The sequence below is a fragment of the Mesorhizobium sp. M1143 genome (assembly GCF_040318435.1).
Taxonomy (GTDB): domain Bacteria; phylum Pseudomonadota; class Alphaproteobacteria; order Rhizobiales; family Rhizobiaceae; genus Mesorhizobium.
Genome location: NZ_JAMYMJ010000001.1, coordinates 279,007 through 333,833, shown reverse-complemented (window position 1 = coordinate 333,833; position 54,827 = coordinate 279,007). Strand labels below are relative to the sequence as shown.

The 54,827-nt window shown below is 63.2% G+C and carries 58 protein-coding genes (2 of these 58 only partly in view); 32 read left to right on the top strand and 26 right to left on the bottom strand.

Features of this window, described 5'->3' with window-relative positions; translation table 11 throughout:
• Both NKH35_RS01695 and NKH35_RS01690 read right to left on the bottom strand, forming a co-directional pair.
• Positions 1 to 320: the 5' portion of a GNAT family N-acetyltransferase gene (locus NKH35_RS01695; RefSeq protein ID WP_023724918.1), read on the bottom strand. It extends 169 nt beyond the left edge of the window; 320 of the gene's 489 nt are visible here — the first part of the coding sequence; it begins with the start codon at positions 318 to 320; its stop codon lies off the left edge, out of view.
• 5 nt (positions 321 to 325) lie between these two features.
• On the bottom strand, positions 326 to 1,255 hold the full coding sequence (locus NKH35_RS01690) for a transglycosylase SLT domain-containing protein (RefSeq protein ID WP_352543284.1): 930 nt from the start codon (positions 1,253 to 1,255) through the stop codon (positions 326 to 328).
• Positions 1,256 to 1,432: 177 nt separating this feature from the next.
• On the opposite strand from NKH35_RS01690, the gene NKH35_RS01685 reads away from it, so the two are divergent.
• A complete protein-coding gene (locus tag NKH35_RS01685) occupies positions 1,433 to 2,014 on the top strand; it encodes a methylated-DNA--[protein]-cysteine S-methyltransferase (RefSeq protein WP_023671959.1) in 582 nt (193 codons plus the stop codon).
• A gap of 148 nt (positions 2,015 to 2,162) precedes the next feature.
• Here NKH35_RS01685 and NKH35_RS01680 read toward each other — a convergent pair whose 3' ends face one another.
• A complete protein-coding gene (locus NKH35_RS01680; RefSeq protein ID WP_023689728.1) occupies positions 2,163 to 2,489 on the bottom strand; it encodes a hypothetical protein in 327 nt (108 codons plus the stop codon).
• A gap of 298 nt (positions 2,490 to 2,787) precedes the next feature.
• Between NKH35_RS01680 and NKH35_RS01675 the strand changes: the two genes are divergently transcribed.
• Together NKH35_RS01675 and NKH35_RS01670 are read left to right on the top strand one after the other, a co-directional pair.
• A complete protein-coding gene (locus NKH35_RS01675; protein ID WP_015316174.1) occupies positions 2,788 to 3,000 on the top strand; it encodes a cold-shock protein in 213 nt (70 codons plus the stop codon).
• 230 nt (positions 3,001 to 3,230) lie between these two features.
• Positions 3,231 to 3,431 (top strand): hypothetical protein, encoded by a 201-nt coding sequence (locus NKH35_RS01670; RefSeq protein ID WP_023713920.1) that lies wholly within the window; start codon positions 3,231 to 3,233, stop codon positions 3,429 to 3,431.
• Positions 3,432 to 3,531: 100 nt separating this feature from the next.
• Here the strand turns inward: NKH35_RS01670 and NKH35_RS01665 are convergent, their stop codons facing one another.
• Together NKH35_RS01665 and NKH35_RS01660 are read right to left on the bottom strand one after the other, a co-directional pair.
• Positions 3,532 to 4,392: an EAL domain-containing protein gene (locus NKH35_RS01665; protein WP_023713921.1), complete on the bottom strand. Its 861-nt coding sequence runs from the start codon at positions 4,390 to 4,392 to the stop codon at positions 3,532 to 3,534.
• Positions 4,389 to 5,288: an EAL domain-containing protein gene (locus NKH35_RS01660; RefSeq protein WP_023683766.1), complete on the bottom strand. Its 900-nt coding sequence runs from the start codon at positions 5,286 to 5,288 to the stop codon at positions 4,389 to 4,391. Before NKH35_RS01660 ends, NKH35_RS01665 begins: the two co-directional genes overlap by 4 nt.
• Positions 5,289 to 5,563: 275 nt before the next feature.
• Between NKH35_RS01660 and NKH35_RS01655 the strand changes: the two genes are divergently transcribed.
• Entirely contained in the window at positions 5,564 to 6,766 is a 1,203-nt protein-coding gene (locus tag NKH35_RS01655) for a pyridoxal phosphate-dependent aminotransferase (protein ID WP_023683765.1), read from the top strand.
• 59 nt (positions 6,767 to 6,825) lie between these two features.
• Here the strand turns inward: NKH35_RS01655 and NKH35_RS01650 are convergent, their stop codons facing one another.
• Both NKH35_RS01650 and NKH35_RS01645 read right to left on the bottom strand, forming a co-directional pair.
• Positions 6,826 to 7,221, bottom strand: coding sequence for a (R)-mandelonitrile lyase (locus NKH35_RS01650; RefSeq protein WP_023683764.1), 396 nt, complete (start codon positions 7,219 to 7,221; stop codon positions 6,826 to 6,828).
• 48 nt (positions 7,222 to 7,269) lie between these two features.
• The gene (locus tag NKH35_RS01645) at positions 7,270 to 7,821 is read right to left on the bottom strand and encodes a methyltransferase family protein (RefSeq protein WP_023683763.1); all 552 of its coding nucleotides are present in this window, start codon (positions 7,819 to 7,821) and stop codon (positions 7,270 to 7,272) included.
• 147 nt (positions 7,822 to 7,968) lie between these two features.
• On the opposite strand from NKH35_RS01645, the gene NKH35_RS01640 reads away from it, so the two are divergent.
• The 3 genes from NKH35_RS01640 (at position 7,969) to NKH35_RS01630 (ending at position 12,351) form a co-directional block, all read left to right on the top strand.
• Complete coding sequence (locus NKH35_RS01640) at positions 7,969 to 8,829, top strand: alpha/beta fold hydrolase (protein ID WP_023671967.1); 861 nt, start codon at positions 7,969 to 7,971, stop codon at positions 8,827 to 8,829.
• Positions 8,830 to 9,076: 247 nt separating this feature from the next.
• The gene (locus tag NKH35_RS01635) at positions 9,077 to 11,128 is read left to right on the top strand and encodes an elongation factor G (RefSeq protein WP_023683761.1); all 2,052 of its coding nucleotides are present in this window, start codon (positions 9,077 to 9,079) and stop codon (positions 11,126 to 11,128) included.
• A gap of 725 nt (positions 11,129 to 11,853) precedes the next feature.
• Entirely contained in the window at positions 11,854 to 12,351 is a 498-nt protein-coding gene (locus NKH35_RS01630) for a methyltransferase family protein (RefSeq protein ID WP_023733317.1), read from the top strand.
• A 22-nt stretch (positions 12,352 to 12,373) separates the two neighbouring features.
• On the opposite strand, the gene NKH35_RS01625 is transcribed toward NKH35_RS01630, so the two are convergent.
• Both NKH35_RS01625 and trxB read right to left on the bottom strand, forming a co-directional pair.
• A complete protein-coding gene (locus NKH35_RS01625) occupies positions 12,374 to 13,270 on the bottom strand; it encodes a LysR family transcriptional regulator (RefSeq protein WP_023671970.1) in 897 nt (298 codons plus the stop codon).
• Between the two features lie 80 nt (positions 13,271 to 13,350).
• Positions 13,351 to 14,325, bottom strand: a complete 975-nt coding sequence (gene trxB / locus NKH35_RS01620; protein WP_023733318.1) for a thioredoxin-disulfide reductase — start codon at positions 14,323 to 14,325, stop codon at positions 13,351 to 13,353.
• Positions 14,326 to 14,583: 258 nt separating this feature from the next.
• On the opposite strand from trxB, the gene NKH35_RS01615 reads away from it, so the two are divergent.
• Positions 14,584 to 15,063: an Lrp/AsnC family transcriptional regulator gene (locus tag NKH35_RS01615; protein ID WP_023733319.1), complete on the top strand. Its 480-nt coding sequence runs from the start codon at positions 14,584 to 14,586 to the stop codon at positions 15,061 to 15,063.
• 5 nt (positions 15,064 to 15,068) lie between these two features.
• On the opposite strand, the gene NKH35_RS01610 is transcribed toward NKH35_RS01615, so the two are convergent.
• The 4 genes from NKH35_RS01610 to NKH35_RS01595 form a co-directional block, all read right to left on the bottom strand.
• The gene (locus tag NKH35_RS01610) at positions 15,069 to 15,716 is read right to left on the bottom strand and encodes a D-glycero-alpha-D-manno-heptose-1,7-bisphosphate 7-phosphatase (RefSeq protein WP_352913169.1); all 648 of its coding nucleotides are present in this window, start codon (positions 15,714 to 15,716) and stop codon (positions 15,069 to 15,071) included.
• Positions 15,709 to 16,281 carry a D-sedoheptulose-7-phosphate isomerase gene (locus tag NKH35_RS01605; protein ID WP_023671975.1) on the bottom strand — a complete coding sequence of 191 codons (573 nt, stop codon included), beginning with the start codon at positions 16,279 to 16,281 and terminating at the stop codon, positions 15,709 to 15,711. The genes NKH35_RS01610 and NKH35_RS01605 overlap by 8 nt, the downstream gene beginning before the upstream one ends.
• An 8-nt stretch (positions 16,282 to 16,289) precedes the next feature.
• Entirely contained in the window at positions 16,290 to 17,783 is a 1,494-nt protein-coding gene (gene rfaE1, locus NKH35_RS01600) for a D-glycero-beta-D-manno-heptose-7-phosphate kinase (RefSeq protein WP_023671976.1), read from the bottom strand.
• A 124-nt stretch (positions 17,784 to 17,907) separates the two neighbouring features.
• Positions 17,908 to 18,540, bottom strand: coding sequence for a LysE family translocator (locus NKH35_RS01595; RefSeq protein ID WP_023671977.1), 633 nt, complete (start codon positions 18,538 to 18,540; stop codon positions 17,908 to 17,910).
• Between the two features lie 134 nt (positions 18,541 to 18,674).
• Here NKH35_RS01595 and rfaD point away from each other — a divergent pair, with 134 nt between their 5' ends.
• From rfaD to waaC, 3 genes are read left to right on the top strand one after another with little or no spacing between them, the layout of a single operon-like run.
• Positions 18,675 to 19,625: an ADP-glyceromanno-heptose 6-epimerase gene (rfaD, locus tag NKH35_RS01590; protein ID WP_023748181.1), complete on the top strand. Its 951-nt coding sequence runs from the start codon at positions 18,675 to 18,677 to the stop codon at positions 19,623 to 19,625.
• Complete coding sequence (waaF, locus tag NKH35_RS01585) at positions 19,598 to 20,605, top strand: lipopolysaccharide heptosyltransferase II (protein ID WP_023695762.1); 1,008 nt, start codon at positions 19,598 to 19,600, stop codon at positions 20,603 to 20,605. Before rfaD ends, waaF begins: the two co-directional genes overlap by 28 nt.
• Positions 20,602 to 21,576 (top strand): lipopolysaccharide heptosyltransferase I, encoded by a 975-nt coding sequence (waaC, locus tag NKH35_RS01580; RefSeq protein WP_023683754.1) that lies wholly within the window; start codon positions 20,602 to 20,604, stop codon positions 21,574 to 21,576. The genes waaF and waaC overlap by 4 nt, the downstream gene beginning before the upstream one ends.
• Positions 21,577 to 21,599: 23 nt before the next feature.
• Here waaC and greA read toward each other — a convergent pair whose 3' ends face one another.
• Together greA and NKH35_RS01570 are read right to left on the bottom strand one after the other, a co-directional pair.
• The gene (gene greA, locus NKH35_RS01575) at positions 21,600 to 22,073 is read right to left on the bottom strand and encodes a transcription elongation factor GreA (RefSeq protein WP_023683753.1); all 474 of its coding nucleotides are present in this window, start codon (positions 22,071 to 22,073) and stop codon (positions 21,600 to 21,602) included.
• A gap of 288 nt (positions 22,074 to 22,361) precedes the next feature.
• The gene (locus NKH35_RS01570; protein WP_023705872.1) at positions 22,362 to 22,898 is read right to left on the bottom strand and encodes a tetratricopeptide repeat protein; all 537 of its coding nucleotides are present in this window, start codon (positions 22,896 to 22,898) and stop codon (positions 22,362 to 22,364) included.
• A gap of 229 nt (positions 22,899 to 23,127) precedes the next feature.
• On the opposite strand from NKH35_RS01570, the gene NKH35_RS01565 reads away from it, so the two are divergent.
• From NKH35_RS01565 to NKH35_RS01555, 3 genes are all read left to right on the top strand, one after another.
• Entirely contained in the window at positions 23,128 to 23,553 is a 426-nt protein-coding gene (locus tag NKH35_RS01565; RefSeq protein WP_023683751.1) for a DUF3775 domain-containing protein, read from the top strand.
• A gap of 198 nt (positions 23,554 to 23,751) precedes the next feature.
• The gene (locus NKH35_RS01560) at positions 23,752 to 24,828 is read left to right on the top strand and encodes an extensin-like domain-containing protein (protein WP_023705873.1); all 1,077 of its coding nucleotides are present in this window, start codon (positions 23,752 to 23,754) and stop codon (positions 24,826 to 24,828) included.
• A 132-nt stretch (positions 24,829 to 24,960) separates the two neighbouring features.
• Positions 24,961 to 25,752 carry an extensin-like domain-containing protein gene (locus tag NKH35_RS01555; RefSeq protein ID WP_023695766.1) on the top strand — a complete coding sequence of 264 codons (792 nt, stop codon included), beginning with the start codon at positions 24,961 to 24,963 and terminating at the stop codon, positions 25,750 to 25,752.
• Between the two features lie 20 nt (positions 25,753 to 25,772).
• Here NKH35_RS01555 and NKH35_RS01550 read toward each other — a convergent pair whose 3' ends face one another.
• Positions 25,773 to 26,492: a gamma-glutamylcyclotransferase gene (locus NKH35_RS01550; RefSeq protein ID WP_023705875.1), complete on the bottom strand. Its 720-nt coding sequence runs from the start codon at positions 26,490 to 26,492 to the stop codon at positions 25,773 to 25,775.
• A 112-nt stretch (positions 26,493 to 26,604) separates the two neighbouring features.
• On the opposite strand from NKH35_RS01550, the gene NKH35_RS01545 reads away from it, so the two are divergent.
• Positions 26,605 to 27,312: an LssY C-terminal domain-containing protein gene (locus NKH35_RS01545; RefSeq protein ID WP_023709077.1), complete on the top strand. Its 708-nt coding sequence runs from the start codon at positions 26,605 to 26,607 to the stop codon at positions 27,310 to 27,312.
• Between the two features lie 70 nt (positions 27,313 to 27,382).
• Complete coding sequence (locus NKH35_RS01540) at positions 27,383 to 28,693, top strand: hemolysin family protein (protein ID WP_023689708.1); 1,311 nt, start codon at positions 27,383 to 27,385, stop codon at positions 28,691 to 28,693.
• A gap of 28 nt (positions 28,694 to 28,721) precedes the next feature.
• Here NKH35_RS01540 and NKH35_RS01535 read toward each other — a convergent pair whose 3' ends face one another.
• Positions 28,722 to 29,600, bottom strand: a complete 879-nt coding sequence (locus NKH35_RS01535) for a DMT family transporter (protein ID WP_023701605.1) — start codon at positions 29,598 to 29,600, stop codon at positions 28,722 to 28,724.
• Positions 29,601 to 29,858: 258 nt separating this feature from the next.
• Here NKH35_RS01535 and NKH35_RS01530 point away from each other — a divergent pair, with 258 nt between their 5' ends.
• Complete coding sequence (locus NKH35_RS01530; RefSeq protein ID WP_023728215.1) at positions 29,859 to 31,154, top strand: glucoamylase family protein; 1,296 nt, start codon at positions 29,859 to 29,861, stop codon at positions 31,152 to 31,154.
• A gap of 165 nt (positions 31,155 to 31,319) precedes the next feature.
• On the opposite strand, the gene NKH35_RS01525 is transcribed toward NKH35_RS01530, so the two are convergent.
• On the bottom strand, positions 31,320 to 31,925 hold the full coding sequence (locus tag NKH35_RS01525) for an NADPH-dependent FMN reductase (protein WP_023671992.1): 606 nt from the start codon (positions 31,923 to 31,925) through the stop codon (positions 31,320 to 31,322).
• An 89-nt stretch (positions 31,926 to 32,014) separates the two neighbouring features.
• Between NKH35_RS01525 and NKH35_RS01520 the strand changes: the two genes are divergently transcribed.
• Complete coding sequence (locus tag NKH35_RS01520) at positions 32,015 to 32,383, top strand: winged helix-turn-helix transcriptional regulator (protein WP_023683744.1); 369 nt, start codon at positions 32,015 to 32,017, stop codon at positions 32,381 to 32,383.
• Positions 32,384 to 32,880: 497 nt separating this feature from the next.
• Here the strand turns inward: NKH35_RS01520 and NKH35_RS01515 are convergent, their stop codons facing one another.
• Positions 32,881 to 33,276, bottom strand: a complete 396-nt coding sequence (locus tag NKH35_RS01515; protein ID WP_023671995.1) for an acyl-CoA thioesterase — start codon at positions 33,274 to 33,276, stop codon at positions 32,881 to 32,883.
• A gap of 223 nt (positions 33,277 to 33,499) precedes the next feature.
• On the opposite strand from NKH35_RS01515, the gene NKH35_RS01510 reads away from it, so the two are divergent.
• The 3 genes from NKH35_RS01510 to NKH35_RS01500 are packed head-to-tail and all read left to right on the top strand — an operon-like array spanning position 33,500 to position 37,241.
• Complete coding sequence (locus NKH35_RS01510; protein ID WP_023823427.1) at positions 33,500 to 35,116, top strand: GMC family oxidoreductase; 1,617 nt, start codon at positions 33,500 to 33,502, stop codon at positions 35,114 to 35,116.
• Positions 35,113 to 36,327: a mandelate racemase/muconate lactonizing enzyme family protein gene (locus tag NKH35_RS01505; RefSeq protein ID WP_023711165.1), complete on the top strand. Its 1,215-nt coding sequence runs from the start codon at positions 35,113 to 35,115 to the stop codon at positions 36,325 to 36,327. The genes NKH35_RS01510 and NKH35_RS01505 overlap by 4 nt, the downstream gene beginning before the upstream one ends.
• Complete coding sequence (locus NKH35_RS01500; protein ID WP_023728216.1) at positions 36,324 to 37,241, top strand: NAD(P)-dependent oxidoreductase; 918 nt, start codon at positions 36,324 to 36,326, stop codon at positions 37,239 to 37,241. The genes NKH35_RS01505 and NKH35_RS01500 overlap by 4 nt, the downstream gene beginning before the upstream one ends.
• Positions 37,242 to 37,333: 92 nt before the next feature.
• Here the strand turns inward: NKH35_RS01500 and NKH35_RS01495 are convergent, their stop codons facing one another.
• A complete protein-coding gene (locus tag NKH35_RS01495) occupies positions 37,334 to 38,272 on the bottom strand; it encodes a diacylglycerol/lipid kinase family protein (RefSeq protein WP_023733332.1) in 939 nt (312 codons plus the stop codon).
• 658 nt (positions 38,273 to 38,930) lie between these two features.
• On the opposite strand from NKH35_RS01495, the gene NKH35_RS01490 reads away from it, so the two are divergent.
• A complete protein-coding gene (locus tag NKH35_RS01490; RefSeq protein ID WP_023733333.1) occupies positions 38,931 to 39,167 on the top strand; it encodes a hypothetical protein in 237 nt (78 codons plus the stop codon).
• Between the two features lie 118 nt (positions 39,168 to 39,285).
• Here NKH35_RS01490 and NKH35_RS01485 read toward each other — a convergent pair whose 3' ends face one another.
• Positions 39,286 to 39,918 carry a hypothetical protein gene (locus NKH35_RS01485; protein WP_023733334.1) on the bottom strand — a complete coding sequence of 211 codons (633 nt, stop codon included), beginning with the start codon at positions 39,916 to 39,918 and terminating at the stop codon, positions 39,286 to 39,288.
• A gap of 284 nt (positions 39,919 to 40,202) precedes the next feature.
• Here NKH35_RS01485 and NKH35_RS01480 point away from each other — a divergent pair, with 284 nt between their 5' ends.
• Both NKH35_RS01480 and NKH35_RS01475 read left to right on the top strand, forming a co-directional pair.
• Entirely contained in the window at positions 40,203 to 40,718 is a 516-nt protein-coding gene (locus NKH35_RS01480) for a hypothetical protein (RefSeq protein ID WP_352913165.1), read from the top strand.
• Positions 40,719 to 40,818: 100 nt separating this feature from the next.
• Positions 40,819 to 41,313, top strand: a complete 495-nt coding sequence (locus NKH35_RS01475) for a YegJ family protein (protein WP_352913163.1) — start codon at positions 40,819 to 40,821, stop codon at positions 41,311 to 41,313.
• A 116-nt stretch (positions 41,314 to 41,429) separates the two neighbouring features.
• Here the strand turns inward: NKH35_RS01475 and NKH35_RS01470 are convergent, their stop codons facing one another.
• Together NKH35_RS01470 and NKH35_RS01465 are read right to left on the bottom strand one after the other, a co-directional pair.
• Entirely contained in the window at positions 41,430 to 42,398 is a 969-nt protein-coding gene (locus NKH35_RS01470; protein ID WP_352913162.1) for a hypothetical protein, read from the bottom strand.
• Positions 42,399 to 42,444: 46 nt separating this feature from the next.
• Positions 42,445 to 43,491 (bottom strand): CapA family protein, encoded by a 1,047-nt coding sequence (locus NKH35_RS01465; protein WP_352913160.1) that lies wholly within the window; start codon positions 43,489 to 43,491, stop codon positions 42,445 to 42,447.
• 146 nt (positions 43,492 to 43,637) lie between these two features.
• Between NKH35_RS01465 and NKH35_RS01460 the strand changes: the two genes are divergently transcribed.
• The 4 genes from NKH35_RS01460 to NKH35_RS01445 all read left to right on the top strand — a co-directional run bounded on the left by NKH35_RS01460 (position 43,638) and on the right by NKH35_RS01445 (position 50,386).
• On the top strand, positions 43,638 to 44,903 hold the full coding sequence (locus NKH35_RS01460) for a hypothetical protein (protein ID WP_352913158.1): 1,266 nt from the start codon (positions 43,638 to 43,640) through the stop codon (positions 44,901 to 44,903).
• Between the two features lie 122 nt (positions 44,904 to 45,025).
• Positions 45,026 to 48,196, top strand: coding sequence for an excinuclease ABC subunit UvrB (uvrB, locus tag NKH35_RS01455; protein ID WP_352913156.1), 3,171 nt, complete (start codon positions 45,026 to 45,028; stop codon positions 48,194 to 48,196).
• A 341-nt stretch (positions 48,197 to 48,537) separates the two neighbouring features.
• Positions 48,538 to 50,064, top strand: a complete 1,527-nt coding sequence (locus tag NKH35_RS01450) for an ABC-F family ATP-binding cassette domain-containing protein (RefSeq protein ID WP_352913154.1) — start codon at positions 48,538 to 48,540, stop codon at positions 50,062 to 50,064.
• A 148-nt stretch (positions 50,065 to 50,212) separates the two neighbouring features.
• Positions 50,213 to 50,386 carry a hypothetical protein gene (locus NKH35_RS01445; protein WP_023672009.1) on the top strand — a complete coding sequence of 58 codons (174 nt, stop codon included), beginning with the start codon at positions 50,213 to 50,215 and terminating at the stop codon, positions 50,384 to 50,386.
• A 49-nt stretch (positions 50,387 to 50,435) separates the two neighbouring features.
• Here NKH35_RS01445 and NKH35_RS01440 read toward each other — a convergent pair whose 3' ends face one another.
• Positions 50,436 to 51,050: a glutathione S-transferase family protein gene (locus NKH35_RS01440; protein WP_352629404.1), complete on the bottom strand. Its 615-nt coding sequence runs from the start codon at positions 51,048 to 51,050 to the stop codon at positions 50,436 to 50,438.
• A 200-nt stretch (positions 51,051 to 51,250) separates the two neighbouring features.
• Between NKH35_RS01440 and NKH35_RS01435 the strand changes: the two genes are divergently transcribed.
• Both NKH35_RS01435 and NKH35_RS01430 read left to right on the top strand, forming a co-directional pair.
• Entirely contained in the window at positions 51,251 to 51,679 is a 429-nt protein-coding gene (locus tag NKH35_RS01435) for a VOC family protein (RefSeq protein ID WP_023691563.1), read from the top strand.
• 71 nt (positions 51,680 to 51,750) lie between these two features.
• Entirely contained in the window at positions 51,751 to 52,104 is a 354-nt protein-coding gene (locus NKH35_RS01430) for a DUF1428 domain-containing protein (protein WP_023683729.1), read from the top strand.
• Positions 52,105 to 52,111: 7 nt separating this feature from the next.
• Here NKH35_RS01430 and NKH35_RS01425 read toward each other — a convergent pair whose 3' ends face one another.
• Together NKH35_RS01425 and NKH35_RS01420 are read right to left on the bottom strand one after the other, a co-directional pair.
• A complete protein-coding gene (locus tag NKH35_RS01425) occupies positions 52,112 to 53,746 on the bottom strand; it encodes a tetratricopeptide repeat-containing sulfotransferase family protein (protein ID WP_352913152.1) in 1,635 nt (544 codons plus the stop codon).
• 203 nt (positions 53,747 to 53,949) lie between these two features.
• Positions 53,950 to 54,132: a hypothetical protein gene (locus tag NKH35_RS01420; RefSeq protein ID WP_023728228.1), complete on the bottom strand. Its 183-nt coding sequence runs from the start codon at positions 54,130 to 54,132 to the stop codon at positions 53,950 to 53,952.
• A gap of 323 nt (positions 54,133 to 54,455) precedes the next feature.
• Here NKH35_RS01420 and NKH35_RS01415 point away from each other — a divergent pair, with 323 nt between their 5' ends.
• Positions 54,456 to 54,725, top strand: coding sequence for a hypothetical protein (locus NKH35_RS01415; protein WP_023672014.1), 270 nt, complete (start codon positions 54,456 to 54,458; stop codon positions 54,723 to 54,725).
• A protein-coding gene (locus tag NKH35_RS01410; RefSeq protein ID WP_023695785.1) for a hypothetical protein crosses the window boundary here: on the top strand, positions 54,722 to 54,827 show its 5' end (the start). Its footprint extends 161 nt past the window's final position; the window shows 106 of its 267 coding nt (coding positions 1-106); the start codon lies at positions 54,722 to 54,724; its stop codon lies beyond the right edge, outside the window. Before NKH35_RS01415 ends, NKH35_RS01410 begins: the two co-directional genes overlap by 4 nt.

Below are 54,827 nucleotides of genomic sequence, written 5' to 3'. Positions count from 1 at the left end.
GGATGGACCGCGAGGTCCTTGACGAAGGCCCTGGTCCAGCACAGCGCTGCCGCCGCCAGCCGTCCCTTGGCGTCGATGACCAGGAAACACAGCGCCGGGTCGAATTCGGCATCGCTGGATATGCGCGGCCACCATTCGTCGAACGGGCCGTCGGTGCCGTCGTCGAACACCTCGGTCAAAAGCGCATGCAAGGGCTGCGCGTCACCATGTTCGAAGCAGCGCATGGTAAAGCCGGCCGGCCAGTGCGGTGCAACGAGCGTCTCGTCGAGGATTTTGCGCAGCCGGATGTCGTTTGGAGCCGGCGGGCGCGGTTCAGGCATCGCGCTCAGGCGTCGGGCTGCAGCCGGCGGCGCTTGCGGTCGACACCGAGGCCGGTGGCCTCGAGCAGGCCTTTGCGCTTGGCGTCGAAATAATAGCCGGTCTGGTAGAGCCAATCGGCCTTCTTGGCGTTGCCACCCGCCACCAGCCAGGCGCCACGCAGATATTTGACCGCGTATTTCAGATTGGTTTCGGCGTCGAACAAGCCCTTGGCCGGCCCGTCATAGCCCATGCCGCGCGCCGTCGCGTGCTTGATCTGCATCAGCCCCCAATGGCCGTTATTGTAAGCCTTGGGATTGTAGGTGCTTTCGCGGTTGACGACGTGGCGCACCAGATCGACCGGCACCTCGTAGAGAGCAGCGTATTTCTGGATCAGCCGGTCGACGTCGCCGCGCATGCCGGTCGCATGCTCTTCTTCCGGGAGACCGAGGGGCGCGGCGGGGAACTGGCCCAGGGAAGCCGGGTTCTGCGGCACGACATAGGCTACCTGCTGCACGCCGGGCATGGCGTTCTGGCCGCCCTTGGCGGTCGCCGGCATGACAAGGCTGGCGGTCGTATATTGCGCCGCGACCGGCTGTCCGGCGTTGGCGGGCGCAGGCGCCTGCCAGGCATTGGCGGCCATCACCGCAGGCACGGCCGGGGCCGTGGGCGTCGCGCCGGCAAAGGCCGCCGTCGCGGCAACCGGCTGCGCAGCGGCATCGAGCGCTGGCGTGGCCGGCGTCGCTTCGGCCGCCTGGACGGGTGTTATGCCCGAGGATTGCGGCAGCACCGAAACCGTATCGGGCAGCGGCAAGGTGAAGCCGGCATCGCTGCCGGCGGCGGTCGCGGTTTCGGTCAGCGCAGGCGTAGCCTTCATCTGCGAGGTCGATTGGCAGCCGCTGAGGGCAGCTGCGCCGACGATCACAGAGATCGCGAAAAGGTTGAATTTTGCTGGCAAGCCGCGCGGGTCCGATTTGTCGGTTGTTAAGAAGTCCTTACACCAGCGATTCCTGGTGGGCAATCGGGACCATCTGGTGGTTTTCGGGTGGCGAGAGCCGGGCTCAGATGCCATATTGTTCTGCATATGTACCGGTCGGCATCCCGGTTTTCGCCACTTTGCGGAAAGGAGCGCATCATGGAAACGGCATCTTCGATCACAGCCGGCCACGCAGTGTTAGAAACAGTGATCGGCTTCATGGGCATCGCCTGGAGCGAAAAGGGCCTGATCCGGCTCTGCCTGCCCGAAAGGAGCCGCGAAGCGGTGGAACGCCGGCTGATGCGGCATGCCGGTGTTGCCGCCAATACGACTGCGAACATTGGGCAGCCGCAATGGGTGGTCGAGCTGATCGCCTCGATCAAGGCGTATGCGTCAGGCGAGGACGTCGATTTCTCCGGTGTGCCGGTCGATCTCGACGGCGTCGACGACTTCCGTCTCGCCATCTACGACGCGGCGCGGAAACTGCATTACGGCGAAACCACCACCTATGGCGAACTGGCCAAGCGCGCCGGCCAAGCCGGCCTGCCGCGCGAAACCGGGGCAGCGCTGGGCGCCAACCCGGTGCCGCTGGTCATCCCCTGCCATCGGATACTAGCCGCGGGCGGCAAGATCGGCGGCTTCTCGGCGCCCGGCGGCTCGGCCACCAAGGAAAAGATGCTGGCCATGGAAGGCGTGCGCGTCGGCCCGCCGCCGGCGGCGCAGGTCTCGTTCGGGTTCTAAGAGCTTGAATGGTATGCCGGCTGGGTATGTTGAGATTCAGGTCAGGCCGCACCGAGAACTATGGTCTTCGAGAACCGGAGCGGAGCGTACTTAATGTACGTGGGCGCCGGAAGCGCAGAAGACCGGCCTCACTTGAATATCAATATGCCTAATGACGGCGCAGGAAGCGGCGGTGAAAATGGTCGTTCTCGATCCGCTTGCAGAGATAGACCGGGCAGGATTCGGTATCGGCGCTCGGCACATAGGCGCGCTTTCTGACCTCGCCGACATTGCAGAATTGCTGGCTCTGCACATAGCGGTCGAAGAGCGGCAGCCCCGGCACGCGCCTGGACTGATAGCGCAGGATGACCGCGCCCTGGCGGGCGATCGTGCCTTGCACCCTGTCGCAGCTCATACGAGTGGGGTCGTAGCGCGAGATCGCCTGCGCCTCGGCGGCCGCCAGCGTCAGGCAGGCGGCAAGCAGAATGGTTTTCACAACCGTTTTCATGACAGTCTCCCAAAACCGGACTAACGCCGTCGGGCGTCCCGATCTTCCCGATTGCTCGACGCTTTCATGCGATTGGGGCGGCCTTTGGGCGGCGCCACCGCAACGCCATTTTTCGAGCCATCTTGTTTTTGGTGCGAAACCCGCCTATATCAGCTCCATTGATATTTCGGCCGATCGATCCGGGCCTCGCGATCTTCGCGTTTGCTGACGTCTATCTCCAAAATCTCGATACAAACCGGCTGAACCTCGGTTCGGTCAAACCAAAGCAAATGCGAGGACTATTCATATGGCAACTGGTACGGTCAAGTGGTTCAATGCCACCAAGGGCTTCGGCTTCATTCAGCCTGATTCGGGCGGTGCGGACGTTTTCGTTCACATCTCCGCTGTCGAGCGCGCTGGACTGTCGACCCTGGTCGAAGGCCAGAAAATCAACTTCGAGATCGAGCAGGACCGCCGCACAGGCAAGTCGTCCGCTGGTTCTCTGAGCAAGGCAGCCTGATTTTGCGATAGCGCGCGCCGGACGAGAGTTCGGGGCGCGCGGCAAGTCACGGATGTACTGACGGTCGCGCGAGAAGCGCGCTGGAGCAGAAAGACCCGACAAGCTGGATCAGCAGATAGCTGTCGGCCCGGACTTAAAGCTCCGATCAGGCTACCGAAAATGGGAAGGCGGGATTTATCCCGCCTTTTTGTTTGTCTGGAATTGGACGATGGCCATGCTAGTTTCGCCCCATGACCAAGCTCGAACAGATTGAAAGATCCATCGCAGCCCTGAAGACCAAAGAACTAAAGGCCTTTACCAAATGGTTCGCAGCGTATCAGGCAGAGGTGTGGGATATGCAGATCGAGGCGGACGCCAAGGCTGGCCGGCTGGATAAGTTTGCCGAGCAGGCTTTGGCTGAACTTCACGCGGGCCGAGTTCGCCCTCTTTGAATGCGCGCTACGGCCGAAGGCCGCAAGCCCAACCGGGCATCGCGCCCGTTGGCGTCCGGTCCGGAACGAGCCGCGAAGCGGCGGCAAGCGCGAGCACAAATCAGCGCCGCAGATGCAGCGGCACCACCTTGTTGTCGGCGCCAAGCAGCGCCTCGATCGACAGCGGCTCCCGGTTGAAGATCGTGCCGGCCAGCGCCGGGCGGCCGAGATGGAACCCCTGTAGCAGGTCGACGCCGCCATCCAGCGCGACGCGCAGATGCACGGATTGCTCGATGCCTTCGACCAGCACCTTGGCGCCGCGATCGTGTAGCGACGAGACGAGCGGCCGGAAGAAGCGCTCGGCGGCAGCGTGGCGGCAGAATTCGGCGAACCAGCCGCCGTCGATCTTCACGATATCCGGCTGGAGCAGGTTCATCCGCTCCGCGGTCGAGTGGCCGGTGCCGAAATCGTCGATGGCGATGCGGATGCCGTGGCGCCGCATCTCGCGCGCCAGCGGGGCCAGCACATTATCGTCGGCCGCCTGTTCGGTGATCTCGCAGACCAGCATGGCGGCATGCAGGTCGAGATCGCCGAGATGCCGCGTCATCAGCCGGATCTCGGCCAGCGCCCGCCCGAGATGATCGTTGATCATCGGATTGTAATTGAAGAACAGGTCGAGCCCGTCGACGCCGATGTTGCGGAAGTTTTTCAGATGCAGCATCCGGCACATCGTCTCGACAAACAGGCGGTCGCCCGGCGCGACGCTGTCGAAGAACATGGCCGGTGCAACCGGCATGGAAGCGCGCTGCGGTTCGATCAGCGCCTCGACGGCAACCGCGGCCAACGCGCCACCGCGTGGCGCAAAGATCGGCTGGTAGGCGCTCTTCAGCCGGAACGCGCCATAGACGCCATATTCGATGCCGACCTCGTCGGCAAAGATCGCTTCGCCGATATCGCGACGCCTCTCGCGCTGCCCGGTCATGGCCCGGTCCTGCGCCCGAACACCCTGCCCGGCCGCGCCGGAGGCGCTGCAGTCGGGCCGGCAGGCGTCTTGCCAGGCTCGGCCGCCGCGACAGACGGCTGCGTATCCTTGCCGAAAGCGCGAAAGCTGGTCGGCGCCAGTTCCGGCTTTGCCAGCACAAAGCCCTGCACCATCGATGCGCCGGATTTCTCGGCTAGTTCAAGCTGCCAGCCTTCCTCGATGCCTTCGAACACCGTGCGGATGCCCTGTAGTTCGAAGTTCGTCACCATGGCAGTCAGCAGGGCAAAGCCGGCGCCGGATTCCATGAGCTGCGTGATCCAGTGCGCATCGAATTTGACGATGTCGGGCTTGAGCTCCTTGATGCGGTTGATGTCGGATTCATCGGCGCCGTAATCGTCGACGGCAATGCGAAAGCCATTGGCCCGCAGCGCCTCGACAAAGCTGTAGAGCGTTTCCTGCGACGCCGACTTCTGCTCGGTCACCTCGCACACGATGCGGCGCGGATCGATCCCGGCTTCGTGCAGCACCAGCCGCATGTCGCGCAACGCGTTGTCGGCGATGGAGCGCTCGGTAAACACCGACGGATCGAAATTGACGAAGATCGAAGCCTCTTGCGGCAGGCAGGCGCCGGCATTGAGCAAATGCAGCGTGCGCGTCAGCGCCTCGATATGCAGGCGGTCGCCGGCCGGACAGGTGCGGAAGAAGTTCATCGGCGATTGCGGCTCGCCGTCACGAAACGGCCGGATCAGCCCCTCGAACGCTGCGATCGAGAGCTTGCCGTCCTTGAAGGCGAAGATCGGCTGAAAGGCGCTCTGCAGCGTGTAGGGACCCCAGACACCTGAAGCGGTGCCGTCATCGTGACGGATGATGTGGGCAAGCCCGGTGCTGCGCGACAAGGGTCCCTCGCTCCGCGAGACAGGCGAAATGGCTGGCGATCCTGCCGTCAAAGGTTTTAGCGGCCGTTGATGAATTTAGTCTTGCCGGGGATAGGCGTCGATTGCAGAGCCCGCAACGCAGAGTGAAACCGTCATGCACGCGCTCCAAAAAGCCGATCTCCACGGGTCCTTGACCCCTGGCTCATCCGACAATGCTTGCACTTGCCGGGTCGATGCGACATGAGAAGCGCCGCAGCTGTTTGCGGTTGCGCCGACCCCTCTGGAGATATCTGGTCATGGCCTTTCTTGCCGACGCCCTTGCCCGCGTAAAGCCTTCCGCCACCATCGCGGTGACGCAGAAAGCCCGCGAGCTGAAAAATGCCGGCCGCGACATTATCGGCCTCGGCGCCGGCGAACCGGATTTCGACACGCCCGACAACATCAAGAATGCGGCGATCGAGGCGATCCGCCGCGGCGAGACCAAATACCCGCCGGTTTCGGGCATCGCGCCGCTGCGCGAGGCGATCGCAAAAAAATTCAAGCGCGAGAACAATCTCGACTACAAGCCCGAGCAGACCATTGTCGGCACCGGCGGCAAGCAGATCCTGTTCAACGCCTTCATGGCGACGCTGAACCCAGGCGACGAGGTCATCATCCCCCGCCCCTATTGGGTCAGCTATCCCGAAATGGTGGCGATCTGCGGCGGCACCTCGGTGTTCGCCGACACCTCGATCGACAATGGTTTCAAGCTCACTCCCGCCGTGCTGGAAAAGGCGATCACGCCGAAGACCAAATGGCTGTTGATGAACTCGCCATCGAACCCGTCCGGCGCCGCATACACGGAAGCCGAGCTGCGCGCGCTGGCCGACGTGCTCTTGAAGCATCCGCATGTCTGGACACTGACCGACGACATGTACGAACACCTGACCTATGGCGACTTCGTCTTCAGGACGATCGCCGAGGTCGAGCCGAAACTCTACGAGCGCACGCTGACCATGAACGGCGTCTCGAAAGCCTACGCCATGACCGGCTGGCGCATCGGCTATGCCGCGGGTCCCGTCCAGCTGATCAAGGCGATGGACATGATCCAGGGCCAGCAGACCTCGGGCGCCTGCACCATCGCGCAATGGGCCTCGGTCGAGGCGCTCAACGGCCCGCAGGATTTCGTCGCCAGGAACAAGGCGATCTTTCAGGGCCGTCGCGACCTCGTCGTGTCGATGCTCAACCAGGCGCGCGGCATAACCTGCCCGTCGCCGGAAGGCGCCTTCTATGTCTACCCGTCCTGCGCCCAGCTGATTGGCAAGAAGACCAAGGCCGGCAAGATAATCGACACTGACGAGACTTTCTGCTCCGAATTGCTCGAAGGCGAGGGTGTCGCGGTGGTGTTCGGCTCGGCCTTCGGCCTCGGCCCCAACTTCCGCATCTCCTACGCCACGTCGGAGACGCTGCTGGAGGAAGCCTGCACGCGCATCCAGCGGTTCACGGCATCGCTGACCTGAACTGGCGGCACCGAGACATGAAACCCGGCTTCGAGCCGGGTTTTTGTCAGGAGCAGACCTCAGCCGCCATACTGCTCGCTGGTGACCGCTTCCATCCAATCTGCGTGGACGCCGTCCAGCGCTTCCTGCATGGCGACGTGGGTCATTGTCGTCTTTGGACCCGCGCCGTGCCAGTGCTTCTCGCCCGGCTCGAACGAGATCACGTCGCCCGCCTTGATCTCCTGGATCGGCCCGCCCCATGTCTGCGCAAGGCCGGCGCCCGACGTGACATAGAGCGTTTGGCCGAGCGGATGCGTGTGCCAGTGGGTACGCGCGCCAGGCTCGAAGCTGACCAGCGTGGCCCGCAGCCGCGCCGGCGCTTCCTTCTCGATGATGGGCGTCTGCAGCACGCGGCCGGTGAAATACTTCTCCGGTGCGATGATGGTCGGCACGCTGCCGCAGGCAATGATCTTCATCTCTGGTGACCCCTGAGTTCAGTAGAACCTACCCTGCCCCGGTGCTCGCTACCACCCCAGCCGAGGCCAGAACAGGCCGGCACGTACGCGATAGTCCGCGTAGGCTCCGGCCAGCGGCGTGCGCGAAAATTTCTTCTCTTCGTCCAGCGCCGCAAACACATAGAGGATAGCGATCCCGGCGACCGGCACCAACGCCCAGACCGACCAGGTCGCGATCCCCCAGCCGATCCAGAAGACGATGTAGGACGTATAGAAGGGGTGGCGGACATGGCCGTAGGGGCCGTGGGTCAGCAGGCTGTGCGGATCGTCGGGTGCGAAGACGAAGCGCAGCCGCACCTTGCGCGACGTGACGATCGCCCACCAGAACAGGGCAGAGCTCGCCAGTTCGACGGCAAGTCCGGTGAGCTTTGCCGAACCCGGCTGCGATTGGATCCAAAGGGTGGCGAGAAAGAACAGCGCCGTGGCGATGACCGCCGCCGAAATCACCATGGCGCCTGGAGACATCGCCTGCGATTGGAAATGCGCCCGCATCGACCAGACATATTGGCCAAGCATCGCGATGCTGCAGATCGAGACAAGAAGATCGAGGACTGGTTCCATTGTCGGGATTCCGCGCGTGATTGCCATGGAGCCAGCGATCGTGCCGGCTATCTCTTTAGAAATCCTTTCTTAACCACATGTTTAAAGAACATATAGAGCCAGCGATGCGATGTTGGCGGTCAGGCAAATCTCAAGGTCTAATCCAGCATGAGCATCACTCACCGCACCATCCGCACGCCGCAGGCCGACTTGCGCCTCAGCCAGTCGTCTGGGTCCGGCATGCCCATCGTCATGATCCATGGGTCGGGCAGTTCGCGCGCCGTGTTTGCCCGTCAGTTCGATAGCCCGCTTGCCGACGGCCATCGGCTGATCGCCTTCGACCTTCCCGGCCACGGCGAGTCCTCCGATGCCCGCGACCCGGCGACCGCCTATACGATTACCGGCCTTGCCCAGACCACAGCCCGGCTTCTCGACGCTTTGGGCATCGGCCACGCCATCATCTTCGGCTGGTCGCTCGGCGGCCATGTGGCGGTCGAACTGGCCAGCTTTCACCATGCGGTCAGCGGCCTGGTGCTGACCGGAGCGCCGCCGGTGTCGCGGGGGCCGCTTGGCATGCTGCGCGGCTTTCACGCCAACTGGGACATGCTGCTGGCCTCCAAGAAGGTCTACTCCGAACGCGACATCGAGCGCTTCGAGGCGCTTTGCTTCGGCGATACCGCCAGTCCGTCTTTCCGCGAAGCCATCAGGCGCACCGACGGCAGGCTTCGCGCCGGCGTGGCGCGCAGCATGTTTGCCGGCAAGGGCGCCGACCAGAAACAGGTGGTCGAGCACGCCCCGTTCCCGGTTGCGGTGATCAATGGAGAGCATGATCCGCTGGTGCGGCTGAGTTACTTCGAGACGGTGGCCTATGGCTTGCTGTGGGAACAATGCCATGTCATATCAGGCGCCGGCCATGCACCGTTCTGGGAACGCCCAGACCTGTTCAACCCGTTGCTGTCGCGCTACGCCGAGATGGTGGTGAAGCAGAGTGCAGCCGCCACGCCCACGCGCCGCACCCAGGCAAGCTGAAATCGCCGGACGGTTCTGATCCCGGGGTCTTGCCTCGGCCGCCTGACGGCGCACCGGATTCCTATTTTCCTTGCCCTGCCGGCTAACCCGTGGGACGATGGGCTTGGGCAGGTGGCTAAGAGAAACAACCCCGCCCCGCGACGGTCGAACAGGCCGGCCGCCGCTCACGACAGGGTGCGATCGGCGCAAAACCGTTTCCACTTTTGCTGATCGCACTCCAAGGGCCAAGCCTGAGTGGAGGTCAGCCATGGGTACTCGCGCCGGAGGACGACGCACGGGACCGAAATGCATTGCCATAGTCGGTCCCTTTGCAAGCGGTAAGACGACACTTCTCGAAGCCATCCTCGCCCGTACGGGCGCCATCCCCCGCCAAAATCCCGTTTCATCGGGAAGCACCGTTTCCGATCATTCGCCCGAGGCGCGGGCGCACGCCATGAGCGTCGAGGCGACCTTTGCCACCACCGAATTCATGGGCGAGCAGATCACCTTCGTCGACTGTCCCGGATCGATCGAATTCTCCTTCGAGGCCGAGCCGGTGCTGGCAGCCTGCGATCTCGCGGTGGTCGTCGCCGAGGCCGACGAGAAGAAGATCCCAGCCTTGCAGCTCATCATGCGCAAGCTCGACGATCTCGGCGTGCCGCGCATCCTGTTCCTCAACAAGGTCGACAAGGCAATCGCCGGCGTACGCGATACGCTGAAGATGCTGCAGCCGACGAGCGCGGCGCCGCTGTTGCTGCGCCAGATTCCGCTGCGCAAGGACAATGTGGTGATCGGTTCCATCGACCTGGCGCTAGAGCGCGCCTACATCTACCGCGAATATGCCGAAAGCCAGGTTGCCGAAATTCCAACTGACGACAAGGCGCGCGAACTGGAGGCTCGCTTCTCCATGCTGGAGACGCTTGCCGACCATGACGACCAGTTGATGGAGCAGTTGCTGGAGGAGATCGAGCCGCCGAAAGACGCGGTCTTCGACGATCTGTCCGCCGACCTGCGCGCCGGCGCCATAACGCCGGTGCTTATCGGCACCGCCGAAAAAGGCAACGGCGTGCTGCGCCTTTTGAAGGCGATCCGCCATGACGCACCGGATGTCGAGGCGACGCGCAAACGGCTCGGCGTCCCCGACGGCAATCACACCGTGGTCCAGGTGATGAAGACCATCCACACCGCGCATGGCGGCAAGCTGTCCGTGTCGCGCGTACTCTCCGGCCAGATCGCCGATGCAGCCGAACTCTATTTGTCGAATGGCGAGACGGCGAAGGTCTCCGGCATCTACAAGATGCTCGGCAAGGACCAGTCCAAGCTCACCGCTGCCAAGGCCGGCGACACGGTGGCGTTGGGCAAGCTGGACGAGGTCAAGACCGGCCAGACGTTGAGCTCCACGAAGGGCGGTATCAAGCCGCTGGTCACGCTGACGCCGCCGCAGCCGGTCTTTGCCTTTGCCCTGCGGCCGAAGGAGCGCAAGGACGAGGTCAAAATGTCGGCGGCCATCCAGCGCCTGGCCGAGGAAGATCCCTCGCTCACCTTGCGCCACAACCAGGACTCGGCCGAGACCGTGCTGTCCGGCCATGGCGAGATGCATCTGCGGGTCGTGCGCGAGCGGCTGGAAGGCAAGAATCAGATTCCGGTCGAAGGCCATGCGCCTGCCGTCCCCTATCGCGAGACGATCCGAAAGACGGTGCAGCAGCGCGGCCGCCACAAGAAGCAGTCCGGCGGCCATGGCCAGTTCGGCGATGTGGTGATCGAGATCAAGCCGCTGCCGCGCGGCTCCGGCTTTCAGTTCTCGGACACCATCACCGGCGGCGTCGTGCCCAAGACCTACATCCAGTCGGTCGAAACCGGCGTGCGCGATTATCTGAAATCCGGCCCGCTCGGCTTCCCTGTCGTCGATGTCGCCGTCAACCTCTCCGACGGCTCCTACCACGCCGTCGATTCCTCCGACATGGCTTTCCAGATGGCGGCCAAGCTGGCCATGAAGGAAGGCATGGCGGCCTGCTCGCCGGTGCTACTCGAGCCGGTCATGAAGGTCGAGATCGTCACGCCGTCCGAAGCCACTTCGAAGATCATCGCGCTGATCCCGCAACGGCGCGGGCAGATCCTTGGCTACGACGCGCGGCCTGACTGGCCGGGATGGGATGTCGTGGAGGCGACCATGCCGCAGGCCGAGATCGGCGACCTGATCATCGAACTGCGCTCGGCGACCTCCGGCGTCGCCAGCTATCGTTGCGCCTTCGATCACATGGCCGAGCTGACCGGACGGTTGGCCGACGAGGCGATGAACGCCAACGGCAAGGCTGCCTGACAGGCCGAAGGATGATCCGCACAAAAAACGGCGCCCGGGTGACCCGGACGCCGCTCTTATTGCGGACCGTCTTCTTGGGAGGAAAACGGCAGGTCCGCCGCACGTATCCGCCGCGCCATACGGCACTGACAGACGAATAGGTTCGGACGCGGTAGCTGCCTGAGCCCGGATCTTCCGAGTGATGCCCCCATCTCCCGGTCGAACCACACCGCGTCCTATGATCTGCTTAAACGATGAATCGCGCCTGCGGCATGTTACCTGAGGTTACATGTCACTGTTACGCGGCGATTTTGCTCGATTTTTCGCTGGCTACGGCAGGCCCGGAAACAAAAAAGCCGGATCAATGAAGATCCGGCTGAGTTTGATTGGAAGTGCCTGTTAAGGCTAACCTCCAGAGGGGAACACTCGAGGGCGCTAATGGGAGGAGAACGCGCCCAGGAGATGATCTATATATGTGCTGTTCATGCCCAAGAAACAAGCATCTATTTTGCAACACACGCATGCAAAAAGGTACAGGCTGTGGACTAACCCATGTCTAGGGGCCATAAGACCACGAAAAGTTGCCAAATGAATGGCGCGACCGTGCTGTTGCCTTCGCAGAACCGCAAGTCGGGCTGATTCTCGCGCTCGCGGGCAAAAAGCCGAATGACGTTGAATCGGGCAACAGGCGTTTATTTTTGCGGCAGCGGGATGGGAAGGGTCGGCCGGAAGAAGGGAGACCTGACATGCGGACACCCCAGGCGATCGCCGGCAGCGCGGTCTTCTTCATCGCCGCACCTTGTGTCGTCGCCGGGCTGGTGCCCTGGCTGCTCACGGACCGCTACCGTCTGCCGCTGTCGACGGTGCCCGGCTTCGTGCCGGCCGGCTCCATCCTGATTGTCGCGGCCATCGCCCTGCTCGTCCATTCCTTTGCCCGCTTCGCGCTCGAAGGCCTGGGCACGCCGGCGCCTGTAGCACCCACCGAGAGACTGGTGATCGGCGGCGTCTACCGCCATGTCCGCAACCCGATGTACGTCGCCGTGCTGTCGATCATCCTCGGCCAGGCGTCGCTGTTTTCAAGCTGGAGCGTCGCTGCCTATGCCGCCATCGGCGCGATCGTCATGGGCTCTTTCGTCAGGTTCTATGAGGAGCCGACTCTCGCCCGCCGCTACGGTGGCGAATACGAGACCTACCGCCGCAATGTTCCCGGCTGGCTGCCACGGCTGACGCCTTGGCGGGGGTGACCAGCACCTCCCAAGGGCATGTTTAAAATGACCAGCTGCGCGCTTTGGCGATGATGAAGTCGCGGAAGACGTGCAGCTTGGCCTGGTTCTTCATTGCATCGGGATAGGCGAAATAGGTGTCGAAGGACGGCACCTCGGTCTCCGGCAAAAGCTGCACCAGATCCGATTCCTTGGAGATCACGTAGTCGGGCAGCATGGCGATGCCGGCGCCGCCCTGCACGGCGCGCTTGATCGACAAGATGTCGTTGATCTGCAGCGTCGGCACCCTTTGCCCACCGTCGAAATCGCCGATCGTTTCCAGCCAGTTCAGCTCCGACAGATGCGACGGCACCGGCACACCGAAAGTGACGATGCGATGGTTCTTCAGATCGGCGACCGAGGTCGGCTTGCCGTGCTTGCCGACATAGGACGGCGAGGCATAGAGGTGGAAATGCACGGTGAACAGGCGGCGCTGGATAAGGTCGGGCTGCTGCGGCTGGCGCAGCCGTATCGCGCAGTCGGCCTGGCGCATGGTGAGGTCGAGTTCCTCATTGGCCAGGATCAGCTGCAGGCTGATTTCCGGATAGAGCTCGATGAATTCCTGCACCCGCTCGGTCAGCCAGCCGGCGCCGAGCCCGACCGTGGTCGTTACCCTCAGCACGCCTGAGGGACGGTCCTTGGCCTCGGTCAGCTTCGACTTGATGGTCTCCAGCTTCATCAGCACGTCATGCGCCGTGCGGAACAGCATTTCGCCCTGCTCGGTCAGCACCAGGCCGCGGGCATGGCGATTGAACAGCGGCACCCCGACATCATGTTCAAGCGCGCTGACCTGGCGTGAAATCGCCGATTGCGACAGGTGCAAAGTCTCGGCGGCATGGGTAAACGACCCAGCCTCCGCCGCTGCGTGAAACACGCGAAGCTTGTCCCAGTCCAACGCCATTGAGTTCCCCTCGTTCTGTTTTTGGCGTCTGAATGAAAAATCAGGCTTTTGAACGGCTTGCGACGCCGTCTTGATAGATTTTATTCCGCCGCTTCGCGGTGCACCTCGATGCCGGCCAGGTATTTTTCCGCCTCGAGCGCGGCCATGCAGCCGAGCCCGGCGGCGGTCACCGCCTGACGGTAGATATCGTCGGTCACGTCACCGGCGGCGAACACGCCGGGAACGTCCGTGCGGGTCGAATTCGGCGCCGTCCACAGATAGCCGTTCGGCTTCTGCTTCAGCTTGCCGACAAACAATTCCACCGCCGGCGCATGGCCGATCGCCACGAACACGCCGTCCACCTGGAGATGGCTGACCTCGCCGGTCACCGCATTTCTGAGCTTCAGCCCTTCGACCGAAGGCGGCAGCGGCGTCTTGCCGGGCCGGCCGGTGATCTCGTCGACGATCGTGTCCCAGATGACTCGGACATTGTCCTTTTTCAACAGCCGCTCACGCAGGATGCGCTCGGCGCGGAAATCGTTGCGCCGGTGGATGACGGTCACGCTCTTCGCCAGATTGGAGAGATAGAGCGCCTCCTCCACCGCCGAATTGCCGCCGCCGATGACAGCGACATCCTTGCCGCGATAGAAAAAACCATCGCAGGTGGCGCAGGCCGACACGCCGAAGCCCATGAAGGTCTGTTCGGTGGGGATGCCCAGCCATTTCGCCTGCGCGCCGGTGGCAATGATCAGCGCGTCGGCCGTGTAGGTGGTGCCGGAATCGCCCGTGGCGCGGAACGGCCGCACATTGAGGTCAACCTCGGTGATGATGTCGTTGATGATATCGGTGCCGACATGCTCGGCCTGCTTCAGCATCTGCTCCATCAGCCACGGGCCCTGGATCGGATCGGCGAAGCCCGGATAGTTTTCGACATCGGTGGTGATCATCAGCTGCCCGCCCTGCTGCAAGCCTGCTACGAGCATCGGCTTGAGCATGGCGCGCGCGGCGTAGACTGCGGCGGTATAGCCGGCCGGGCCGGAACCGATGATAAGGACAGACGCGTGCTTGGTGGTCATCTAAAGCCTCTGCGGGGCAGACAATCGAGTGTGCCTTGGAAAACGACGTGAAATGTTGCTGGCAATGTAAGGGTTGCCAACCACACCAGCAAGACGATCAGGCCGTCGTCCCCGGAAAGCTTCGGGGCCTACAGGCTTATTCGCGCAATGGCCGCTTTCGTTACGGTTGCGAAATCGCCCGACCAAAGGGCTGGCATCGACACAAAAGTCGTTTAAGGACGAGAGCGCGAAAGATTCTTGCGCTAAGCCGAGACCGCCATGCCCCTGAAAGCCGACCTCGACGCCATCGACTGGAAGATTCTGCGCGAGCTTCAGGCCGACGGGCGCATGACCAATGTCGAACTGTCGAGCCGTGTCGGCATTTCCGCCCCGCCCTGCCTGCGCCGTGTCCGGCGGCTGGAGGAAACCGGCGTCATCAGAGGCTATCGCGCCTTGCTCAACGCGCCGGCGCTCGGCATGGATGTCGTCGCCTTCTGCCTGATCGGCCTGCATCACCAAGCCGACGCGGAGCTCAAAGCTTTCGCCGAGCGCACTCGCGGCTGGCCGATCGTGCGCGACGCCTGGATGGTCTCGGGCGAATCCGACTTCCTGCTGCATTGCGTGGCGAGCGATCTCGGCACGTTCCAGACCTTCGTCATTGAAGAACTGGCCTCGGCCCCCAATGTCGACACGGTGCGCACCGCGCTGACCATCCGCCGCGTCAAGGATGAGGGGCTGGTTGCGTTCAACGCCCCATGATCGTCCTAGATTCGGGCGAGCGACTCGATAGCCCCCAAAAGCCCTACCAGATCATCGGGGTTGCGCAGCGGCAGAACCTCGAAGCCCGGCTCATTACTTCCCTCGCCATCCACCAGCCAGCCGCGCGGCAGGCCGGCACGTTGTCCGGCCTGCATATCCGCGGCCTTGTCGCCGACTATCAGCGAGCGCTTGAGATCGAGGCCGAGACGCTGCCGGGCCTGTAGCAGCATGCCCGGATTGGGCTTGCGCATTGGATGGTCGGCGACCGCCAGTGGCCCGCTGCCCGCCTCGTGGTAGGCGCAGGCCAGAACCATGTCGACGAAGGCATCGCCGGCGGCAAGCAGCTTGAGAACCCGGCCGTTGACCGCGGCAAATTCCTTCCAGCCGAAATAGCCGCGCGCGATGCCGGACTGGTTGGTGACGATGACCACCGGGATGTTGCCCCGGTTGGCCGCCGCGATGACCGGCACGATGCCGTCGCGCAGCGCCATTTTGGCTGGATCGTCGGGATAGCCCGTATCGACATTGATGGTGCCGTCGCGGTCGAGGAACAGCGCCGGCGCGTTGGCTGGAAACACCCGCGAACCCACCCGCTCAACCCACAGGCCGGGCTCAGCCAGCGGGTATGGACCGTAGGCCCCGGTGTCAGCCATTCGACAGACGGTCTTCCACCACCTCGCAGAGATAGTGGTAGAGGCAGAGATGTCCCTGCTGGATGATCGGCGTCGAGGTCGAGGGCACGTTGAGCAGTATGTCGGTGAGCGGCTTGAGTTTGCCACCGCTGTCGCCGGTGAGGCTGACCACCGTCATGCCCATCATCCGAGCCTGTTCGGCGGCAGCCAGAATGCTCGGCGAATTGCCGCTGGTCGAGATGGCAAGCAGCACGCCGCCGGGCGCGCCATGCGCCTCGACCTGGCGCGAAAACACGGTGTCGAAGCCATAGTCATTGCCCCAGGCGGTCAGCATGCCCGCGTTGGCCGGCAGCGCAATCACATTGTAGGCCTTGCGCTCCTTAAGGAAGCGGCCGACCAGTTCGGTGGCAATGTGGATGGCGTCGCTGGCCGAGCCGCCATTGCCGCAGACCAGCAGCGCCTTGCCCGAGGAAAGCGCGGCGACGACCGCACTCACAGCACGTTCCATCTCGGCGGTCAGGTCACGCTCGACTGTCGCGGTGATCGCGGCCGCCGAGCGGACCAGATAGTCATTCAGTCCGGACATGAAAACCCTCAGTTAGTACCGCCGCCGGCGCGCAATTTGCCGATCGTGCCGGTGGTGCTCTTGCCGGCGACAAGGTCGACCAGGACGACGCGCCCGCCCGCCTTCTGCACCACATCGGCGCCGACAACGGTTTCGACCGTGTAGTCGGCGCCCTTGACCAGAATGTCGGGCAGAAGCGCCTCGATCAGCGCCAGCGGCGTATCCTCTTCGAACACCACGACCGCATCGACCGAGGCCAGGGCGGCGAGCACGCAGGCACGATCATGCTGATCGTTGACCGGGCGCCCTGCGCCTTTCAGCCGACGCACCGAGGCATCGCTGTTGAGGCCGAGCACCAGCCGGTCGCACTGGCTGCGCGCCGCGTGGAGAAGACTGACATGGCCGGCATGCAATATATCGAAGCAGCCATTGGTGAAGCCGACGCTCAGGCCCTCGTCCTTCCACGCCGCCACCATGCGCGCGGCCGATGCGGCATCGAGGATGGCGTCCTTATGGGCGGTGGGGCCGTGCGAGCGGAACAGCGCGCCGGTGAGTTCCTCCACGGTCAGCCGCGCGGTGCCGCGTTTGCCCACCACCACACCGCCGGCGGCATTGGCGATGGAGGCGGCCATGACGCGATCGGCGCCCGCGGCCAGAGCCAGCGCGAAGCTCGCGATTACCGTATCGCCGGCGCCCGAAACGTCGAACACTTCGCGCGCCTGGGTGGCGATGTGGCGCGCCTCATCCGCGCCGACGACGCTCATGCCCTTTTCGCTGCGGGTGGCGACGACGAAGTCGAAGCCATGTGCCGAAATCAGCTGGCGTGCCGCCGCGACGATCTCGTCGTCGGCGAAAACCGGGCGACCGACAGCTTCGCCAAGCTCCTTGCGGTTGGGCGTGATGGCGGTCGCGCCGGCATAGCGCGCATAGTCGCGGCCCTTGGGATCGACCAGCACCGGTTTTCCCGCCTCGCGGCAGATGGCGATCAGGTCGGCGGCGACGCCGTCGAGCAAGATGCCCTTGCCATAGTCGGACAGAATGACGATGTCGGCGCGCGTGAGTGCGGCGCGAAAATGCCGGACCAGGTCCGCCCGTTCCTTGTCGTCGAGCGGCTTGATCTCTTCCTCATCGAAGCGCAGCACCTGCTGATTGAGCGCGCTGAAGCGGCTCTTCGACGACGTCATGCGACCGCGCTCCTGCGCCATATCAGCCGTATCGGCGCCGAGTTCGCGCAGCATGCGCACCAGATTGTCGCCGGCCACATCGGTGCCGATCACCGATATGGGAATAGCGCTGGCACCCAGCGAGACGATGTTGGCGACAACGTTGCCTGCGCCGCCCATCGTCGAGGTCTCGCCGCGCCCGTGCAGCACCGGGATCGGCGCTTCCGGCGAGATGCGCTCGATGACGCCGTTGACGAAACGGTCGAGGATGAAGTCGCCGACCACCAGCACGGCAACGTCGCCAAAGCGGGCAATGGCGCGGTGCAAAGGTTCGGGCGAAGGCGGATTGTGCTTGATCATGTCACTGGCAATGCGAGGGAAAGGCCGACCTCAATCACGCTGAAAATTGTCAATTTACGGGCCGGATCGTTCATGGCGAAGCCGATATACCGCAAATCCGCGCAGCGCAACGTCAGGGCGGCCGTCAGCTCTTCTGCAACGCGACGTGGACGCCCAGTCCGACCAGCACCGCCCCGCCCGCCCTCTGCATGATGCGCTGCGCACGGCTGGAGCGCTTCAGCCGGGCGATCACCATGCCTGCCAGCAACACGCAGACAATATCTGCCGAAGAGAACATTAAATTGACGATGGTGCCCAGCACGACGAATTGCAGCCACACCGGGAAACCCGCCGAGGCATCGATGAACTGTGGCAGGAACGCCATGAAGAAGATCGCCGTCTTCGGATTGAGCACTTCGACGGTGATGCTCTCGAAAAATGCCCGGCGCGCCGATTTGCGCTCGATCGCCGGCAGCGCCGTGTCACCGTCCCCGCGCTTGCGGAACAAGGACACGCCAAGCCAGATCAGATAGAGCGCGCCGATGAGCTTGACCGCCATGTAGAGCGGCGGCACCGCATGGAAGAGCACCGACAGCCCGGCGGCAGCCGCAAAGACATGGAAATAACCGCCAAGATGGATGCCAAGTGCCGCCGTCAGCCCCGACCAGCGCCCGCGCGCCATGGTCTGCGCGGCGGCATAGAGCATCGCCGGTCCTGGAATATAGGCAAAGATCGCCGTGGTGGCGAAAAACGCAATGAGCAGTTCGGTCGACGGCATTTTTTGTCCCCTAGCTTGCGGGCCTCGAATAAAGCGGGCCGCTTCGCGGTCTCACTGTGGCGTCGTGGTGCTTCATCGACAGTACGCTTGGCCTCCCTTATAAGGACCGGAATCGCAAGCAACCAGAGGCCTTCATGATCATCGTCACGGGCGGGGCCGGCATGATCGGCTCCAACATCGTCGCCGCACTCAATGCCGAAGGCCATGATGACATCCTCGTCGTCGACGACCTCACCGACGGCCACAAGATCGCCAACCTGGCCGATTTGCAGATAGCCGACTATCGCGACAAGGACGAATTCTTGGCCACCTTGGAAGCCGGCGACCTAGGCCGCGTCGAGGCCGTCTTCCACCAGGGCGCCTGCTCGACCACCACGGAATGGAACGGCAAGTTCATGATGGACGTGAACTACGCCTTCTCAAAGCGCTTGCTGCATGGCTGTCTTTCGCTGCGCATACCGTTCCTCTATGCCTCCTCGGCTTCCGTCTACGGCGGCGGTTCGGAGTTTCGCGAGGATCCCGCACTTGAGCGGCCGCTCAACGTCTACGCCTATTCGAAGAAACTATTCGACGACTATGTCAGGCGCACCGTGTTCGACACCGATCATTCGCAGGTCGCGGGCCTGCGCTACTTCAACGTCTATGGCCCGCGCGAGGCGCACAAGGGCGCCATGGCCTCGGTCGCCTTCCATCTGTTCAATCAGGTCGGGCGCGGCGAAAACCCAAAGCTGTTCGGCGCCCATGACGGCTTCGGCCCCGGCGAACAAAGCCGCGACTTCATTCACGTCGGCGATGTCGCCGACGTCAATCTGTGGCTGTGGAAGCGCGGCTCGAGCGGCATCTTCAACTGCGGCACCGGCCGCGCCCAGCCGTTCCGCGCCATTGCCGAGACCGTGATCGATACGCTGGGCCAGGGCGAGATCGAGTTCATCGAATTCCCCGATCACCTCAAGGGCAGCTACCAGAGTTTTACCCAGGCTGATATGTCCCGCTTGCGCGCAGCCGGCTATAATGGGCAATTCCGCAGCGTGGAAACCGGCGTCAGAGACTATGTCGAATGGCTGAAAGCCCAACGATCCTCGTGATCGGCCCACGCTGGGTGGGCGATATGGTCATGGCGCAGTGCCTGTTTTCAGCGCTGAAGGACGTCCATCCCAACGCCGCCATCGACGTGCTGGCCCCGGCCTGGGCGGCCCCGCTGGTCAAGCGCATGCCCGAGATTCGCCAGCAGATCGATTTCCCGCTGCAACCGGGCGCGCTCGAATTCACCATTCGCCGCCGCTTCGGCCGCCTGCTGCGCGGCCGCTACGACATGGCCTACGTCCTGCCGGGCAGCTGGAAATCGGCGCTGATCCCGTTCTTTGCCCGCATCCCCCGCCGCTTCGGCAATCTCCGGGAAATGCGCTACGGCCTGCTGACCGACATCGTGCCGCTGCCCGATGCCGTCAAACGGCGCACCGCGCAGGCCTATTTTGGCCTCGCCCAAGGCGGACATTTCCGGCCGCCGCGGCTCACCGTCGACGCCGGCAATCAGAAAGATCTGCTCGCTCGCTTCGCAGTGCAGCCGGGAAAATTCGTCGCCATGATGCCCGGCGCCGAATTCGGTCCGGCCAAACGCTGGCCTAGCGAAAGCTATGCCGGCCTCGCCGGAGAGATGATGGCGAAAGGATTCAAGGTCGCGTTGTTCGGCTCGAAGAACGATCGCGACGTCACCGCCGAGATCGCAGCACTCGCGCCCGGTGTCGTCGATCTGGCAGGAAAGACACGGCTGGAGGACGCCATCGACCTGATCGCCGCGGCCAGGCTGGCGGTGTCCAACGACAGCGGGCTGATGCATGTCGCGGCCGCCGTCGGCACGCCGGTCGTTGCCGTCTACGGTTCGACCTCGCCGGAAAACACGCCGCCGTTGGCTGAACAGCGCGAACTGATCTGGTTGCATCTGTCCTGTTCGCCCTGCCACCGGAAGGTCTGTCCGCTCGGCCACCTCAACTGCCTGAAGACGCTGGACGTTGCCCGAGTGGCAGCGGCGGCGGACAGGTTGCTGGAACTCCCGGCCGCCGCATGAAGGTGTTGATCGTCAAGACCTCCTCGATGGGCGACGTCATCCACACCTTCCCCGCCGTCGAAGATGCACGCCGCAAGCGCCCCGATATCGCCTTCGACTGGTGCGTCGAAGAGGCCTTTGCCGGCATCGTCGCGCTGCATCCGGCGATAGCAAAGATCCATACCGTCGCCATCCGGCGCTGGCGCAAGCATCTGTTCAACGCCGGCACATGGCGGGAGGCGACAAGCTTGCGCCGCGCTCTGCAAGCAGGCGAGTACGACCTCGTCATCGATGCGCAGGGGCTGCTGAAATCGGCCCTGGTTGCGAAACAGGCAGCGGCACCAATCGCAGGTTTCGACCGCGCAAGCGCGCGGGAGCCCTCGGCAACGTTGTTTTACCAGCGCAAATACGCCGTGCCGCGCAACCTGCACGCCATCGAACGCACGCGCCGGCTGTTCGGGCTGGCGCTCGGCTACGAGCCCGATCTTTCGGCGCTCGCATCCGGGATTGTGCCGCCTCCCGGCGGCCTGGCCGGCATTGACGGCAAGACGGCCTTCCTGCTGCACGGCACCAGCCGCGAGGACAAGAAATGGCCCGCCGAAGACTGGATCGAAACGGCTCGCCTGCTGGTTGGTAGCGGAATGACGCCGGTCACCACCTGGTCGAACGAGCGTGAGAAGGCGGTGGCCAAGGCGATCTCGAAAGCCGTGCCGTCAACGATCGTGGTGCCGAGATCGCCGCTGGCAGACATTGCCGCGATCCTTGGCCGCTCGACGCTGGTTATCGGCGCCGACACCGGTCTGACCCACCTCGCCAGCGCCTTCGGCCTGCCGACGGTCGCGGTGTTCCTGGCGACCGAGCCGGGTTTGACCGGCCCGCGCGGGCAATATGCCTCAACGTTGCTGGCCGCAGCGGGGGAGCGCCTCATGCCGGCACAGGTGGTGCCGGAAGCAGAAAAGCTATTAGCCCTTAAGCTCCAAGCTTCGGCATAGGACCTTCCAGCAATTCTGAGGTGCTAGATAAATTGCACCTGGACGATCTCATAACCCCTGGCGCCGCCGGGGGCGTTGACCTCGATGGCGTCGCCGACTTCCTTGCCGATCAGCGCGCGCGCGATCGGCGAGGAGATCGAAATACGGCCCGATTTCACATCCGCTTCCTGGTCGCCGACAATCTGGTAGGTCTTCTTTTCCTCGGTGTCCTCGTCGACCAGCACCACCGTGGCGCCGAACTTGACCTTGTCGCCGCTAAGCTTGGTGACGTCGATCACCTCGGCCCGAGCAATATAGTCTTCCAGTTCGTTGACACGGCCCTCATTGAGGCTCTGCGCCTCTTTGGCGGCATGATATTCGGCATTTTCGGACAGGTCGCCATGCGAGCGCGCTTCGGAGATCGCCTCGATGATACGCGGCCGCTCTTGCTGCTGGCGCCAGCGCAGTTCTTCCTTCAATGACGCGAACCCCTCGCCTGTCATCGGGACCTTGTTCATGATGCCTGACCTTTCCTGCCGCCACCCCCGCATTTCGGGGAAAGCCTTGTCGATGGGTATAAAAAGAAAACGGGTCCGGCAGCCTCGGGCTAACGGAACCGTTTCACCGCAATTTTCCCCAATATAGCGATCCTCGCGCGTTTTTCACGCTGAAAAAGCAGGCTTTTTGAAAAATCATGAGCCGACTTGCGCAATTGCCGTCACGGCATGTGCAGCGTGTTGCAGTTGCGACAACAAAAACCGGCTGCAATTGCTCGCAGCCGGCCCAGAGAAGCCGTTGGGGTGGGGTCAGCTTCTCATGAAATGGTAGATCTGTTCGGCCAGCATGCCGTATTCGCGCGAATCTTTGCCCGTCCGCTTCTCGATCTCGGCCAGCTGCGCCTGGGCGCCGACCAGATCGCCGATCTGCAGATGGGCCTCGCCGAGATATTCGCGCACCAGCGTGTAATCCGGGTTGATGCGGAGCGCTTCCTCGTAATAGCCGAGGCCGACGGTGACACGGCCGGAATGGCGATGCGAATAGCCGAGATAGTTGAGGATGCGTGGATCCTGCTTGTTGGCGGCAAGGCTGAGCACGGCGATCGCCTCGTCATAACGCCCGGCCATGGCCAGGTCGTGACCAGCATCATAGATGTTATCGTCGTCCAGCATGCCGTACTTCGGCGCGACGCATTTCTGCTTTTTCTTGTCCCAGACCTGCCCCTTCTTGCACTGGGTGGTGGTCTCGGTACCACCGCCACCGCCGCCGGCCGCAAACACCGGAACCGCAAAGAACTGCAGCGCCACAAGCGCCGCAGCCGCCTGGATCAACACTCTTTTATGCATCGAAGCCTCCTTGAGGGATAATGACGATCTTGAGGGAAAATGACGATAATGAAAAGCTAACGCCGGGATGCAGACTTTTCATCCCGGAAACCCGCAGCCGCCGAAACTATTTGTGCGGCCGTGCCTAACCTGAATTCGGTCAAAGGCGGGAGCCAGGGATCAGAACATGACGTGACGCGCGCTGCAAATCCGCTATCATTCGGGAAATGATCAGCGGGGGTGCCCGAGAGTGCAACAGCGCCGTGAGCGGGAATGGGAGCTATCGATCGGCCCGGACACCGTGCGCCTGTTCATTCTCAAGGCAAAGGGACTGAGTGCTGCCGTCAACGAAGACTATGCCGACGGTGCCGAGCATGAGGTCGAGCTCGATGGTGAATCACATGCCAATCACCACCATGACGGTCTGGCGGAGGAAAGCGCGGAAGACCTCACCGAGGAAGAGCTGCGCGAGCTGATCAACGACCTCAACGTCGACGAAGCGGCCGAGTTGATCGCGCTGGCCTGGGTCGGCCGCGGCGACTATGACGCAGCGGAATGGTCCGATGCGGTTGCCGCCGCGCGCGACCGCGCCAACAAGCGCACGGCGAAATACCTGCTCGGCATGCCGCTTTTGGCCGACTGGCTGGAAGAAGGGCTGGAAGCGATTGGCGCGTAACGACGTCGTTACCGTTCGTGATGGGCCGCAGGCAACCTCCGGGCGTTCGCGCCGTTGAGGACGATGGGGTCGCTTGTACTTTCCCGAACATCCAGGGTTGCACTGGTCATGGTCGTCACGGCTCTGCTGCTGACGCCCCTGCTGACGCAAGCCGACGCCAAACAGCGCAAAAAGCATTACACGCCGCTGTCACAGCGGTTGGAGCAGCTGTTTTCACCGCAGGTCGACTCGCATCCTAAGCCGCGCAGCAAGCACCGCCAGAAGCCCAGTCCAAAGCGGCACATCACGCCAAAGCAGGTGGAACAAAAGACCCCGGATAAAAAGCCCTCGCCCGCCGATGTTCCGGTGCAGCCCTCGCGCGTTGTCCCGCTGCCCGAGGCGCGTCCTTCAGAGGCGCCGAAGACCGGCGCGGCACCGATCGAAAAGCAAAAGGCCGAAGGTCCGAACCCCCTTGGCGCGCCCAACCGGTCCAATGACGATCGATTCAACGAAGAAAAATCCGGTTTTAAAAAGCAGGCGCGGCCCGGACCGTCAGCCCCGAAGCCATCGACCGATAGGCAAAGCGAGCCCGAGCCGCCGGCCGCGGCGCCGATTCCGACACAAAAGCCAGACACTTCGGAACCTGAAGCTCAGCCGCCGGCCGTTGCTCCGCAACCACCTGAAAAACCCGATGCCGGCGACAAGAAGATGCTGCCCGATGCGCGCTCGGCCGATTTGCCCGATGCAAAAATGCCGGCGGCGGAAGTCGCCTGTCGCGAGCGGCTGACGGCCCTTGGTGTCGAATTCGAGGAGCATAAGGCGGAAAGCAATCCCGACATCGGCTGCTCGATCCCCTATCCCCTGGTGCTGAAGTCGCTCGGAAAATCCATCGCCATCGGCCCCGCGACCGAACTCAACTGCCCAATGGCCGAGGCTGCAGCCCGCTTTGCCGCCGAAATCATACAGCCGGCGGCGAAAGCCGAGTTCGGAGCCGACCTGAAATCGATCAACCAGGCATCGGCCTTTGTCTGCCGGCCGCGCAACGGCACGCGCCATCTGTCGGAACATGCCTTCGGCAACGCGCTCGATATTGCCAGCTTCACGTTGTCAGATGGCAGAAAGGTCGAAGTCGGTCCAACGCCGCCCGAGAAGGACGGCAAATTCCTCAATGCGGTGCGCAAGGCCGCCTGCGGACCGTTCAAGACCGTGCTTGGACCGGGCGCGGACCCGGACCATTCCCTGCATTTCCATCTCGATCTCGAACCGCGCCGGAATGGTGGCACTTTCTGCCAGTGATGGCCCTTCAGTGATCGTCATGCCGGTGATGGTCTGGCTGCCGCATTTCGGCCGCAGGCATGAACGGGAACGCTGAGTTTTCCTTTACCCTTGATCGTTAAAATCCCACCGATCAAGGACAGGATTCCGCCCATGGCCGCAATATTTCGCGCCGCGAAGGCAAAAAGCGCAGCGATACTGGCCGCCGGTCTTGCGCTGGCCGCCGTTTCGGCTTGCAACACTGGCAGCGTGCTGTCGCTGCAGCCGGCCGTCGATGTCGGCTCGCAGACCGCGGCCGTGCCGCAATATGAAGGCATGCAGAAGCTCGTCCCGTCCAATCCCTATATGACTGCCGCCTATCCGCACATGGACGAGCCGATGTCGGAGTCGGAGCCGCAGCAGATGCCGGCCAGCGAAACCGATTGCCGTGGCGAGCTGAAGCGGCTTCGCGTCGTCTACACCGATGTCCAGCCGATCCACGAGGGACAGTGCGGCATAGACTGGCCGGTCAAGGTCTCCGCCATCGGCGGCATCCAGATGAAGCCCGCCGCAACATTGACCTGCGACATGGCCGCAAGTTTCGCCGCCTGGACCAGCAACGAACTGGTTCCCTCCGCCCGCTGGCGCTATTTCTCGGGCGTCAAGACCATCCACCAGGGCTCAAGCTATTCCTGCCGCAACATCGCCGGCGAAGGTGTCCTGTCCGAGCACGGCAAGGGCAACGCCCTCGACGTCATGAGCATCGAGCTCAACAACGGCGACGACATCGACGTGCGCAAGCCCGGCCTGTTTGCCTTCCGCACCCGCGGCTTCCTCAACAATGTGCGTGCCGACGGCTGCCAGTATTTCACCACCGTGCTCGGTCCCGGCTACAATTACGATCACCGCAACCATTTCCATTTCGACATCAAGAACCGCAAAAGCGGCTACCGCGCCTGCCGCTAAGGCGTTTCACCGTTCAGAAATCAGTCGGGATTGGCGTTCCTGGTGGAAGCGATGATTTGCTGGGCCACCAGATCCTGGATGCGCCAAAGGTTCCTGTCGCGGATACCGCTCTCTTCCAACTTGCTGACGGTTCGGAACAGGTATTGAGCCGACGAGCCCCAATGCCCGGCAGCCCGCGCCAGCGTGTCGGCAACCTGCTCCAATGGCAGCCGGCCCGCATAGGCCCTGCCGTCTGGCGCGGCGACGAAAGCCAAGGCCCGCAACGGCCCATCCTTGGTCTTGACCTTGATCCAGCATGGCACGTTAGTCGGCGGATTGGCATCGATCTCGCGGCGCATCAACTGGCCAAGTTGCCCGACATGGTCTTCCGCGGGCAGCCGATAGACGATGCCGTTGCAGCTGCCGCCTCGATCGAGCGCCAGCATCAGCGCCGGCAAATCACGGGTTCCGCGCCAACGGGTCAGCGTCAGGCAGAACGAGCGGTGCCATCCTGGCGCCGTGGCCGGGCGCTGCTCGACATGGGCAAATTCGGGGTTCCAGATCAGCGACCCGTAGGCAAAGACCCATAGCGCTTCAGGCCGATGCTCCGACAGAAGTTGCTCGACAAGACTATCGAACTCCGCGTCTGTATGCTCGGTTGTTCCGGGCTCGGGACCCGGATCCGGTTCGACACGCTCGACCCTTGCGACAAGGTCCGCGGTCAATGCCATCGAGCTGCGACCCACCGGCTTCTTATCCATTCCTGCTCACCCCCCGCAAAAACGATGGCCGACGATAGAACGGCTGCTCGCCGCTGGCCATTGATTTCCAGGGTCCGTCAGGCACAGATACCGCACGGATCGAGCCGCTTTCATGAGCCGACGAAGCCTGCAACGACGCGCATTGACCTGGCTCGCCGCTCTTCTGGCGGTCTGGCTGGCCCTCGCCTATGTCGCTGCGCCGGAATTCTGGACGGTTCGCGACCGCGGCTTTCGCACGCAGACTTTCGAGATGGTGACACACACGCCGCAAGGCATTCCCGGCGACCCGATCAATATCGGCCTTGTCGGTACCGAAAAAGAGATGGTCCATGCCTTCGCCATGACCGGATGGGATACGGCCGATGGCGTGACGCTAAAGACCGCGATCGAAATCGGTGAGAGCGTGCTGTTCGACCATCCCTATCCTGACGCCCCGGTCAGCCGGCTGCTGTTCGAAGGCCGCGCCCAGGATCTCGCCTTCGAAAAGCCGGTCGGCGGGAGCGCCGACCGGCGCCATCATGTCCGCTTCTGGCGCAGCGATGCGACCGGCGACGACGGCCGAACGCTCTGGATGGGCTCGGCCAGCTTCGACCGCGGCGTTGGTCTCAGCCACGATACCGGCGCCATCACCCACCATATCGCCCCTGACATCGACGCCGAGCGCGATCTCGTGATCCACGACCTGTCGGCGGCCGGCATGGTGACCTCGGCGAGCGACATCCCGGGCATCGGCGCCACCAGGACCGGACGCAACGGCGGCGGCGATCCCTATTTCACCGACGGCAAGGCTGTTGTCGGGGTGCTCAGGCAATTCCCCTGAACCACCGTCATTTCCCAAAAATCATCGCGGACTATTTTCCTGCGGCCCGCCGCAATGCTATTGAGCCCTGATGCTATACGTCGAAATCGCCACCGTGGTCGTCCTCATCTGTGTGAACGGCCTTCTGTCGATGTCCGAGCTCGCCATCGTGTCGTCGCGCCCGGCGCGGCTCAAGGCGATGATCGACCGCGGCGTCAATGGCGCCGGGCGTGCGCTGACGCTCGGCTCCAATCCCGGCAAATTCCTGTCGTCGGTGCAGATCGGCATCACTCTGGTCGGCGTGCTGTCGGGCGCCTTCTCCGGCGCCACGCTGGGCGACAGGCTTTCGGTGTACCTGGCCACGACCGGCATGCGCGAAAACATCGCCGACCCGCTCGGCGTCGGCATTGTCGTTGCGATCATTACCTATTTCTCGCTGATCGTCGGCGAGCTGGTGCCCAAGCAGATCGCGCTGCGCGATCCCGAGCGTGTTGCGGCCCGCGCGGCGCCTGCGATGACCATCCTAGCCACCGTCTCGGCGCCGCTGGTGTTCCTGCTCGACATTTCCGGCCGCGCCATATTGTGGCTGCTTGGCCAGCGCGGCGAGAGCGAGGAGAAAGTCACCGACGAAGAGATCAAGATGCTGGTCGCCGAGGCCGAGCACCACGGCACCATCGAATCCGACGAGCGGCGCATGATCGCCGGCGTCATGCGGCTCGGCGATCGCGCCGTGCGCGCCGTGATGACGCCGCGCACCGAGGTCGACTGGATCAATTTGCAGTCCGATGAGGGTGCCATCCGCAAGCTCTTGATGGAGACCCAGCATTCGCGCCTGCCGGCCGGCGATGGCGGCGTCGACGTCATGGTTGGCGTTGTTCAGACGCGCGACGTGCTGGCCGCCCTGCTCGCCGGCCGCGCACTCGATCCGCGCAAGCATGTGCGCGCCGCCCCCATCGTCTACGATCAGGCCGACGCGCTGGATGTGCTGCAGAAGCTGAAGGAATCCGACGTGCCGATGGCGCTGGTGCATGACGAATACGGCCATTTCGAAGGGATCGTCACACCTGCCGACATTCTCGAGGCCATCACCGGCGTCTTCCGCGCCGACCTTGATGCCGGCGACGAGGAAAACGCCGTCAAGCGCGAGGACGGCTCATGGCTGCTCGCGGGATACATGCAAGCCGACGAGATGGCTGACGTTCTCGGTATCGACCTGCCGGAAAATCGCGATTACGAGACCGTCGCCGGTTATGTGCTGTCGCACATGCACCATCTGCCGGCGACCGGCGAATGCGTCGACGCGCAAGGCTGGCGTTTCGAGGTCGTCGACCTCGACGGCCGCCGCATCGACAAGCTGATCGCCACCCGGCTGCCCAGCGGCCATCGCGAAGTGGTGCGTTGACGCTCTGCCGTCAAAGCGAATAGCGCGCTCAGACCGCGGCTTCGATCGGTTCGGCAAGCTTCGGATTGGAGCGCGAGGCGATCAGGCAACTGGCCACGATCAGGGCCGCTCCAGCCAGCGTGGTCCAGGTCGCCGCCTCGTCGAAGAACAGCCAGCCAAACACGATCGCCCAGATGAAGGCAGAATACTCCGTCGGGATCAGATATTGCGCTTCGGCCCGCGCGTAGGACCAGCTCATCAGGAACTGGCCGGAGAGCGACAGCGCCGTCACCCCGGCCAGCGGAAGCCAGAGATTGCCCGGCAGGGCAACCGCGAGCCAGGGAGCGGCGGGGAGAAGGACGGCGGCAACGCACAGGTTCTGGAACAGCATGATCTCGACTGGCTTGGCCACCAGCGCCTGCCGCCGCGAGAGGATCAGATTGTAGGCGTAGAACACCGTCGATGCGAGCACCGCCACCGTGCCAAGCAGGGCATCCCCGGTATAATTCCCTTGCCCGAACTGTCCGGCCATGATGATGACGACGCCGGCGATGCCCGCCAGCGACGCCCAGATCGCCTGGCGCTGTATGCGTTCGCCCAAAAGCAGCGCCGCCAGCAGGAGAGCGAACAGCGGCGCGACGAAACTAAGCCCGATCCCATCCGCTAGCGGCAATCTGGCAAGGCCCCAGAAGAACGACAGCAGAACGATGCCCACGATCACGGCACGCAGCGCGTGTAGCCGCAGCACGGAAGGCGTGGGAAGGGAACGCGGCCCCGCCGCCCAGGCCGTGCCCGCGACCACGCTCGCAAGCATGCTTCGCCACAGCACCGTGTTGTAGACACCGACGGCGATGACCAGGATTTTCATCGCCGCATCCATGGCGGACAGAAGGAAGATCGCAAGTGCACAGACCAGCACCGGGGTCATGGGGGAAACGACGCCTGACAGGCTGGGTGACTTCACGGGGCATGCTCATGTGATGGATCGCAGCCGGATATATCAGGGGAGGACGGCCAGGCCAGATGGCAGGGCCGTGCATATGGCGGTCCAACCGATCTTCGCAGCCCCTCGATTTGAATTCGGTGCGTCGGCAGCGCCTTTCGCTATCGGCCCCAGCCTGCCCTCACCCATGATTGATCCGCTGGAAGAATGGCAAAAGCAGCCAAAGCCTCTATATCGATTGTCATGGATGCATCGAACGAACACGCGCTAAACGACGAGCTTCTCCAAGATATCCAGCGCCTGTCCTTCGAGTATTTTCTCAACGAGGCCAACCCTGCCAACGGCCTGGTCGCCGACCGCAACACGCAGGCGTCGCCTGCCAGCATAGCCGCCGTCGGGCTCGCTTTGTCGTCCTATCCCGTCGGTGTCGAGCGCGGTTTCATGACGCGCGATGCCGCAATCGAGCGGACGCTCGCCACGCTTCGCTTCTTCTGGAACGCCCCGCACGGGCCGGAGCCCGATGCCACCGGCTACAGGGGTTTCTACTATCATTTCCTCGACATGAAGACCGGCCGCCGCGTCTGGAATTGCGAACTGTCCACGATCGATACCGCCCTTTTGCTTGCCGGTGTTCTGGCCGCCGGCGCTTATTTCGACGAGGACGATGAGCTCGAACTGGAAATCCGCCAGCTTGCCGATGCGCTCTACCGCCGTGCCGACTGGCGCTGGGCGCAGAACGGCGGCGCCACCGTCACCCATGGCTGGCGGCCTGGAAAAGGCTTTCTCCGCTACCGCTGGGAAGGATTTGACGAGGCGCTGATCCTGTACGTCCTGGGTCTCGGTTCGCCGACCCACTCGCTAACTCCCGAGAGCTACGCGGCCTGGCTGTCCACTTACAAATGGAAGACCATCTACGGCCGCGAGATGGTCTATGCCGGCCCGCTTTTCATCCACCAGTTCTCGCATATCTGGATCGATTTTCGCGACATCCGCGATGCCTTCATGCGCGATCACGACCTGGACTATTTCGAAAACAGCCGCCAGGCGACGTATCTGCAGCGCGATTACGCAATCCGCAATCCGAGGGGGTTCGCGGGCTATGGCGAGAATTGCTGGGGCGTCACCGCCAGCGACGGCCCAGGTCCGATCGCGCGGCGAGCCGATGGACGCCGCTTCTTCGGTTATCTCGCCCGCGGCGCACCGTTTGGCCCCGATGACGGCACGCTGTCGCCATGGGCGGCAATCGCCTCCTTGCCTTTTGCGCCGGAAATCGTGCTGCCGGCGCTGCGCCATTTCCACGAGATGGACCTGCGCGACGGCAACTCTTACGGCTTCACCGCGAGCTTCAACCCGACGATCGCTGCCGACGACGGCCGCGCCTGCGGTTGGGTATCGCCGGACCATGTCGGCATCAACCAGGGGCCGATCGCCCTGATGATCGAGAACTACCGGTCCGACTTCCTGTGGCGATTGATGCGCCGCGTGCCGGCCATCACCACAGGACTGCGCCGGGCCGGGTTTTCCGGCGGTTGGCTGTGACAGGCGGCGATCCTTCGCGCGGGATCGTCAAGGCATCAGCGCGACCTTGCCGGTCCGACTCCACCATCCGGCCAAGGGAGCCGAGAGCGCCTCTTCACGTGAATGAAAAAGGGCGGCGCAAACGCCGCCCTTTGGAAAAATCATCGATCCTTGGGAGGATAAGGCTCAGGCCGCCTGGGCTTCGCCGGCAATCGCGTCGGCCTGACGCGCTGCCTTGAGCACGCGGGCCCACCAGGCAACATCGTTGACCAGCGCCGTGGCAGCCTGGTTCAGATGCTCGATCTCCTCGAGCTTCTTCTCGCCCTGGCGCACCGCCAGGAAATCGCTCCAGGCAATGTGAACGGCGGATTTGACCGGCGCCATCTGCAATTCGACCGCGGCAAGACGCAAATGTTCGACAGCGCGCGAGCCGCCGACGCTGCCATAGCCGACGAAACCGGCCGGCTTCTTGTTCCATTCATTGGCGGCGTAATCGATGGCGTTCTTCAGCACGGCCGTCGGGCCATGATTGTATTCGGCGGCGGTGAAGATGAAGCCGTCGAATTCGGCGACCTTCTTTTGCCAGCGCTGGGCAACTTCGTTCTGCGACGGCGCCCAGGCGGACGAGGCGACCTCGTCGAAAAAGGGCAGCGGCCAGTCGCGCAGGTCGACGGTCTCGACGTCGATGTCGGCATGAGATTTCGCGATCTTGGCGATCCACTGGGCGGGCACATCGGCGAAACGCGCGGCGCGTGTCGAACCGACGACGATGGCGATTTTGGGCTTGGACATGGGGCTCTCCATATATGCAAAAGCTGGTATCGTTTGGATACCGGCGCTATATGAGATACTGACAAATGGCAGCGCAAGGAGGCACCGTTATGTTACTGAGGCACCCGCACAACACCGAAGACTGCCGCGCCGTCTCGGAAATCCTGCAGCGCGTCGGCGACAAATGGACCGTTCTGGTCGTCGGCAAGCTGGGCGGCGGACCGCTGCGTTTCAATGAGTTGCGCGCCGCTGTCGGCGGCATTTCGCAGAAGATGCTGACCACCACCTTGCGCGGTCTTGAGCGCGACGGCTTCGTCACCCGAACCGTGTTCCCGACCATCCCGCCACGCGTCGACTATGAGCTGACGGAGCTCGGCCATGAGCTGCTGGTGCCGGTCGGCGCGCTCGGCGAATGGGCGCGGAAAAACACCTCGCGGGTCCAGGCGGCGCGTGAAAGATTCGATGGCGTGCACGCCTGAAAACCGTTGCCCAGCAATAGTTTACGGATTTTGCCGTCGACGACCCGTACCCGGGTTTAACTGGATCCGCCCTTGCATCGTTGGTCACGCCATCGACATAGCTGCAGCGTTTCGTTCGCCGGCGCATCATCATTTTGAGGCTGACGAGTCTTCCGCTGACGGGCCCTCAGGCCTTTGACGCAGGGTTGCTGCAACACACTGCGCCGCACGTCTCTACCCTTGCAGACCGCTGGGCAGTCCGCTCGTTGCCAACGGTCCGGTCTTGCGTGCAGGCAACGCTTGGAAGCTCTTTCCTGATCTCGGTATAAGCGGTCGTGCCAAGCAGGCAGATCACCGCGACGAGGGCCGCCACGAGCCAGCCGTTCAGCATGTGTTGACGCATTGTCTTCCCTCCGCCGCCCGCAGAATCGGATGTGAAGGCAACCATTGGATGTCGCGCAGCGCATCGCCCGCGCGGGGGATGTTACATAAGCGCAAGCTTGGCAGAATCGACGATGTCAACTTTCGGTTGGAATCGGCTTCGGCTTGCCGTCGCTATCAAGCGCCACCATGACGAAATCGGCGTGGGTGACCTTCTCCATCAGGTCGGAGAGGTAGCGCTGCGCCCACGCCTCGACCTTGAGCGTCATGGAGGTGCGGCCGACGCGCTCGACATGGGTGTAGATGCACAGCGTGTCGCCGATCTTCATCGCTTTGGCGAAGGACATTTCCTTGACAGCCGCCGTCACCACGCGGCCCTTGGCCCGCTCGGCCGCACGGATGCCGCAGGCAAGATCCATCTGCGCCATCACCCAACCGCCAAAGATGTCGCCGGCCGCATTTGCATCGGCCGGCATGGCGAGCGTACGCAAGGTCAGATCACCGATCGGCCGTCCGTCCGCGTAATGCACCATCCGAGATTCCCCTGAAGCGATAGCCCTTGATCCCGTAGCGTCATGGACCCAAGAGGTCAACGCGACGGGCGAGGCTCCCGGCGCAATGTCGGTTCCATGGTGGCTTTTCCGACCAGGCGTCTCACGGTCGCTTTTTTCACAAGCCATGCCGGAAGCCGCAGGGGCGCGGCCAAGCCGTCGCGGATAGGCTGCGCTCAGTTTTGCGGAGCCGCTAACACCAATCATGCAGACTTATGACTTCATCATCGTCGGCTCCGGCTCGGCCGGCTCGGTTCTGGCCGACAGGCTGTCGATTTCGGGCCGCTTCTCCGTGCTGGTGCTGGAGGCCGGCGGCAGCGACCGCCGCTTTTATGTCCAGATGCCGCTCGGCTACGGCAAGACCTTCTTCGATCCGGCGGTCAACTGGAACTACAAGCCCGAGCCGGACCCCGGCCTTGCCGGCAATGTCGACCATTGGCCGCGCGGCAAGCTGCTTGGCGGCTCCAGCTCGATCAACGCCATGGTCTGGATCCGTGGCGCGCGCGAGGACTTTGACGACTGGCGCGATGCCGGAAATCCCGGCTGGGGCTATGACGATCTGTTGCCGGGCTTCAAGGCGCTCGAGGACAATGAGGCCGGCGCCGACAAATGGCGCGGCACCGGCGGGCCGCTGCATATCACCGACACGACGAACGCCGTCCATCCGCTGACCAGGCGCTATCTCGCCGCCGGCCAGCAGGCAGGGCTGCCACTCAACCCCGACTTCAACGGCGCCGCCCAGGAAGGCGTCGGCACCTACCAGATCTCGACCAGGAATGGTCGCCGCATGTCGGCCGCGCGCGCATTCCTGCGCCCGGCGATGAAGCGCAAAAACGTCCGCGTCGAGACGAATGCGCTGGCGAGCAGGATCCTGTTCGAGGGCAAGCGCGCCGTCGGCATCGAATATCTGCAGAATGGCGAGACCAAGACGGCGCGGGCCGGCCGCGAAGTCATCCTGTCCGCCGGCTCGATCAACTCGCCGCAGCTCTTGCAACTGTCCGGCGTCGGTCCCTCCGCACTGCTCAAGGGGCTTGGCATCCCGGTCGTCCACGCCAACGAAAATGTCGGCGCGCATCTGCAGGACCATGTCGGCATCAACTATACCTTCAAGGGAAACGTGCCGACGCTCAACCAAATCTTGCGGCCCTGGTGGGGCAAGCTGCTGGTTGGCATGCAGTACATCCTCACCCGCTCCGGCCCGCTGTCGCTGTCGATGAACCATGGCGGCGGCTTCTTCCGAACCGACCCGGCGTTTTCGCGCCCCAACATGCAGCTTTATTTCCAGGCTTTCTCGACCGTCATTCCGAAGAGCGGCGAGCGGCCGATCCTGACGCCAGATCCGTGGCCGGGCTTTTCCATCGGCCTCTCCAACTGCCGCCCGTCCAGCCGCGGCGAGATCATGATCCGCTCCAGCAATCCGCTGGACTATCCCAGGATCGTCGCCAACGCCTATTCCACCAACGCCGATGTCGACGAGATGCTGGCGGCGGTGAAATTCGTGCGCAAGATAGCCTCGATGCCCGCCATGGCCGAGATCATCACTGAGGAGGTTTTGCCAGGCCCATCGATCCAATCGGATGCCGACCTGATCCAGGATTTCAGGAAGCGCTCAGGCACCGTCTATCACCCGGTCTCGACCTGCCGCATGGGGCCGGACGCCGGGGCCGCCGTCGTCGACCCGCGCCTGAAAGTGCACGGGCTCGAAGGTCTGCGTGTCATCGACGCCTCGATCTTTCCCGCCAACATCACCGGCAACACCAACGCCGCCTCGGTCATGACCGGATGGAAGGGCGCCGAACTGGTTCTGGAGGACCAAAAATGAAGATCACCGACGTCAAGACCTGGGTAGTCGGCAACCCGCCGCCCGGCATCGGCGGCAAGTATTTCATCTTCGTCAAGCTGACCACCGATGGCGGCGTCGTCGGTTACGGCGAGGCCTACAACGCCACCTTCTCGGCTCACATAACAGCGAAGCTGGTCGAGGACATGGCCGAGCGTTACCTGATCGGCCACGATCCGCATGACATCGAGACCTTCTTCCGCCGCGCCTATTCCTCAGGATTTACCCAGCGCCCCGACGTTACCGGCATGGGCTGTTTCTCGGCGCTGGAAATGGCCTGCTGGGACATTGTCGGCAAGGAAGCCGACAAGCCGGTCTACAAACTGCTCGGCGGCCAGGTGCACGAGACGCTGCGCTCCTACACCTATCTCTACCCGCACACCGGCAGCGTCCATTCGGAGGACGCGCCGGACGGCAGGAACGTCTATAACGACCCTGAACTGGCGGCGGCCTGCGCGCTCGAATATGTCGAGCAGGGGTTCAACGCCGTCAAGCTTGACCCGGCCGGTCCTTACACCGCCTTCGACGGCCACCAGCCGCGCCTGATCGACATCGATGTCTCCACCCGCATGGTCAAGGCGATCCGCGAAGCCGTCGGCACCCGCGCCGATATTCTGTTCGGCACGCATGGCCAGTTCACCGCGTCGGGTGCGCTGCGGATGGCACGCGCGATCGAGCCCTACGATCCCTTGTGGTTCGAAGAGCCGGTGCCGCCCGACATGCCCGAAGTGATGGCTCAGGTGGCGCGAGGCACGTCGATCCCGATCGCCACCGGCGAGCGGCTAACGACCAAGTTCGAATTCGCCCGAATCATCGAGAACCGCGCCGCCACCATCCTGCAACCGGACCTTGGCCGTTCCGGCGGCATTCTCGAAACCAAGAAGATCGCCGCCATGGCCGAGGCATACCACATCCAGATCGCGCCGCACTGCTATTGCGGGCCGATCGTCGGCGCCGCCAACATCCAGCTGGCGGTGACGCTGCCCAATTTCCTCATCCTGGAATCGCTGAAGCAGTGGGACGGTTTCCACGCCACGCTCTTGAAGAAGAAGATCGAGTGGCAGGACGGCAATGTCATTCCGTCGAAGGAGCCCGGCCTCGGCGTCGAGCTCAACGAGGCGGTCTGCGAGGCGCATCCCTACACCGGCAAGGACCTGCATTTGCAGATGATGCAAATGCCGCTGATGCCGTGAGCGAACGTTACGCCTTCATCGGCCTTGGCCATCTCGGCGGCAACCTCGCCGCCAGCCTGTTGCGCAACGGTTTTGTCGTCATCGTCTTCGACCGCGACCCCGCCGCCGTCGAGCGCCTGGTTGCGCTCGGCGCCATCGCAGCGAACAGCCCGGCTGAAGCGGCAGCGCTAGCCGGCAACGCCATCACATGCCTGCCCTCGCCCAAGGTCAGTGAAGCGGTGCTGGCTGGTCCCGGTGGACTGCTGGAAGGATTGCCCAAGGGCGGCACATGGATCGAGATGTCGACGAATGGCCGCGACGAGATTCTGCGCCTCGCCGCCCTCGCCTCGGCCAAGGGCGTCGAAACGCTTGAGTGCCCGGTCACCGGCGGCGTGCATCTGGCCGCGGTCGGAAAGATCACCGCGCTTGTCGGCGGCGATGCTGCGCTTTACGAGCGCCATCGTCCGGCCATCGAAGCGATGTGCGCAAAGTCGTTCCTGATGGGTCCGGTCGGCTCGGCGGCGGTGATCAAGGTCATCACCAACATGCTGGCCTTCATCCATCTCGTCGCCGCCGGCGAGGCGCTGATGTTGGCCAAGCAAGGCGGCCTCGACCTCGCGCAATCCTACCACGCCATCGTCGCCTCCTCCGGCAACAGCTTCGTCCATGAGACCGAAAGCCAGCTCATCCTCAACGGCTCCTACGACATTGGCTTCACCATGGACCTGGCACTGAAGGACCTCGGCTTTGCGCTTGCGATGGGCAGGGAGTTCAGACTGCCACTCCAACTGGCGCCGCTTGTGAGTGAGATTTTCCTGATGGGCAAACAGGAATATGGCGGCGGCGCCTGGTCGACCCAGATCGTCAAACTGCTCGAGGATGCCGTCGACATGGATCTGCGCGCGCCCGGTTTCCCAGCCAAGCTGGAAAGCTAAGCCGGGTAAATATGTCCTGCGATTTCAGGCCCTTGGCCGGTTCGCCGGAATCGCCGCTCAAACCACCTGAATCAATCCCTCAACGCCTTGATTCAATATCTCAGCGTCAGCGCTCCGGGCAGGATCTCAAACGTCGCGGGTATACGCCCCGGCGACTCGCCATCTATGTCGACCAGCGCGCCGTTCTTCTCGACATCGCCGATAGGTTCGACCACCACTTTCCGGCCACGCAATATGGTGATGGCCGGATGGTTGCGGTGCCGGCCGCCATAGAGCAGCCGAATATCCCAGATCAGCTTCAGCTTGCCGGCCGCGCGCAGGATGACGATGTCGAACTGGCCGTCGGCGAGTTCGGCGTCCGGGGCGATCATCATGCCGCCGCCGAAGAACTTTCCGTTGGCAACCGCCACCAGCGCCATGCGCGCCTCGACCGGGGTGCCATCGTCGACGGTGATCCTGACGTCCTGGAAGCGGTAGCGGATGAACTCGACCACGGTGCGCCAGAAAAACAGCGCCTTGGCCGACATCCTGCCCTTGCGCTTGTCGGCATTGACCGCACGGTCCGTGGCGCCGGACAGGCCGAGGCTGGCGATATTGATGAAGTGCCGGCTGGCCAGCGCGCCATGGTCGTCGATGTAGCAGATGCGCCCGGCATCGACCTTGCGCGCCTTGGCTTCGGCGATCCGCTTCAACGCCGCATCCACCTCTTTCGGCAGGCCAAGTCCGCGCGCGAAATCGATGCCGGTGCCGCAAGGCAGCAAGGCAAGTTCGGTTGTCCGGCCGCTCTCATCGAATGCCTGCAGCAATCCGTCGGCCACCTCGCTGGCGGTGCCGTCGCCGCCGGCCGCGATCACCAGCCCGAAGCCGCTTGCCGCGAGGTCGAGCGCCAGCCTTTCGGCGTCGCCCTCGGCCTGCGTCTCGCGCAGCTCGAATTCGCCGAAATGCTTTTTCAGCGATGCGGCGACCTCCGGCCAATGCCGTTTCAGCCGGCCGCCGCCGGCAATCGGATTGAGCACCACCCCGACTTTCAATGCGCACCCTCCCCGCACCGAGCCGATAGGCTCGATGCTTTGCCTGCATTGAAGCCCGCGCCAGCCGGCGGAGCAAGGGGCACAGCCGATCAGGCGCCAAAAAGCCGGCGGGCTGTCTAATGCAGCTGGAGTCGAAATTCCGAGCTTTGTGGCAAACGATCCCCGATAATCCCGTTATCCACAGGCTCACGCCCATTCCCCAAAACCCTTACCCGGCGTAAGTTTAACCATCTCAGGCGGCTACCGATCGCCACGCCGAAAGGCAAAGCGAAAAGGCGGATTTCCTGAGGCCCGTACGGCCCGAAGCGAGAGCAGGCTTGCTTGTTCGAGGGACGGATGCCGAGACCTACGGGGCCGCGGAAAGCGTGCGAACGCCAACGGCGGACCGATGCTGCCATGAAGGACGGCGAAAACCTTCGATGGCGCGCCGAACGAAGCTCGCAAGGGTGGAGAACGGCGTGGTCTGGAACGGGCACTGCCTTCGGGCGGTGACTGGCAGGACCGTCAAAATCAAGGCCGGCATGGCGCGACGACTTTGCGGAAGTTGCTGCCGCGACCGTGTCCTGATCTCACAGGGAGGCGCTGGGAGAAATCCCGGCGCCGACTGTCTTTTGGGCCAAGGTCCGGTCGGCGAAGCGACGCGTAAGAAGCCGATACTTTGCTGGAACGAGATTTCGGCGCTGACGGAACCATCTTCATCACCAGGCGCGATCAGCAATTCACCGACATGATCCCGCGCCTGATCGACAGAGGCGTGTCCTTCGTCGAGATCGGTGGCAATGACGCGATCATGCTCACCGTGCTTTCGGCGGCAGACTTCGCTCCGCCCGAAGGCGCCCGGGCGCTGTTCAGCCAACCGTTCCGATCGATCCGGCCACCCGTCGCACCGGGCTGATCGTCGCCGTGCGCAAGCTGCACATCGTGCTGCCGGCGCTGTTCGAAGCAGGCGCGAGGCTGGAGCGCGTCTACAACTGAAGCCGCGCCCTGCACCGCGGCCTGCCCGGCGGGCCAAGCTACTTCTTCGGGCCGATGCCCGGGATCAAATTGAGGCCAGCGTTTATATATTCCGGCCGTATGGCGCCGCTGATGAGCGTGAAGGTGGCGAGCATGATGCTGGCCAGCGCACCGTCATGCCATGGCCTGAGGGCCAGCGCGTTGACGGCATAGGCCCAGAATGGGAAGGCGAGCATCGACATGACGATGTTGGCTCCCGGAGCCTCCGCATTGTCGGCTGAATCGCTGACCGATTTCAGATACACCGGCGTCATCGCCAGCGCGACGATCAACATGATCCATGAAATGGTCCAGACGCTGATACCGGCCATTTCAATCTTATAGATGGCTGCCTGCACCTTACCCGGAATGTCCCCCGGATTGCCTTTGGTCTCTTCCGCCACCGCATCGGTCAACGCCTTGGCAACCGGCTGCTCAGTGGCATTGACCAGGATGGAGTTGACGAAGATGAAAAATGCCACGACTTCGGCAGGCACGTACTTCGCAACCCGGTCGAGATAGCCATCGCCGCCTTTCGATCCTTGATCTTCTTGCTTGTCATCGTCGACGCCGAGCGGAGCATCGCCTGGAATACCCTCGAGCGTTGATTCCCTTTTCGGCACAGGCTCGGCGGACCGGACAATTCTTCCCATGACAAACCCCTCCTATATTGTTGTATCGCCCCGTGAGTATCGTAGTAGAAAACCGGGCCAAGAAACAGTTGTCGCGGCCATAGCCGACAAGATTTATTCAGGCTTCTTACTGCAAATGCATCACGCCCCCGCCCTATTGCTACCGGGTGTCTCGAAATCCACCTGTAGTGAGCGGTACCCAAAAACGCATCCCCCGCCTCATCGCGTGATCGCGGCCAAAATCCCGCCTTGTTCGCGCGCGATGGAAGGACTGGCTGCCGGGGGGCAATCCGAAGGACAAGACCGTGCTCAAGACCGCCCTTGTCGCCATGACCATTGTCGGCTGCGACTGCGACGCCAAGCTTTGCGAATATATCGGCGAGACGCCGGCGAAGTGGGCGACCATCGCCGACTGCGAAGCGGCGATGAAAAGCCAGATGCTGCACCAGAAGAACTTCGACTATCCGCTGGTCTCCGGCATATGCCGCAGCAAGGGGTCGGCGTCTTCTTCGCAACTGGCGGCGGCCGCATCCCGCCCGGAACTGAAGCCGGCCAGCCGGAATGTCCAAACCCCGTTGCCGCCGGAACTGAGCCATCGGCCGAGCGTTTCCGTCGGCTCCCCGACGACGGCCATGGAGGCAGCAGCGGCACGGCCGGTCGCCTACGAGCAAGTGGTCGATGGCGGAACAGGCGTGCTCTACCGCACCAGGAACGGCTACGCCGTGGTCAAGACAGATCTCGGCCGCGTCGCGTCGGCAACGGTCGGCATGGCCAAGCGGTCCGCGAACTGGCTGGCAGGCCTGGTGTCGAGCGGGTTGTGAGCGGCCTGCCGGTCGGACCGTACCACGCTGTCGCACTGCCGTTGAAAACTCTAGATAGATGCATGATGGTGTCAGCATCGACACGCAGGAGCGCCATTTCATGAAGCATGCAGTTCGAACCGTGCTGTCCCTGGTGCTGGCCTTGGCGCCGATTCCGGCCGGTGCGCAGGATTCCGGCCAGGGCGGCGACAAGGTTGTAGGCATCGCCAGGGACGATCCGGACATGGCGGCGGCCATTGCGCAGGCGCGCGCCAGCCTCGATGAATTCCTGTCCTTGTCGGATGCGCCGCCAGCCGGGACAACCAGCTACAAATTGAAGGTCGAGGTCAGGGACGGAGACGCCTCGGAGCATTTCTGGATCATCCCCTTCCACAAGACCGCGACCGGATTTGCAGGAACATTGGCCAATGAGCCGCAAGCGGTGCACAATGTCGTGGCCGGCCAGGAACTCGAATTCAACCGGGACGATATTTCCGACTGGGGCTACACCAGAAACGGTCGCCAGGTCGGCAGCTTCACCGTCTGCGTGATGTTCAAGACGATGGCGCAAGAAGACGTCGAATATTATCGCCAGAACTACGGCTTCGCCTGCTGACGCGCGGCAGCCTGGCTAATGCATGCGCCCAAACAGGACCGCCGTTTTGGAGCAACGATATGCATGAAAACAAGACCTGAAGCGCGTCGCATGAATTCGTTTCGACGCGCGGCGCTTTAGGCCTCGCCATCCGTCGCGCCGATCTTGCGCACCAGCGCCGCGGTCGCCAAGATCGCGCCCATATCGGCGATCATCGGCGCGATGTGCTTGGTGTAATCGAGCGGCACGGAAATGGCGGGCAGTTCGAAGAAATTCTTCGGCTGCGGCAAGAGCAGGAAACCATCGCTGCCATTAAGTGCCACCCGCGCCGGATCATCGCGCCATGTCTCGTGCAGCCATTTCAGCGCCTGCGCCAGCCGGCCGCTCACCAGCGGCTGCGCGGCGGCGACATTGTCGGTGCGAAATTCGTAGTCGCCGTCGAGCAGCGGATCGCCGCTGGACAGTTCCTCCATCTTGCCGGCGAAGATGCCGCGGAAGAAACCGACCACCGTGTTGCTGCGGCGCGTCGCGACCAAAATGCCGGGGAACGGCGCGATCGTCTCGAACGCAACGATGGCGCCCTTGAAGACCGTCGACGAGCCTTTGCCCGAACCTTGGCGCAACTCCGCCTCGTAGAGCTCGAACGGAAAATCCTCGTAGCGGCCTGACACGATGTCGTCGAAGCTCTGCCGGTTGAAGGCGCCGACCACGGCGCGCGGCAGCCGGTCGAAGGAATTCGGCGTCACGCTGTGCAGATAGCGCACATCCCTGATGAAGCCGAAGATGATCGGCAGCAGCGTGTCACGGAACGATTGCTGCAGCCGCGTCGCCGGCCTGATCGCCAGGAAGTACAGCAGCAGCGCCGCGAAGAAACCGCCGACATAGAGGAACACATGCGGCGTCGAGAACCATTGCTCGTTCAAGTCGGCGACCTTGTTGAACAGCCAGGCCACCAGCACGACAAAAACCAGCAGCAGCCCCAGAAACACCGGCACCCGCCAGCGCACCTGGCGGCAGGCCGAAGCCCGTCCAGCCTCATAGATCTCGATATTCTTCCTGATGCCGGCGACCACCGCTTCATCAGGCATGAACTCAGCTGCTTCCATCGCCCCCTCGCAAAGTCCTATTACACCTATGATAACGGGAAAGTTGTCAGTCGCCAAAGATCGCCTTCAGCCTGGCCTCGACCTTGCCCTTCATCCGGCCAGTCAGCGCCTCGACCGGAACCAGCCGCTCATGCCCGCCTGCGCGCAGCCGCATGAAGGGATGCATCCGGTAGCCGGCGATCGCGCCGCGCTTGCCGAGATCGGCGCTGACATCGACGACGAAAATGCCGGCGATGCGGCCGGGCCAGGGCTGCCGCGCCAGCGCCGTGCCGAGGAAGTCGCCAAGCCCGTAAGCCACGAGCGTCTTGCCGACCCATTGCACCGGCTGCACGACATGGGCGTGGTGCCCGGCAATCAGCCCCACGCCGTGACCGGCCAGCAACTTCGCCAGCGTTTGCGTTTGCGGCTGCGGAAAATGCCGGAACTCCCAGTCCCAGTGCGGCACCGCACAGGTGAGATCGATGTTCTTGTCGGCCGCGCCTCTCGGCCATGCCGCCGGATCGCTTTGCATCGAGACAAGCTCGGTGAATGGCCCGGCGTCGCCATTGCGCCACAGTGTGAAGGCGGCAAAGCCGATCGTCAGCGGCCCGGCCTTGACCTGCTCGACCGGTCCTTTTTTCGCGGTGCCGATGGTGCGGATGCCAAGCCGCTTCAGCGCCGCAGCCGTCTCGTCGAAACCGGCGACGCCCTGGTCGAGCACATGGTTGTTGGCCAGCGACAGCACGAGCTTTTCACGCGCGATGCCTACGGCGGCAAGCGCCGCGGCAAGAAACCGCTCGCTCATCGCATGGTGCGTGCCAAGCCGCGTGCCGAGCGCCACGCTCGGCCGCTCGACGACCGGACTTTCGCAATTGCCGATCACCAGATCGGCTGAGCCCAAGAGTTTTGCGATTTCCGGATCGCACTCCGGCGCACTACGGTTGGCCACCGCCGAAATATCGCCGACAAAGGCCAGCCGCACCTTCCGCCCTGGCGGTGGATCAATGAGTGTCGTTGCCGCGATCGGCGCAAAATCCCTGACATCGCCGCCAAGCGACGGCTTCAGGAAGCGCGGCAGCCATGACAGTTTGTAGGAAAGCGGATAGTTCGACACGCGACGCCCAATCGTTTGCCCAATCGGTTAGCTTGTGTAGACGGTCTGCCCGGGGAGTGTCGACCGTCAGTCCTTGAAACACTGCCGCCGGCAGACACGGCGCCAAATGCGTGTAATGTCTGCGCATCACATAGTGGAGGGATGAGATGACACGTTTTGCAGGCCTGCTGGCGTCCGCCTTCCTCCTGTTGCTGCCGCTATCTTCGGCCCGCGCCGCCGCGCCCAAAGCGGCAACCGCTTTGGTCGAGGCCAAAACGGTGACCGAGCGCAACCGTGCGCTCACAACGCTTGAGTCTGCAGCGAAAGGCGATCCGGCGTCAGCCTACGCCGCCGGCGCCGGCGAATTCTTCACCGCCCTGGAAATCCTGGCCGGCGGCCTGCACCGCCACGGGTTCGAAAGCCCGCAATCCTTCATGCTGCCGCTGATGCGGCTGCCGATTCCGGACAATCCCAATCCCGAACCGCTGACCTATGAGCAGTTCCGCGCCATCCTGGTCGCCTTTCGCGACCGGTTGGAACGGTCGGCGGCGACACTGGGTTCGGTGCCCGCGGGAGCCGATATCGGCATGGTCGTCGACCTCACCCATGCCGGGATCGATCTCAACGAGGACGGTGCCATCGCGCCGGATGAAAGCATGGCCGCGATTATGGCCTCGCTGTCGCGCGGCGGTATCTCGTCGGACGGCGCCGCTCCCTCGCTCACATTCCGCTTCGACCGGGCCGACGGTTTCTGGCTGCAGGGCTATGCCGAGTTCCTGATGGCGCAGGCCGATTTCTGGCTGGCGCATGATTTCAGGACCATGTTCGACGGCTCGTTCCACATGCTGTTCCCGCGCGCCAAACTGCCGCTGCAGGACGTTCTGGTGCCTCCCGCCGGGGACATGGGCAGCAGCATCTTCTCATCGGAATGGCGCATCGCGGATTTCATCTCCATGGTTCACCTCGTCAACTGGCCGGTGGTCGAGCCCGAGCGACGTCAAGCGGCGCGCCGCCATCTGCTCGAAATGATCCGGCTGTCGCGCCAGAACTGGAAGGCGATCCGCGCCGAGACCGACAATGACCGCGAATGGCTGCCGGGACCGCAGCAGAAGGGCGAGAACCCGCTCACCGGGCTCGAAGTCGGCGAGGAGCAGGTCGAGGCCTGGCTCGCCACTCTGACCATGGCCGAAGACCTTTTGGAAGGCCGCAAGCTGCTGCCGCATTTCCGCATCACGGCCAGCACCGGCCAGGGCATCAACATGAAGCGTTTCTTCGAAGAACCGAAGCCTTTCGACCTCGTACTGTCGATTACCGGCCCGGCCATCGCGCCCTACCTCGAGAGCGGTGAGATCGTGACCAGCGGCGAGTTCGACCAGATCCAGCGTCAGTTCGGTGGCGGTGGGTTTTTGACCTTCGCGCTGTGGTTCAATTGAACAGGTGGGCCGGCTTTGCGTGACACAGCTCCTGACACCCTTGTGTCAGGAGCTTCGACCCGCTTAGTGTCCCTTGCCACTGCACTCTTTCCATTTTGGCGGACTCTGCCCATATTTGGGGCATGGCCAAACTTCCCGAGAAAAAGACACCGTCTCCGGCGGGTGACAACAGCGCTTCGCCGCCCAAGCGGCGCAGCCCGTTGACCGATTTCCTCGATGCTTCGGAGCCCTTGCACAAGGGTGGCTTCGCCGAGGCGCCGCAGGCTGACTTCACCGGCACGCCGCTGAGCGGCTCGATTGCCGACTGGGCAGAGCAGATAGAGCAGGAGGCCGAGAAGGAAGGGCGTAGTTCCGGCGGCGCCAAGCCGCCGAAGGTGGCGAAGAAGATTCCGGAACGCTCAACCTCCCCCGGCCGCAGTTCGCGCGGCACCTCGATGGGCGGCGCGGCCACGGCCCGCGAGCGCACCGCCGCCGGCCTCAACCCGGTCGCCGGTCTCGACATCTCGCTGGAAGACGCCGAGACGATGGCCTCGGGCAGCGTCACCGCGACGGTCGCGGCGCTGTCGGCGCTGATCGAATCCGGCAACCCGCTGCACAAGGACGGCGTGCTGTGGACGCCGCACCGCCCTGCCCGCCCGGAAAAATCCGAAGGCGGCATCGCCATCAAGATGGTGTCGGATTTCGAGCCGGCCGGCGACCAGCCGACCGCCATCAAGGATCTTGTCGAGGGCGTCGACAACAATGATCGCACTCAGGTGCTGCTCGGCGTCACCGGCTCCGGCAAAACCTTCACCATGGCCAAGGTGATCGAGCAGACGCAGCGCCCTGCTTTGATCCTGGCGCCCAACAAAACGCTGGCCGCGCAGCTCTATTCCGAGTTCAAGAAATTCTTCCCCGACAATGCGGTCGAGTATTTCGTCTCCTATTACGACTACTACCAGCCCGAAGCCTACGTCCCGCGTACCGACACCTTCATCGAGAAGGAATCCTCGATCAACGAGCAGATCGACCGCATGCGGCATTCGGCGACCCGCTCGCTGCTCGAGCGCGACGACGTCATCATCGTCGCTTCGGTGTCCTGCATTTACGGTATCGGCTCGGTCGAGACCTACACGGCGATGACCTTCCAGATGCAGATCGGCGACCGGCTCGACCAGCGGGCTCTGCTCGCGGATCTGGTCGCCCAGCAGTACAAGCGCCAGGACATCAATTTCGTGCGCGGCTCGTTCCGCGTGCGCGGCGACACGATCGAAATCTTCCCGGCCCACCTTGAGGACCGCGCCTGGCGCATCTCGATGTTCGGCGACGAGATCGAGGCGATCACCGAATTCGATCCGCTCACCGGCCAGAAGACCGGCGAGCTGAAGAGCGTCAAGATCTACGCCAACTCGCACTATGTGACGCCGCGTCCAACGCTCAACCAGGCGATCAAGTCGATCAAGGAGGAGCTCAACAACCGGCTGGTCGAGCTCGAGCGCGCCGGCCGCCTGCTGGAGGCACAGCGGCTCGAACAGCGCTGCCGCTTCGATCTTGAGATGCTGGAAGCCACCGGCTCCTGCGCCGGCATCGAGAACTATTCGCGCTATCTCACGGGACGCCAGCCGGGCGATCCGCCGCCGACTTTGTTCGAATATATCCCCGACAATGCGCTGGTCTTCATCGACGAAAGCCACGTCACCGTGCCGCAGATCGGCGGCATGTATCGTGGCGACTTTCGGCGCAAGGCGACACTGGCGGAGTATGGTTTTCGCCTGCCCTCCTGCATGGATAATCGCCCGTTGCGCTTCGAGGAATGGGACGCCATGCGTCCGCTCTCCGTCGCGGTTTCTGCGACACCCGGCGCCTGGGAGATGGAACAGGCCGGCGGCGTGTTCGCCGAGCAGGTCATCCGCCCGACCGGCCTGATCGATCCGCCGGTCGAAGTCCGCCCGGCGAAAAGCCAGGTCGACGATGTCGTCGGCGAAATCCGCGACACCACGGCCGCCGGCTACCGCACGCTGGTCACCGTTTTGACCAAGCGCATGGCCGAAGACCTGACCGAATATTTGCATGAGCAAGGCGTGCGCGTTCGCTACATGCACTCCGACATCGACACGCTGGAGCGCATCGAGATTCTGCGCGATCTCCGCCTCGGCGCTTTCGACGTGCTGGTCGGCATCAACCTGCTGCGCGAAGGCCTCGACATTCCTGAATGCGGTTTCGTCGCCATCCTCGACGCCGACAAGGAGGGCTTCCTGCGCTCCGAGACGTCGCTGATCCAGACCATCGGTCGCGCCGCCCGCAACGTCGACGGCAAGGTCATCCTCTATGCCGACCAGGTCACCGGCTCGATGGAGCGGGCGATGGCCGAGACCAACCGCCGCCGCGAAAAGCAGATGGAATGGAACGCGGCCAACGGCATCACCCCGGAATCGGTGAAGTCGCGCATCTCCGACATTCTGGACTCGGTCTACGAGAAGGACCATGTCCGCGCCGATATCTCGCAGTTCACCGACGGCGCCGGTGCGATGATGGGCAACAATCTCAAGGCTCATCTCGACGCCATGGAAAAGCAGATGCGCGACGCCGCCGCCAATCTCGACTTCGAGAAGGCCGCCCGCATCCGCGACGAGATCAAGCGGCTGCGCGAGATGGAACTGTCCATCTCGGAAGACCCTCTGGCCAAATACGCCGACATGGAAAGCCCGGTCTCCGGCCGCGAGAAGGGCAAGCACAACAAGGGCGTGGCCAAGCACCGTACGGCTGAGGAACAGGAGCGTTTCCGCAAGTTCGACGACGCACGCGCGGCTGAAGAGGCGGCCAGGGCTGCCCGCTCCAACCTCTTCCGCAAGCCGGCGCTCGACGAAATGGGTGCCGAGGGCGCCGTGCCGGTGAAGAAGCCGCTATTTGCCAAGCCGTCGATCGACGATATGGGGCCTGGTACCGACATGCCGACGCCGTCAGGCGCGGTGTCGCGCTCGCTGTTCAAGAAACAGTCGGCGCAGGAAGCGCACGGCTCCGACTTCGGCATCCCGGGCGACGCCACCAAGCCACTGTTCAAGAAGAATTCGCTCGACGAGATGACCGTGCGGCGCACGGAAAAGCCGGTCGAAGGGAAAGTGCCGGCCAAGCCCCAGCCAATCTCCCCCCGAGTGGGGGAGATGTCCGGCAGGACAGAGGGGGGCGCGAAGGAACGCGGCGACTCTGCCAAGCCAATCGTTCGCCAGCGCGCCGGCATCGGCTCCTACGAAGACCCAGGCGACGCCCGCCGCGAAAAGCGCCGGCCGGGCAAGACGGGACGGCCGGGGAAATAGCACCTCTTTCCTTCTCCCCTTGTGGGAGAAGGGAAGAGCGCTCCACCACCGCCGCATCCGTCGCCCACTTGCCTCCACCCCCGCCTTTGGTGTAATCGCTCCCGCACACTCAACGTCTTGTCTTGAAAGGAGGGCTGCGTGTTTATCGATCACCATCGTCAGCGTGGCCCGATTTCTGCCCTGCGAGTTCGCTTGCAGGGCTGACCAGGGACATCACGGGTTTTTTCCCGTTTCGATTTTTTGGTCTGCCCTTCGTGGTGCGCAAAGCTGAGCTTGATGGCCGGCAAGCACACCGTCAAAGTGCATCCGGAGTTGTCTCCGGCAAGACCAGAGAAATCGCAATGGCCCTGATCAGCCTCAAATCCCTCGGCGTCACCATGAGTGCGCCGCTGTTTTCCAATCTCGACCTCACCATCGGCGCCGGCGACCGGCTCGGCATCGTCGCCGCCAATGGCCGCGGCAAGTCGACCTTGCTTAAATGCCTGACCGGCGCGCTGGAGCCGACCTCGGGCGACATTTCTCGCACGCGCGGCCTGCGTGTCGGCCATGTCGAGCAGTCGGTTCCGCCTGCCCTTCTTAGCCGCAGCTTCCATCAGGTGGTGGCCGATGCCTTGCCGGCCGAGCAGGCCGACAGCGAGATGTGGCGCGTCGATGTGGTGCTGGATTCGCTCGACGTGCCCGAGCCGATGCGCGAACGGCCGATGCAGGCGCTGAGCGGCGGATGGCAGCGGCTGGCGCTGATCGCCCGCGTCTGGGTCACCGATCCGGATGTGCTTTTGCTCGACGAGCCGACCAATCATCTCGACCTCGCCAAGATCAGCCAGCTGGAAAGCTGGCTGAACGCCCTGCCGCGCGAGGTGCCGGTGGTCATCGCCAGTCACGACCGCGCCTTTCTCGACGCCGTCACCAACCGCACGCTGTTCTTGCGCCCGGAGGACTCGCCGGTGTTTGCACTGCCCTATTCCAGGGCGCGGCAGGCCCTGGACGAATTGGACGCCTCGACGGCGCGCCGGTTCGAGCGCGACATGAAGGTGGCGCAGCAACTGCGCAAGCAGGCCGCCAAGCTCAACAACATCGGCATCAATTCCGGCAGCGACCTTTTGACGGTGAAGACCAAGCAACTCAGGGAACGGGCGGAGAAGCTGGAAGACGCCGCGGTATCGGCGCATCGCGATAAATCGGCCGGCGCGATCCGGCTGGCCAACCGCGGCACCCATGCCAAGGTGCTGATTACGCTGGATGACGCCGCAGTGGAAACGCCGGACGGCACGCTGCTGTTCAAGACCGGCAAGCGCCACATCTGCCAGGGCGACCGCATCGTGCTGCTCGGCCGCAACGGCGTCGGCAAGTCGCGTTTCGTCGATCTGATCCGCAACGCCATCGCCGAGCCGGACACGGTGCCGAACGTCAAGGTGACGCCATCGACGGTGCTCGGTTACAGCGACCAGGCGCTGGCCGGCATCAGTGGCGACGAGACCCCGCTGGCCCTGGTCTCGCGCCGCTACGATGTCGGCGAGCAACGCGCCCGCTCGCTGCTTGCCGGCGCCGGCGTGGTCATTGAGATGCAGGAGAAAAAGATCGGTGTGCTGTCCGGCGGCCAGAAGGCGCGGCTGATGATGCTGGCGCTCAGGCTCGCCAACCCCAACTTCTATCTGCTGGACGAGCCGACCAACCATCTCGACATCGACGGCCAGGAAGCGCTGGAAGCGGAACTGCTGGAACGTCAGGCGAGCTGTATGCTCGCCTCGCATGACCGCTCCTTCATCCGCGCCGTCGGCAACCGCTTCTGGCTGGTCGACAAGCGGAAGCTGACCGAAGTCGAAGACCCCGAGGATTTCTTCCGCTCGGTGGCTGAAACGGCGGGCTGAGGAACTACCACCATGGGCCGCACCGTGTTGCGGTCCATGCTTTCGCATCTCCCGCAAATATTTTCAGCGTTCTGTCGGATCGGCTGAACCTGCTGCGTCCTTGGAATGCCGACACGATGATGCCGGCTTCATCTGAGGAGAACGCATCATGTCCATTTTGTCATCCATAGGCCGCGTCGCCGCCCGTTACGCACAGAACCGCGCCCGCTATCGCAGCGAGCGCGAGCTTCTGGCCCTGCCGATCGAACTGCGCAAGGATATCGGCTGGCCGGAAATCCTCATCGACGCGCAAAACGGCCCGCGGATCTGCAGGGCGCCCTGACCATGCGGTCGGGAAAGATCGATGCAGGCCGCCGCGGGGCGACCGTTGCTCAGTCATGCGTATCGCCCGACAGCGGCGTCGCCTGCATCGATCGACGCTTTTCGAACGCCTCGAACCAGCGCGTCAGCCGCGCCCGCGCGCGAAAGGACGGCAGCTGGCGGAACGCCATCCAGGACAGCGTGGTGGCAAGCGCTATATGGCCGACATGGAGCGGTGTCTCGTCGTCCAGCGCGCTTTCGATCCAGTCATAGCTGGCCTCGATTTTTTCCCGGTAGCCTTCGGCAAGCGCTGCATAGCGCAACTGTTCGGGCCGCCTTTCCGTCTCCCAGCGCAGGCCTATGCCCGTCTGCGCCAGGCCTTGGGCGACCGCCTGCAGCCGCAACGCCTGCCAGCGCGCTTCGCCGTCCTGCGGCAGCAATTTGCGGCCGTCATGCAGCGTATCCAGATAGGCGCAGATGACATCGGAATCGAAGAGCGGCGGCGCATCCGGCCGCAGCAGCACCGGCACCTTGCCGAGCGGGTTTTCGGCGTAGACACGGGCATTGCGCAAGGTCGGGCTGGTCTCGTGATGAATGACCTCGAGCCGGTCGGCAAGCCCGACCTCATGGGCGAAGACGAGCGCTTTGCGCGCAAAGGGCGAATGGGTCTGGTAATAGAGGATCATTGTCGTCTCAGCGGGGTTAAAGGAGCAGTCCCCTTTCTAGCCTGCTGACAGCGAGGATTGCGCTCTGATTGGGCGCCGCCGACGCAAGTTCGTTTCGCCAGAAAATCGCATCAGACATGTAGGATCGCCGCCGGCTCGTTCGTCCTAGGGTTCGCAAGGCCAAACCAAATGCCCAGACCAAACCCAAAGAGGAACAAGACATGACCGACCAGACCCCCATTCAGCCGGCCGCGAAAGTTCTCGGTGGATTGACCCCCTATCTGCAGCTGGACGGCGCCTTCAAGGCCGCCGAATTCTACAAGAAGGCTTTCGGCGCCGAACAGGTGTTCTTCTATCCGCCCGATGAGCAGGGCCGCACGATGCACATCCATCTCCACATCAACGGCTCGACGCTGATGATTTCCGATTTCTACCCCGAAAACGGCATGCCTGCCGTCAAGCCGCAGGGCTATACCATGCAGCTCCATCTCGGCGCCGACGAGATCGATGGCTGGTGGAAGCGCGCGGTCGGTGCCGGCTGCGAAGTCGCAGTGCCGCTGCAGCTGATGTTCTGGGGCGACCAGTGGGGCAACATGCGCGACCCCTTCGGGGTCGAATGGGCGATGAACGCGCCGGCGAAGAAAGACTGACCACCGCTGACAAAGCTCCTCACCGGCTGACGCCGGTAAGGAGCTTTGTGAGATACTCCAAGGAAAACCCAATGTCCTATGTCGATGGTTTCGTGCTCGCCGTGCCGAAGGCAAACATTGATGACTACAAGAAGCTGGCCAACCTCGCAGGCCCGATATGGAAGGAACACGGAGCGCTCGCCTACGTCGAATGTATCGCCGACGACGTGCCCTATGGTGAGTTGACCTCGTTTCCGCGTGCCGTTCAGGCAAAAGACGACGAGATCGTGGTCTTCGCATGGGCCGTCTATTCATCCAGGCAAAGCCGCGACGCGGTAATGGCCAAGGTGATGGCCGATCCGCGTTTGACACCCGATTTGGGGCCTATGCCCTTCGATATGAAGCGCATGATCTTCGGCGGTTTCCAGCCCTTCATCGAGCTTTAGCCGCTGCTCAGGCCAGCTTGTCCAGCAGCGGCTTCAACCTGTTGCCATAGCGCTTCCAGAGATCGACCGAGCCCTGATACATCGGCTGGCGCACCTGCGCGGCCGAGGCCGTGCGCACCGGACGGTCGGTCTCGTGGAACGACAGCGCCTTGTCGTCCCAGGACAGGCCGAGATGCCCGATCAGCGCCCGCGTCTGTCCCTCCTGGTCGGCCACGAAATCCTCGTAACGCACGTCATGGACGACGCCCGGCAGAACATCGTGCCAATGCGCCATGATGTCGGTGTAGATATTGTGGAAGTCGGCGAGTTCGCCCAGATCATAGCCGTAGCGGTGGTTGTCGCCGCGGAAATGCACCTTGTAGATCGAAAGGCAGGTCGCCGCCGCATCGCGCGCGCAATGGATGATCTTGGCTTTCGGCAGCATCATATGGATGAAGCCGATGAGCAGGAAGTTGCCTGGCATCTTGTCTGTGACATGCCTGAAGTTGGGATAGCGCTCATGCAGCATGTCGAGATAGGCGTGGCCCGCTTCCGCAAACTCCGCGTCGGATACATCGACCAGTCCCCAGGGGAAACCTCCCGGCATGGTCAGCGGAAATTGCTTGCCGACCGCGGTTTTCAACATGCTGAGCTCGCCCGCGCCATAGACTTGTGGATGGCTGGCGATGATCTGTTCGACCAGCGTGGTGCCGGAGCGCGGCATGCCGACGACGAAAATCGGCGTGTCGTCGGAGATTGCACTTGGCTTGTGCTTTTCGAAAAAGCCGGCGTTGAACACCGTCTTCATCGCCTCGAATTCGGCCCGCGTCCTGACCGGATCATAATCGATGCCCTTGCGGCGGATCGCATTGCCTTCAGCGAGATAGTCGAAGGCCCTGTTGTAGTCCTTCAAATCGTCATTGGCCTTGCCGAGACCGAAGGACAGCTGCATGCGCGCCAGGCTGTCGGCCGGCGCCTTGGCATGCTGGGCCTCCATGCAGGCGAGTTCGGCGTCGCGCTCCTTCTGGCGCTTGACCTGCGTCAGCATCAGCCAGGCTTTTGCCATGCCTGGCGTGATCGCCAGCGCCTGCCGGAACAGGTCGGCCGCCTCATCGAGCTTGCCTTTTTCCATCAGCCCGACGCCGAGCCCGTGCAACAGGTCGGCATCCCTGGGCCGGATCGTCAGCGCCTCGCGAAAGGTCGCCAGCGCCTCGTCCAGACGACCGGCTTCCTGCAACGTTTCGGCAAGCCCGATGCGGGCGCGGACATGGAAGGGATTGCGCCCGATTGTGCCGCGATAGATGTCCTCCGCAGCCTCGAACTGGCCGAGCTGTTTCAACGCCGAACCCAGATTGTCGCGTGCCGCGAGTTGGTCGGGCTTGAGATCTACCGCGCCGCGGAAGAAATCGGCGGCCGCTGCGATGCGGCCGAGATCGCGCATCACCGTGCCGAGATTGTTGAGGAAATCGGGATTCTTCGGCTGCAGACGCACAGACTGCTCGATCAGCTCCAGCCCTTCGGGGTTGCGCCCGGTCTGGTGCAGCAACAGGCCCAGGAAATGCGCCGCTGCCGGGTGATTGGCCTTGCGCGCCAGCACCTGCCGGTACAGCGTCTCGGCCTCCTGCCGGCGCCCGGCCTGATGCAGCTGCAGCGCCTGCTGCACATATTGGTCGAGGCCCAGCGGCGCCTGTCCGCCAGCTCCAGCACCCGCCGCTCTTCTCTGATCTCTGTTGATGGGAAACCTGCCGTGTTTTGTCCGCTTGCCGCGATCTAGGCCATCGGCGCTGCAGGTTCAAGGGAAGAGTGGGCTCGCCAAGGGCGCGGACCTCTTCGAAACTCTAGAGGAATTCCAGCAAAATGTAGCGTTCAAATCAGCCGGTGGCTCTCGGCGAGCCGGCGCTCCCGCCGTAGCGTGCCGTCGGTGTCGGCAATCTTGCGCCGTGCCGCTTCGTCGCTTCTTATCGTCAGGCGCACTGATATTGCCTTGGGGAAGAGGACGATTGGCTCGATTGTTGCGGTCGGACGATCCGGCGTTTTCATGAATCTCATATATTTTTTCCTTTCGTAAAAAATAATCTTAGGGGCACCGGAATAATTATTCCGATGTTCTCTAAATAAGAAATTGGCTGATATTGTTCCACGATAGCAGATTTATTAGGGGTTTATACGAGAAATTTTTTATACCGGTCGAGCCGTGGCGGAAATCAGCTTGAATAACCAACAATTTCGGATTATTGATCTGAGATCGTTTTTTGGGTCAAGCTTGGCATATAGCGGCGTCGGAGATACTCGACCCGCCAAACTCATTCCAATCGCCGATGGTTGAGTTCCCGGTTGATGCCGGAATGCATCGACGAACCAGAGCCAAGCCAATGCCGGATCGCACCACCCGTTCCATCGCCCATTTCGCGGCACCCTTCGTGCTTGGCGGGCTGGAAGGGCAACTGCCGGCCGGCGACTATGACATCGATCACGACGAAGAGCTGATCGAGGGCATGTCGCGGCTTGCCTGGCGTCGCGTCGCCACCTTCATCCATTTGCCGGCAAGGGCGGTGAAGAACCCGGCCACCAGCCAGCTTGTCGCCATCGACTACCTCGAACTCGAAACAGCGCTGAGGCGCGACCAGGAGAACGCAGCATGATCCGCTTCCAGCAGAATGCGCGTCCGCGCACCGACACGCCCTCGCACCTCTTCGCCATCGGCCAGACCGTGCGCATGAAGAGCCGCAGCGGGCTCGCCCAGA

Excerpts from the sequence above, each read along its gene's own strand:
- NKH35_RS01685 (WP_023671959.1), top strand. The coding sequence starts at position 1,433 with ATGGAAACGGCATCTTCGATCACAGCCGGCCACGCAGTGTTAGAAACA.
- NKH35_RS01675 (WP_015316174.1), top strand. The coding sequence starts at position 2,788 with ATGGCAACTGGTACGGTCAAGTGGTTCAATGCCACCAAGGGCTTCGGC.
- NKH35_RS01670 (WP_023713920.1), top strand. The coding sequence starts at position 3,231 with ATGACCAAGCTCGAACAGATTGAAAGATCCATCGCAGCCCTGAAGACC.
- NKH35_RS01665 (WP_023713921.1), bottom strand. The coding sequence starts at position 4,392 with ATGACCGGGCAGCGCGAGAGGCGTCGCGATATCGGCGAAGCGATCTTT.
- NKH35_RS01655 (WP_023683765.1), top strand. The coding sequence starts at position 5,564 with ATGGCCTTTCTTGCCGACGCCCTTGCCCGCGTAAAGCCTTCCGCCACC.
- NKH35_RS01650 (WP_023683764.1), bottom strand. The coding sequence starts at position 7,221 with ATGAAGATCATTGCCTGCGGCAGCGTGCCGACCATCATCGCACCGGAG.
- NKH35_RS01645 (WP_023683763.1), bottom strand. The coding sequence starts at position 7,821 with ATGGAACCAGTCCTCGATCTTCTTGTCTCGATCTGCAGCATCGCGATG.
- NKH35_RS01640 (WP_023671967.1), top strand. The coding sequence starts at position 7,969 with ATGAGCATCACTCACCGCACCATCCGCACGCCGCAGGCCGACTTGCGC.
- NKH35_RS01635 (WP_023683761.1), top strand. The coding sequence starts at position 9,077 with ATGGGTACTCGCGCCGGAGGACGACGCACGGGACCGAAATGCATTGCC.
- NKH35_RS01630 (WP_023733317.1), top strand. The coding sequence starts at position 11,854 with ATGCGGACACCCCAGGCGATCGCCGGCAGCGCGGTCTTCTTCATCGCC.
- NKH35_RS01625 (WP_023671970.1), bottom strand. The coding sequence starts at position 13,270 with ATGGCGTTGGACTGGGACAAGCTTCGCGTGTTTCACGCAGCGGCGGAG.
- trxB (WP_023733318.1), bottom strand. The coding sequence starts at position 14,325 with ATGACCACCAAGCACGCGTCTGTCCTTATCATCGGTTCCGGCCCGGCC.
- NKH35_RS01615 (WP_023733319.1), top strand. The coding sequence starts at position 14,584 with ATGCCCCTGAAAGCCGACCTCGACGCCATCGACTGGAAGATTCTGCGC.
- NKH35_RS01610 (WP_352913169.1), bottom strand. The coding sequence starts at position 15,716 with ATGGCTGACACCGGGGCCTACGGTCCATACCCGCTGGCTGAGCCCGGC.
- NKH35_RS01605 (WP_023671975.1), bottom strand. The coding sequence starts at position 16,281 with ATGTCCGGACTGAATGACTATCTGGTCCGCTCGGCGGCCGCGATCACC.
- rfaE1 (WP_023671976.1), bottom strand. The coding sequence starts at position 17,783 with ATGATCAAGCACAATCCGCCTTCGCCCGAACCTTTGCACCGCGCCATT.
- NKH35_RS01595 (WP_023671977.1), bottom strand. The coding sequence starts at position 18,540 with ATGCCGTCGACCGAACTGCTCATTGCGTTTTTCGCCACCACGGCGATC.
- rfaD (WP_023748181.1), top strand. The coding sequence starts at position 18,675 with ATGATCATCGTCACGGGCGGGGCCGGCATGATCGGCTCCAACATCGTC.
- waaF (WP_023695762.1), top strand. The coding sequence starts at position 19,598 with ATGGCTGAAAGCCCAACGATCCTCGTGATCGGCCCACGCTGGGTGGGC.
- waaC (WP_023683754.1), top strand. The coding sequence starts at position 20,602 with ATGAAGGTGTTGATCGTCAAGACCTCCTCGATGGGCGACGTCATCCAC.
- greA (WP_023683753.1), bottom strand. The coding sequence starts at position 22,073 with ATGAACAAGGTCCCGATGACAGGCGAGGGGTTCGCGTCATTGAAGGAA.
- NKH35_RS01570 (WP_023705872.1), bottom strand. The coding sequence starts at position 22,898 with ATGCATAAAAGAGTGTTGATCCAGGCGGCTGCGGCGCTTGTGGCGCTG.
- NKH35_RS01555 (WP_023695766.1), top strand. The coding sequence starts at position 24,961 with ATGGCCGCAATATTTCGCGCCGCGAAGGCAAAAAGCGCAGCGATACTG.
- NKH35_RS01550 (WP_023705875.1), bottom strand. The coding sequence starts at position 26,492 with ATGGATAAGAAGCCGGTGGGTCGCAGCTCGATGGCATTGACCGCGGAC.
- NKH35_RS01545 (WP_023709077.1), top strand. The coding sequence starts at position 26,605 with ATGAGCCGACGAAGCCTGCAACGACGCGCATTGACCTGGCTCGCCGCT.
- NKH35_RS01540 (WP_023689708.1), top strand. The coding sequence starts at position 27,383 with ATGCTATACGTCGAAATCGCCACCGTGGTCGTCCTCATCTGTGTGAAC.
- NKH35_RS01535 (WP_023701605.1), bottom strand. The coding sequence starts at position 29,600 with ATGACCCCGGTGCTGGTCTGTGCACTTGCGATCTTCCTTCTGTCCGCC.
- NKH35_RS01530 (WP_023728215.1), top strand. The coding sequence starts at position 29,859 with ATGGATGCATCGAACGAACACGCGCTAAACGACGAGCTTCTCCAAGAT.
- NKH35_RS01525 (WP_023671992.1), bottom strand. The coding sequence starts at position 31,925 with ATGTCCAAGCCCAAAATCGCCATCGTCGTCGGTTCGACACGCGCCGCG.
- NKH35_RS01520 (WP_023683744.1), top strand. The coding sequence starts at position 32,015 with ATGTTACTGAGGCACCCGCACAACACCGAAGACTGCCGCGCCGTCTCG.
- NKH35_RS01515 (WP_023671995.1), bottom strand. The coding sequence starts at position 33,276 with ATGGTGCATTACGCGGACGGACGGCCGATCGGTGATCTGACCTTGCGT.
- NKH35_RS01510 (WP_023823427.1), top strand. The coding sequence starts at position 33,500 with ATGCAGACTTATGACTTCATCATCGTCGGCTCCGGCTCGGCCGGCTCG.
- NKH35_RS01505 (WP_023711165.1), top strand. The coding sequence starts at position 35,113 with ATGAAGATCACCGACGTCAAGACCTGGGTAGTCGGCAACCCGCCGCCC.
- NKH35_RS01485 (WP_023733334.1), bottom strand. The coding sequence starts at position 39,918 with ATGGGAAGAATTGTCCGGTCCGCCGAGCCTGTGCCGAAAAGGGAATCA.
- NKH35_RS01475 (WP_352913163.1), top strand. The coding sequence starts at position 40,819 with ATGAAGCATGCAGTTCGAACCGTGCTGTCCCTGGTGCTGGCCTTGGCG.
- NKH35_RS01470 (WP_352913162.1), bottom strand. The coding sequence starts at position 42,398 with ATGGAAGCAGCTGAGTTCATGCCTGATGAAGCGGTGGTCGCCGGCATC.
- NKH35_RS01460 (WP_352913158.1), top strand. The coding sequence starts at position 43,638 with ATGACACGTTTTGCAGGCCTGCTGGCGTCCGCCTTCCTCCTGTTGCTG.
- uvrB (WP_352913156.1), top strand. The coding sequence starts at position 45,026 with ATGGCCAAACTTCCCGAGAAAAAGACACCGTCTCCGGCGGGTGACAAC.
- NKH35_RS01450 (WP_352913154.1), top strand. The coding sequence starts at position 48,538 with ATGGCCCTGATCAGCCTCAAATCCCTCGGCGTCACCATGAGTGCGCCG.
- NKH35_RS01445 (WP_023672009.1), top strand. The coding sequence starts at position 50,213 with ATGTCCATTTTGTCATCCATAGGCCGCGTCGCCGCCCGTTACGCACAG.
- NKH35_RS01440 (WP_352629404.1), bottom strand. The coding sequence starts at position 51,050 with ATGATCCTCTATTACCAGACCCATTCGCCCTTTGCGCGCAAAGCGCTC.
- NKH35_RS01435 (WP_023691563.1), top strand. The coding sequence starts at position 51,251 with ATGACCGACCAGACCCCCATTCAGCCGGCCGCGAAAGTTCTCGGTGGA.
- NKH35_RS01430 (WP_023683729.1), top strand. The coding sequence starts at position 51,751 with ATGTCCTATGTCGATGGTTTCGTGCTCGCCGTGCCGAAGGCAAACATT.
- NKH35_RS01420 (WP_023728228.1), bottom strand. The coding sequence starts at position 54,132 with ATGAGATTCATGAAAACGCCGGATCGTCCGACCGCAACAATCGAGCCA.
- NKH35_RS01415 (WP_023672014.1), top strand. The coding sequence starts at position 54,456 with ATGCCGGATCGCACCACCCGTTCCATCGCCCATTTCGCGGCACCCTTC.